At 74.0% G+C, this 54305-nt stretch carries 65 protein-coding genes, 1 pseudogene and 1 riboswitch (2 of these 67 cut by a window edge); of the genes and pseudogenes, 46 read left to right on the top strand and 20 right to left on the bottom strand.

Annotated elements, in window-relative coordinates; translation table 11 throughout:
- The 4 genes in view from ABTX81_RS21510 to ABTX81_RS21495 are tightly spaced (at most 14 nt apart) and all read right to left on the bottom strand, a layout consistent with a single transcriptional unit that may run on beyond the window.
- A protein-coding gene (locus ABTX81_RS21510; RefSeq protein WP_350548067.1) for a terminase crosses the window boundary here: on the bottom strand, positions 1-1111 show its 5' portion. Its footprint begins 551 nt before the window's first position; only the first 1111 of its 1662 coding nucleotides appear in the window; it begins with the start codon at positions 1109-1111; its stop codon lies off the left edge, out of view.
- 3 nt (positions 1112-1114) lie between these two features.
- Positions 1115-1345 (bottom strand): hypothetical protein, encoded by a 231-nt coding sequence (locus ABTX81_RS21505; protein ID WP_350548065.1) that lies wholly within the window; start codon positions 1343-1345, stop codon positions 1115-1117.
- 14 nt (positions 1346-1359) lie between these two features.
- Positions 1360-1710: a hypothetical protein gene (locus tag ABTX81_RS21500; protein WP_350548063.1), complete on the bottom strand. Its 351-nt coding sequence runs from the start codon at positions 1708-1710 to the stop codon at positions 1360-1362.
- The gene (locus ABTX81_RS21495; RefSeq protein WP_350548061.1) at positions 1707-2030 is read right to left on the bottom strand and encodes an HNH endonuclease; all 324 of its coding nucleotides are present in this window, start codon (positions 2028-2030) and stop codon (positions 1707-1709) included. The genes ABTX81_RS21500 and ABTX81_RS21495 overlap by 4 nt, the downstream gene beginning before the upstream one ends.
- A gap of 573 nt (positions 2031-2603) precedes the next feature.
- On the opposite strand from ABTX81_RS21495, the gene ABTX81_RS21490 reads away from it, so the two are divergent.
- The 29 genes and pseudogenes from ABTX81_RS21490 to ABTX81_RS21350 all read left to right on the top strand — a co-directional run bounded on the left by ABTX81_RS21490 (position 2604) and on the right by ABTX81_RS21350 (position 16416).
- Positions 2604-2885 (top strand): hypothetical protein, encoded by a 282-nt coding sequence (locus tag ABTX81_RS21490; protein ID WP_350548059.1) that lies wholly within the window; start codon positions 2604-2606, stop codon positions 2883-2885.
- 32 nt (positions 2886-2917) lie between these two features.
- The gene (locus ABTX81_RS21485) at positions 2918-3124 is read left to right on the top strand and encodes a hypothetical protein (RefSeq protein WP_350548057.1); all 207 of its coding nucleotides are present in this window, start codon (positions 2918-2920) and stop codon (positions 3122-3124) included.
- Positions 3125-3150: 26 nt separating this feature from the next.
- Positions 3151-3990 carry a hypothetical protein gene (locus ABTX81_RS21480; RefSeq protein WP_350548055.1) on the top strand — a complete coding sequence of 280 codons (840 nt, stop codon included), beginning with the start codon at positions 3151-3153 and terminating at the stop codon, positions 3988-3990.
- Between the two features lie 60 nt (positions 3991-4050).
- On the top strand, positions 4051-4227 hold the full coding sequence (locus ABTX81_RS21475; protein ID WP_350548053.1) for a hypothetical protein: 177 nt from the start codon (positions 4051-4053) through the stop codon (positions 4225-4227).
- Between the two features lie 37 nt (positions 4228-4264).
- Positions 4265-4573, top strand: coding sequence for a hypothetical protein (locus tag ABTX81_RS21470; RefSeq protein WP_350548052.1), 309 nt, complete (start codon positions 4265-4267; stop codon positions 4571-4573).
- A gap of 109 nt (positions 4574-4682) precedes the next feature.
- Positions 4683-5015, top strand: a complete 333-nt coding sequence (locus tag ABTX81_RS21465; RefSeq protein WP_350548050.1) for a hypothetical protein — start codon at positions 4683-4685, stop codon at positions 5013-5015.
- Between the two features lie 87 nt (positions 5016-5102).
- Positions 5103-5357 (top strand): hypothetical protein, encoded by a 255-nt coding sequence (locus ABTX81_RS21460; RefSeq protein ID WP_350548048.1) that lies wholly within the window; start codon positions 5103-5105, stop codon positions 5355-5357.
- 63 nt (positions 5358-5420) lie between these two features.
- A complete protein-coding gene (locus tag ABTX81_RS21455) occupies positions 5421-5900 on the top strand; it encodes a hypothetical protein (RefSeq protein ID WP_350548046.1) in 480 nt (159 codons plus the stop codon).
- Positions 5897-6052, top strand: a complete 156-nt coding sequence (locus tag ABTX81_RS21450) for a hypothetical protein (protein WP_350548044.1) — start codon at positions 5897-5899, stop codon at positions 6050-6052. The genes ABTX81_RS21455 and ABTX81_RS21450 overlap by 4 nt, the downstream gene beginning before the upstream one ends.
- Before the next feature lie 110 nt (positions 6053-6162).
- Positions 6163-6351, top strand: a complete 189-nt coding sequence (locus ABTX81_RS21445) for a hypothetical protein (protein ID WP_350548042.1) — start codon at positions 6163-6165, stop codon at positions 6349-6351.
- Positions 6352-6420: 69 nt separating this feature from the next.
- Positions 6421-7098, top strand: a complete 678-nt coding sequence (locus ABTX81_RS21440) for a hypothetical protein (RefSeq protein WP_350548040.1) — start codon at positions 6421-6423, stop codon at positions 7096-7098.
- Positions 7099-7164: 66 nt separating this feature from the next.
- On the top strand, positions 7165-7668 hold the full coding sequence (locus tag ABTX81_RS21435) for a hypothetical protein (protein WP_350548038.1): 504 nt from the start codon (positions 7165-7167) through the stop codon (positions 7666-7668).
- A gap of 96 nt (positions 7669-7764) precedes the next feature.
- A complete protein-coding gene (locus tag ABTX81_RS21430) occupies positions 7765-8637 on the top strand; it encodes a hypothetical protein (RefSeq protein WP_350548036.1) in 873 nt (290 codons plus the stop codon).
- A gap of 47 nt (positions 8638-8684) precedes the next feature.
- Positions 8685-8894, top strand: coding sequence for a hypothetical protein (locus tag ABTX81_RS21425; RefSeq protein WP_350548034.1), 210 nt, complete (start codon positions 8685-8687; stop codon positions 8892-8894).
- A gap of 44 nt (positions 8895-8938) precedes the next feature.
- Complete coding sequence (locus ABTX81_RS21420) at positions 8939-9292, top strand: hypothetical protein (RefSeq protein WP_350548032.1); 354 nt, start codon at positions 8939-8941, stop codon at positions 9290-9292.
- A 226-nt stretch (positions 9293-9518) separates the two neighbouring features.
- Positions 9519-10859 carry a hypothetical protein gene (locus tag ABTX81_RS21415; RefSeq protein ID WP_350548030.1) on the top strand — a complete coding sequence of 447 codons (1341 nt, stop codon included), beginning with the start codon at positions 9519-9521 and terminating at the stop codon, positions 10857-10859.
- Positions 10860-10876: 17 nt separating this feature from the next.
- Positions 10877-11464: a DUF6879 family protein gene (locus ABTX81_RS21410; RefSeq protein WP_350548028.1), complete on the top strand. Its 588-nt coding sequence runs from the start codon at positions 10877-10879 to the stop codon at positions 11462-11464.
- A gap of 20 nt (positions 11465-11484) precedes the next feature.
- A pseudogene (locus ABTX81_RS21405) lies at positions 11485-11688 on the top strand (helix-turn-helix domain-containing protein); the annotation flags it as partial.
- 51 nt (positions 11689-11739) lie between these two features.
- Positions 11740-12333, top strand: coding sequence for a DUF5753 domain-containing protein (locus tag ABTX81_RS21400; RefSeq protein WP_350548178.1), 594 nt, complete (start codon positions 11740-11742; stop codon positions 12331-12333).
- 97 nt (positions 12334-12430) lie between these two features.
- Complete coding sequence (locus ABTX81_RS21395; RefSeq protein ID WP_350548026.1) at positions 12431-12649, top strand: hypothetical protein; 219 nt, start codon at positions 12431-12433, stop codon at positions 12647-12649.
- Positions 12650-12653: 4 nt separating this feature from the next.
- On the top strand, positions 12654-12878 hold the full coding sequence (locus ABTX81_RS21390; RefSeq protein ID WP_350548024.1) for a hypothetical protein: 225 nt from the start codon (positions 12654-12656) through the stop codon (positions 12876-12878).
- A gap of 63 nt (positions 12879-12941) precedes the next feature.
- Positions 12942-13103, top strand: coding sequence for a hypothetical protein (locus tag ABTX81_RS21385; RefSeq protein ID WP_350548022.1), 162 nt, complete (start codon positions 12942-12944; stop codon positions 13101-13103).
- A complete protein-coding gene (locus tag ABTX81_RS21380; RefSeq protein WP_350548020.1) occupies positions 13100-13402 on the top strand; it encodes a hypothetical protein in 303 nt (100 codons plus the stop codon). Before ABTX81_RS21385 ends, ABTX81_RS21380 begins: the two co-directional genes overlap by 4 nt.
- Positions 13403-13435: 33 nt before the next feature.
- On the top strand, positions 13436-13558 hold the full coding sequence (locus tag ABTX81_RS21375) for a hypothetical protein (protein ID WP_350548018.1): 123 nt from the start codon (positions 13436-13438) through the stop codon (positions 13556-13558).
- Between the two features lie 129 nt (positions 13559-13687).
- On the top strand, positions 13688-14110 hold the full coding sequence (locus ABTX81_RS21370) for a hypothetical protein (protein ID WP_350548016.1): 423 nt from the start codon (positions 13688-13690) through the stop codon (positions 14108-14110).
- An 83-nt stretch (positions 14111-14193) separates the two neighbouring features.
- On the top strand, positions 14194-14763 hold the full coding sequence (locus ABTX81_RS21365; protein WP_350548014.1) for a hypothetical protein: 570 nt from the start codon (positions 14194-14196) through the stop codon (positions 14761-14763).
- Positions 14727-15566 carry a protein kinase family protein gene (locus ABTX81_RS21360; protein ID WP_350548012.1) on the top strand — a complete coding sequence of 280 codons (840 nt, stop codon included), beginning with the start codon at positions 14727-14729 and terminating at the stop codon, positions 15564-15566. Before ABTX81_RS21365 ends, ABTX81_RS21360 begins: the two co-directional genes overlap by 37 nt.
- Positions 15563-16054, top strand: a complete 492-nt coding sequence (locus ABTX81_RS21355; RefSeq protein WP_350548010.1) for a GNAT family N-acetyltransferase — start codon at positions 15563-15565, stop codon at positions 16052-16054. Before ABTX81_RS21360 ends, ABTX81_RS21355 begins: the two co-directional genes overlap by 4 nt.
- A gap of 104 nt (positions 16055-16158) precedes the next feature.
- Complete coding sequence (locus ABTX81_RS21350; RefSeq protein ID WP_350548008.1) at positions 16159-16416, top strand: hypothetical protein; 258 nt, start codon at positions 16159-16161, stop codon at positions 16414-16416.
- Between the two features lie 30 nt (positions 16417-16446).
- On the opposite strand, the gene ABTX81_RS21345 is transcribed toward ABTX81_RS21350, so the two are convergent.
- The 7 genes from ABTX81_RS21345 to ABTX81_RS21315 all read right to left on the bottom strand — a co-directional run bounded on the left by ABTX81_RS21345 (position 16447) and on the right by ABTX81_RS21315 (position 22526).
- On the bottom strand, positions 16447-16863 hold the full coding sequence (locus tag ABTX81_RS21345; RefSeq protein ID WP_350548006.1) for an STAS domain-containing protein: 417 nt from the start codon (positions 16861-16863) through the stop codon (positions 16447-16449).
- 185 nt (positions 16864-17048) lie between these two features.
- The gene (locus ABTX81_RS21340) at positions 17049-17336 is read right to left on the bottom strand and encodes an HAD domain-containing protein (RefSeq protein ID WP_350548004.1); all 288 of its coding nucleotides are present in this window, start codon (positions 17334-17336) and stop codon (positions 17049-17051) included.
- Between the two features lie 109 nt (positions 17337-17445).
- The gene (locus ABTX81_RS21335; protein ID WP_350548002.1) at positions 17446-18735 is read right to left on the bottom strand and encodes an MFS transporter; all 1290 of its coding nucleotides are present in this window, start codon (positions 18733-18735) and stop codon (positions 17446-17448) included.
- 116 nt (positions 18736-18851) lie between these two features.
- On the bottom strand, positions 18852-19553 hold the full coding sequence (locus ABTX81_RS21330; protein WP_350548000.1) for a dienelactone hydrolase family protein: 702 nt from the start codon (positions 19551-19553) through the stop codon (positions 18852-18854).
- Positions 19554-19645: 92 nt separating this feature from the next.
- Entirely contained in the window at positions 19646-21058 is a 1413-nt protein-coding gene (locus tag ABTX81_RS21325) for a sugar porter family MFS transporter (RefSeq protein WP_350547998.1), read from the bottom strand.
- Between the two features lie 118 nt (positions 21059-21176).
- Positions 21177-21830, bottom strand: coding sequence for an FMN-binding negative transcriptional regulator (locus ABTX81_RS21320; RefSeq protein ID WP_350547996.1), 654 nt, complete (start codon positions 21828-21830; stop codon positions 21177-21179).
- Positions 21831-21842: 12 nt separating this feature from the next.
- Positions 21843-22526 carry a pyridoxamine 5'-phosphate oxidase family protein gene (locus ABTX81_RS21315; protein WP_350547994.1) on the bottom strand — a complete coding sequence of 228 codons (684 nt, stop codon included), beginning with the start codon at positions 22524-22526 and terminating at the stop codon, positions 21843-21845.
- A gap of 34 nt (positions 22527-22560) precedes the next feature.
- On the opposite strand from ABTX81_RS21315, the gene ABTX81_RS21310 reads away from it, so the two are divergent.
- On the top strand, positions 22561-23931 hold the full coding sequence (locus ABTX81_RS21310; RefSeq protein WP_350547992.1) for an aminotransferase class I/II-fold pyridoxal phosphate-dependent enzyme: 1371 nt from the start codon (positions 22561-22563) through the stop codon (positions 23929-23931).
- A gap of 99 nt (positions 23932-24030) precedes the next feature.
- On the opposite strand, the gene ABTX81_RS21305 is transcribed toward ABTX81_RS21310, so the two are convergent.
- On the bottom strand, positions 24031-25389 hold the full coding sequence (locus ABTX81_RS21305) for an NAD(P)/FAD-dependent oxidoreductase (protein WP_350547990.1): 1359 nt from the start codon (positions 25387-25389) through the stop codon (positions 24031-24033).
- A 210-nt stretch (positions 25390-25599) separates the two neighbouring features.
- Here ABTX81_RS21305 and ABTX81_RS21300 point away from each other — a divergent pair, with 210 nt between their 5' ends.
- The 3 genes from ABTX81_RS21300 (at position 25600) to ABTX81_RS21290 (ending at position 27451) form a co-directional block, all read left to right on the top strand.
- Positions 25600-26355 (top strand): HipA family kinase, encoded by a 756-nt coding sequence (locus ABTX81_RS21300; RefSeq protein WP_350547988.1) that lies wholly within the window; start codon positions 25600-25602, stop codon positions 26353-26355.
- A 125-nt stretch (positions 26356-26480) separates the two neighbouring features.
- Complete coding sequence (locus tag ABTX81_RS21295) at positions 26481-26867, top strand: DUF3037 domain-containing protein (RefSeq protein ID WP_350548176.1); 387 nt, start codon at positions 26481-26483, stop codon at positions 26865-26867.
- Between the two features lie 137 nt (positions 26868-27004).
- Entirely contained in the window at positions 27005-27451 is a 447-nt protein-coding gene (locus ABTX81_RS21290; RefSeq protein ID WP_350547986.1) for a MarR family winged helix-turn-helix transcriptional regulator, read from the top strand.
- Here the strand turns inward: ABTX81_RS21290 and ABTX81_RS21285 are convergent.
- Positions 27448-29649 carry a HelD family protein gene (locus tag ABTX81_RS21285; protein WP_350547984.1) on the bottom strand — a complete coding sequence of 734 codons (2202 nt, stop codon included), beginning with the start codon at positions 29647-29649 and terminating at the stop codon, positions 27448-27450. The two genes, ABTX81_RS21290 and ABTX81_RS21285, sit on opposite strands and share 4 nt — an antisense overlap.
- Positions 29650-29767: 118 nt before the next feature.
- Here ABTX81_RS21285 and purB point away from each other — a divergent pair, with 118 nt between their 5' ends.
- A complete protein-coding gene (purB, locus tag ABTX81_RS21280; protein WP_350547982.1) occupies positions 29768-31198 on the top strand; it encodes an adenylosuccinate lyase in 1431 nt (476 codons plus the stop codon).
- Between the two features lie 53 nt (positions 31199-31251).
- Here the strand turns inward: purB and ABTX81_RS21275 are convergent, their stop codons facing one another.
- Positions 31252-32796, bottom strand: a complete 1545-nt coding sequence (locus ABTX81_RS21275; protein ID WP_350547980.1) for an MFS transporter — start codon at positions 32794-32796, stop codon at positions 31252-31254.
- A 311-nt stretch (positions 32797-33107) separates the two neighbouring features.
- Positions 33108-33270, top strand: a riboswitch (cyclic di-AMP (ydaO/yuaA leader).
- A 3-nt stretch (positions 33271-33273) separates the two neighbouring features.
- On the opposite strand from ABTX81_RS21275, the gene ABTX81_RS21270 reads away from it, so the two are divergent.
- Both ABTX81_RS21270 and ABTX81_RS21265 read left to right on the top strand, forming a co-directional pair.
- Entirely contained in the window at positions 33274-34215 is a 942-nt protein-coding gene (locus tag ABTX81_RS21270) for a M23 family metallopeptidase (protein ID WP_350547978.1), read from the top strand.
- 392 nt (positions 34216-34607) lie between these two features.
- Positions 34608-36173 (top strand): APC family permease, encoded by a 1566-nt coding sequence (locus ABTX81_RS21265; RefSeq protein WP_350547976.1) that lies wholly within the window; start codon positions 34608-34610, stop codon positions 36171-36173.
- Between the two features lie 16 nt (positions 36174-36189).
- On the opposite strand, the gene ABTX81_RS21260 is transcribed toward ABTX81_RS21265, so the two are convergent.
- From ABTX81_RS21260 to ABTX81_RS21245, 4 genes are all read right to left on the bottom strand, one after another.
- A complete protein-coding gene (locus ABTX81_RS21260; protein WP_350547974.1) occupies positions 36190-36936 on the bottom strand; it encodes a DUF2470 domain-containing protein in 747 nt (248 codons plus the stop codon).
- Positions 36937-37077: 141 nt separating this feature from the next.
- Positions 37078-37485, bottom strand: a complete 408-nt coding sequence (locus tag ABTX81_RS21255; protein ID WP_350547972.1) for a RidA family protein — start codon at positions 37483-37485, stop codon at positions 37078-37080.
- A 64-nt stretch (positions 37486-37549) separates the two neighbouring features.
- A complete protein-coding gene (locus ABTX81_RS21250) occupies positions 37550-38302 on the bottom strand; it encodes an IclR family transcriptional regulator (protein WP_350547970.1) in 753 nt (250 codons plus the stop codon).
- Positions 38299-39570, bottom strand: coding sequence for a sugar kinase (locus ABTX81_RS21245; protein WP_350547968.1), 1272 nt, complete (start codon positions 39568-39570; stop codon positions 38299-38301). Before ABTX81_RS21245 ends, ABTX81_RS21250 begins: the two co-directional genes overlap by 4 nt.
- 181 nt (positions 39571-39751) lie before the next feature.
- On the opposite strand from ABTX81_RS21245, the gene ABTX81_RS21240 reads away from it, so the two are divergent.
- The 5 genes from ABTX81_RS21240 (at position 39752) to ABTX81_RS21220 (ending at position 46491) form a co-directional block, all read left to right on the top strand.
- Positions 39752-41059, top strand: a complete 1308-nt coding sequence (locus tag ABTX81_RS21240) for a type III PLP-dependent enzyme domain-containing protein (RefSeq protein WP_350547966.1) — start codon at positions 39752-39754, stop codon at positions 41057-41059.
- Positions 41059-42699, top strand: a complete 1641-nt coding sequence (locus ABTX81_RS21235; protein ID WP_350547964.1) for an N-acyl-D-amino-acid deacylase family protein — start codon at positions 41059-41061, stop codon at positions 42697-42699. Before ABTX81_RS21240 ends, ABTX81_RS21235 begins: the two co-directional genes overlap by 1 nt.
- A gap of 127 nt (positions 42700-42826) precedes the next feature.
- On the top strand, positions 42827-43480 hold the full coding sequence (locus ABTX81_RS21230; RefSeq protein ID WP_350547962.1) for a bifunctional 4-hydroxy-2-oxoglutarate aldolase/2-dehydro-3-deoxy-phosphogluconate aldolase: 654 nt from the start codon (positions 42827-42829) through the stop codon (positions 43478-43480).
- A gap of 213 nt (positions 43481-43693) precedes the next feature.
- On the top strand, positions 43694-45331 hold the full coding sequence (locus tag ABTX81_RS21225; RefSeq protein ID WP_350547960.1) for an alpha-amylase family glycosyl hydrolase: 1638 nt from the start codon (positions 43694-43696) through the stop codon (positions 45329-45331).
- Between the two features lie 179 nt (positions 45332-45510).
- Positions 45511-46491, top strand: a complete 981-nt coding sequence (locus ABTX81_RS21220) for an SMP-30/gluconolactonase/LRE family protein (protein ID WP_350547958.1) — start codon at positions 45511-45513, stop codon at positions 46489-46491.
- 34 nt (positions 46492-46525) lie between these two features.
- Here ABTX81_RS21220 and ABTX81_RS21215 read toward each other — a convergent pair whose 3' ends face one another.
- Complete coding sequence (locus tag ABTX81_RS21215) at positions 46526-47251, bottom strand: (2Fe-2S)-binding protein (RefSeq protein ID WP_350547956.1); 726 nt, start codon at positions 47249-47251, stop codon at positions 46526-46528.
- Positions 47252-47429: 178 nt separating this feature from the next.
- Here ABTX81_RS21215 and ABTX81_RS21210 point away from each other — a divergent pair, with 178 nt between their 5' ends.
- The 3 genes from ABTX81_RS21210 (at position 47430) to ABTX81_RS21200 (ending at position 49974) form a co-directional block, all read left to right on the top strand.
- On the top strand, positions 47430-48695 hold the full coding sequence (locus tag ABTX81_RS21210) for a histidine kinase (RefSeq protein ID WP_350547954.1): 1266 nt from the start codon (positions 47430-47432) through the stop codon (positions 48693-48695).
- A 191-nt stretch (positions 48696-48886) separates the two neighbouring features.
- A complete protein-coding gene (locus ABTX81_RS21205; RefSeq protein WP_350547952.1) occupies positions 48887-49252 on the top strand; it encodes a hypothetical protein in 366 nt (121 codons plus the stop codon).
- A 38-nt stretch (positions 49253-49290) separates the two neighbouring features.
- Positions 49291-49974 carry a response regulator gene (locus tag ABTX81_RS21200; RefSeq protein WP_350547950.1) on the top strand — a complete coding sequence of 228 codons (684 nt, stop codon included), beginning with the start codon at positions 49291-49293 and terminating at the stop codon, positions 49972-49974.
- A 264-nt stretch (positions 49975-50238) separates the two neighbouring features.
- Here the strand turns inward: ABTX81_RS21200 and polX are convergent, their stop codons facing one another.
- Positions 50239-51969, bottom strand: a complete 1731-nt coding sequence (gene polX, locus ABTX81_RS21195; RefSeq protein WP_350547948.1) for a DNA polymerase/3'-5' exonuclease PolX — start codon at positions 51967-51969, stop codon at positions 50239-50241.
- Positions 51970-52762: 793 nt separating this feature from the next.
- Here polX and ABTX81_RS21190 point away from each other — a divergent pair.
- Both ABTX81_RS21190 and ABTX81_RS21185 read left to right on the top strand, forming a co-directional pair.
- The gene (locus ABTX81_RS21190; RefSeq protein WP_350547946.1) at positions 52763-53599 is read left to right on the top strand and encodes a histidine kinase; all 837 of its coding nucleotides are present in this window, start codon (positions 52763-52765) and stop codon (positions 53597-53599) included.
- A gap of 124 nt (positions 53600-53723) precedes the next feature.
- A protein-coding gene (locus ABTX81_RS21185; RefSeq protein WP_350547944.1) for an ArsR/SmtB family transcription factor crosses the window boundary here: on the top strand, positions 53724-54305 show its 5' portion. Its footprint extends 51 nt past the window's final position; 582 of the gene's 633 nt are visible here — the first part of the coding sequence; the start codon lies at positions 53724-53726; the stop codon falls past the right edge of the window.

Below are 54305 nucleotides of genomic sequence, written 5' to 3'. Positions count from 1 at the left end.
GAAGGCCAGTTGAGTCGTCAGTCTTGCCGCCGTCGAAGGCGAGCACGATGCGCTCGCCGGGGCGGATGCCGTCCGCGGCCTCGACCGTGGCCAGGTCCCAGGTGTCGCGGTCGACCAGGGCGTCATCGTGGCTGGAGAGCTGGTTGAGGTACTTGCGGCGGGACTCGTCCTCGGTGGTGGACGCGGACCAGATGTCTTTCATCACCCGGCCGGGGTTGATCCACACCGAGTCGCCCCGGGCGCACAGGATCGCGGCGCGCAGCTGGTCCTCGTCGGCGAGGTCGACCCCGGGAGGGGCTTCCACCGAGTCGTAGTAGATACCCGCGTCCCTATTGATCCCGTCGCGCTGCTTCTGGAAGGCGTACCAGGTGCCTTCGGCCACCGACTCCTCGCCGATGACCGGGGCGTTGGTGATCTCCATCGTCCGGCCGCCAACTTTGGTGCTGTTGGGGCGAATTGTGGCTGCCAGGCGGGGGCCTCCCGTGGCCTGGACCCAGTGCCACGTCTCGTTGAGCAGGGAAAACGATGGGCGCCCGCCCTCCGCAGCGCGGAAGGAACTGGCCTTCGCCTCCAGTCGGCACTGCCGGCCGTCGGTGTCGGCCTGGATCGCGTAGCAGACCTCCTGGCCCAACTTGATCTGGTACCGGTCGATGGCCGCCTGGCTGAAGATGGTGGAGAACGCGGACATGGTGTTGACGTTCTGGCCGGCCGCCGTGGCGAAGATCTGCACCCACGCCTCTTGGGGCGGTCCGCCGATCGGCGAGCCGTCGGCGCGGAAGCCGACCAGGCGGCACGGGCCGACGAACTCCATCGCGCAGACGCTCGCCATCTTCGGGTCCTTGCCCCAGCCCTTGAGGCGGCGCAGGGTGCCGGACTCCCACCTGAAGGCCCTGCCCCAGGTCTCGGGGTCGTTGGGGTCCTCGGGAACGGCGTCGTCGCGCAGCTCGTACCAGCGGGCGAGGATTCTGCACTGCTCGGGGGTGTACTTCCAGTCCGGCCGGAACGCGTAGGCGCTCCAGCGCAGCAGCTCACCCGCGAGGGTGCGGTGCGGGTGCGGGACGGTGTCCGCGATGGTGCGAACCGGCTCGTAGGTGATGGTCAGGACGGCCACCTCCTACGGCTGGGCTGCCTCCTGGCGGGCGCGCAGCTCCAGGGCGCGGGCCATCGCGGTGGAGACGTGCACCCCGGCCTTGAAGGGACGGGTCATGTCGTGGGCCCACAGCTCCCGGGCCGTTTCGTGCGGCACGGCGGCGTCCAGGCACGTCTGGTAGTAGGTGATCGTCCGCGCGATGCGCAGGGACTCGTCCGAGGGGCCTGCGGCCCGTGCTGCCTTGCGGCGTGCCACGGCGGGCTCCTCTCTCAGACGCGGTTTCCCCAGCGGGCGCCCACGGCGTCGCGGGCGTTGTGGCCCCGCTTCGGGCCGTCGCCCTCACCGCGGATTCGGGCGAGGTGGCCGGCGGCCTGCGTGCGGCTGAGCTGGGCCTGCGCGATGCCGGGGTGCAGGACCATCATTCCGGCGCGGTTGCCGCCGGGGATCATCTGGCCTTCACGGCGCACCACGGCGTCGAGCTGGGCCGCGCGGGCGAGCATCGGCGCGGCGACGTCGATCAGCGCGAGGTCGGTCGGCTCAAGGTCGAGTTCGGTCTCGTACAGCTCGACCAGCGCGGTGCGGATCTTCGCCGCGTCCTTCTCGGTCGGGTCGACGTTCAACGGACCTCCCCGGGGTGGCGTCGGCGGTTTCGAGCGGGCTGCCAGCGGTCCGCGGCGGCCCGGCGGCGGGCTCGGCCGGCGTCGGCCGCGTCCTTGCGCAGGACGTGCCAGTCGCACAGCGCGCGCAGGTTGGCCGGCGCGTCGGAGCCGCCTTCGGAGGCGGGGACGATGTGGTCGCAGTGGCGCGCGGGCTCGCCGCACAGCTCGCCCGTGTCGTACCGGACGTGCTGGCAGCGCCACGAGTCGCGGTTCATCACCGCGCGGCGAAGGCGGGCCCAGTGCGGGGGGAGCGGGGTCGTCCGGCGTGAACTCGCGGGCACGGCAACCTCCTTGAGCGCAGGGCCCCGCCAGGTGCTCGACCTCGACCGGGGAGAGAGGGCCGGTCGGGGAGCGTTGCCCTGGCGGGGCTACGGGAGGAGGCAGGCCGGCGTGCCGCAGCATCGGGAGCGCGCACGCGCGCGGTAGCTGCCTCCACCTGTATTAAGGCCGCCCGGTTAACACCGCCGACGCCCGCGGCCTCACTCTCCGCAATCAGTGCGTAGCGCTGAGTTCATCACTGCTGGTCACACTGCGTTAATGATCCGGAAGAAGGGGTCGGCCGGCGTTCGTATCGGATCTCGGCTGCTATGACGCTCCGGGCAGTAAAGGAACGCACGCGGGAGGCACCCCCCGGGTGCCCCGTCACGACCGCCGAACCGCCGCCACGACCACGCCAAATCCCTTGCCTGACAACGGAATTGGCGTCGCTTCGCGTGCGCGCGCGTCTTCCGCCTTGGCGAGAACGAGCATGCTCATCTATGTGATGCAGGTCACGTACTTCTCATTGGACATCCGCTGTGACAGTCGGGCAGTGTTGCCCCCAGAACGAACCGGCCGAGCGAAACGAGATCACGATGCGTAACCACCGAATCCCCGCCGCCCTCGGGCTGGTCATGCTGCTGGCCGGTGCCCCGTGGCAGACCGGCAACTGGGGCGGGGGGCTCGCTGCGGCCCTCCTGGCGGCCCTTGTCGCCCACGGGGTCCGGCAGGTGCCCGGACTGGTCAAGCGGGCCATACAGGGCCCGTCCGAGCCCCCTGCGGCCCCTGTCGCCCCCGCCCCGGTCAACGCCTACGACCGCGACCGCGCCGAGATCCCCACCCGCCGCCGCAACCGCCGCAACCGCGCCGGTCGTTGACCCGCCCGACTCACCCCCGGAGAACCCCCGCGATGAACCGCCGCCGCATCCTCGCTGTGCTCGCCCTGACCGCCGCCGCCCTCGGCGGGTGGGTCACCGGTCACACCTTCAACGAGCCGCCCGCGCCCGACAGCGGCGCGCAGGTGACCGCCTTCAACGACGGGTGGGCGACCGGCATGCAGGACGCCTGCGACCAGGGCAGCGCGTACGCCTGCGACTGGCTCTCCACCACCCGCTGACCACCCGCACCACGCAAGGAACGATCATGAGCGCGACCCTGACTGACGAACTCCTCACCGCCACCGGCCAGCACGTCCACCGGTACGACTTCGTGACCCGCATGGAGTCCGAAGCGGACGCCCACGGATGGGCCCGGGTGGGCATGGTCATGGACGGCACGGGGGCCCTGCTGGAGGACGGGGAGTGCCGCTACCAGCACGAAGCACAAGCCGTCCGCGCACAGTCCAACTGGGCCGCCGCGTGCCGGATCATGGCGGACGCCGCCGGGGAGTGCGGGGGGCTGTGGGACACCCTGGGAGAGGGGATCGCCTACGACGCCGATTCGTTCCTGGCCAGCGACGCCGCCCGCCGGATCGCGGACAGCCTGGCCGGATACCCCCTGCTGGACGAGGACGACCACAGCACGCGGGAACACGCCGCCATGGTCGAAGAGATCGAAGGATCACCCGTCACCCTGCCGGACGGCGTCGACGGTGAGGACATCCTGCGGGAACTCGACTGCCCGACCCCCGGTGACATCACCATGGCCATGATCGAAGACGCCTTGGAAACCCTCGGGTACGTCGCGTGCTCCGACTGTGACAAGTGGCTCACCCCCATGACCACCCGGTGCGGTGAACTCCTCTGCCGTGACTGCGCGTTGGAGGAGTCGCGCCCGGCCACGGCCACCACCGTGCCGATCCCCGGGGCCGACCCGTGGCGGGCCTACACCGTGTACGGCCACGGCGAGCCGCTGACGGCCGTTCTCCAGCCCTACCTGGACGGCTACGCCACCGAGCAGGGGGCCGCGTACCGCGAGGACGTCCGCGCCATCGTGCGGGGCTCCCGCGCCGGGTACCGCGCCGTCTACGGCCGGGCCGCGTAGGCACCAAGCCCCACCCCCTCCACCTTCTCAACTCCCGTACCACAGAACGGACGTACCGCCATGACCCGCACCGACATGATCCGCCTGTCCGGCTACTGGCCCAACCTGGCCAAGCTCGGCATGGACCACCCGGACGACGTGCACGCGATGTTCGACGCGTTCCGCGACATGCGCGAGCAGGGCGAGCCGCTGGACCTCCTGATCAGCGAACTGTTCGACGCGCCCGACAGCGTCTGACCGCCCCCGCCCCGCACCGACCCGAGAGAGAACCACCGTGAGCCGCACCGCCGAGTACCTGACCGAGCTTGCCGAGGACGCCGGACTGTTCGCCGAGCTGGAAGCCCTGACCGCCTACGCCGCGTACGTCGGCAACGCCGAGTACGCCGTCGAGACCTTCGAAGCCGCGTACTGCGGTGAGTGGGTCGACCTGGAGAACTTCGCCCATGACCAGCTCATGGAGACGGACGCCGAGTACCGCGCCGCGCTGGAGAGTTGCCGGGGGTGGCGGCCCGCGCTGGACATGATCGCGTGGGAGTGCGACTACACCCACACAGCGGGCAACTACGTCTTCCGGTCGCTCTGAGCTGTGCCCCCCTGGTGGCGGCCCGGCCCGCCCGTCGGGCCCCCGCCAAGGGTGCACAGACACCAGACCCCACCCCCTCACCCCCCAACCGCCAGCCGGAGGCACAGCCATGCCCGAGAACACCCCGAACCCCACCCCCGCCGAGACCAACGAGCAGTTCGCCGCCCTCGTCGCCGACCTGCCCGACCACGAAGTGACCGCCAGCACCGACGAGTACGGCTGTGAGGACTGCGGCGGGGTGTTGGAGTCCGCAGCTCCCCTGTGGTTCGAGATCTACCGCCGCCCCGACGGCACCCCCGGGGTCTACGTCTACGGGGTCGGCATCGAGTCGGCCACCGTCAGTTGCAAGGAATGCGGGCGGGCGGCCGGGGACCACGTGGACCGGCTGATCACCGCCGCCATGGAGCCGTGGGACGCGGCGCTCAAGGGCCTTGAGGTCTGAGCCGCTTCGGTGGCGGCCGGACGTTCTCCGGCCCCCGCCGTGGCCGCTCTGGCAACAGGCCCCACCCCCTCCCGAAGGAACAGCGCCATGACCACCCCGACCCCCGCCCCGCTCCTGCGCTGCCCGTGCGGCGGAACCCTCGTCGTCACCGTCCCGGTGTTCCTGCGGGTCGTCCACGCCGCCGCCAGCCTGCCCCCGGCGCTCTCCGTCATCGGCCTTGACGTCGAGTACGCCGAGCCGGTGTGCAGCACCTGTGAGCGCCCCGCCCCCGACCAGTTCGGCCAGCAGCTCGAAGAACTGATCTGCGCGGCGGACAACACGCTCACCGCCCACGCCTGCTGACACCAGCCTCCGCCCTGGGCACAGGCCCCACCCCCTCCCGACTCCCGAAGGAACAGCGCCACCGTGAACGCCACCGTTGCCCGTCTCGAAGCCGTCGCCGCCCGCGTCTACCGCCACGAACAGAACTGGGAGGACGCGTTCACCGACATCCCGACGTACGACAACCGCGACTTCCCCGACCAGCCCGCTGACGACAAGTACATGGGCGACGTGGACGAGATGGACAACGAGCGGGCCCACGCCTGCCGGGCACTGCTGCTCACCCTGACCGCCGAGCTGGAAGCGTTCGTCGCCGAGCTGGAGTACACCCCGGGCGAGGTTCCGTTGATCAGCGCCGAGGACTTCGCGCTCCTGTCCCGCTGGTTCGACGGTGACCGGATCATGGCCGACATCGCCGACCCGGACGGCACCGCCAGCGCCCGACTCGCCGAGGCCGGGTACCTCACCCCCGGAACCGTCCCCGGAGCGTGGCGGCTCAGCAAGGCCGGGCACGCCGCCCGCGCCGAGTACACCAGGGCCCACCCCGTCGGCGTCACGGCGTGAGCGACCCGGACGGCTTCGAGCTGGACCCCGCTGAGCTGGACGAGCTGCGCGCCAGCGTCGCGGCCGTCACCGCCAGGAACGCCGCGCTGCGCGAAGAACTCGCGGGCCTGCGGGCCGACCTGGTCAGCCTGCTCGGCCTCCTGAGCCGCTGACACCAGGCCCCGCCCCCGGGCGCCCGCCGGGACGCCCCGCGGCCGGCATCCGGCACGCCCTGACGCCTGCCGGGCCCAGGCCCCACCCCCACCACCCGTAGGAGACCGCTGTGCCCCGCTACACCGTCCGGATCGACTTCACCGAGACCTACGAGTACGAGGTCGAAGCCGACAGCGCGGAGGAGGCCGAGGCCGAGGCGCTGGACATCTTCGAGAGCGACGAGCGCGAAGACGGCTACAGCCACGGCCACGAGCCCGAGGTCCGCGACGCGAAGCCGCTGCACGTGCTGGCCGCGTGACCGCGCGCCGCTGACACCAGGCCCCACCCCCTCCACTCCGAAGGAACAGCGCCACCGTGACCGCCCTCCGTGACAACCTCGCCCCCCCTGCGCGCCGAGCTGCTGGCGCTCGCCGAAGAAACCGTCCAGGCCCTCGGGCCCGACGAGTGGACCGTCGACCCCCGCCGGATACCCGACTGGCACCCCTGCGCCGAACTCGTCCGCGCCGAGGACGGGGCCCGCATCCTGATCCAGCAGGAACGGCTGCGCTCCGGCCGGTGGAACCTGCACGGCGTCCTGCCCGACAGCACCACCTACTACTACCGGCACGACATCGAGACCGGGGACATCACCGTCACCCGCGCCAAGAGCGGGGCCCAGGTCGCCCGCGACGTGCAGCGGCGACTGCTGCCCGTCCTGGACGCGGCAGTCGCCGAGATGAGCGCCCGCCAGCACCGGCACCTGACCGACGTCCACGAGGTCGACACCATCGCCCGCCAGTTGAAGCGCGTGCCCCTGACCACCGGCCGGCCGCCGGGGGAGGCGAACCGGCGCAACGGCGAGGACAACGTCCGCACCCTGCGCTGGAACCAGGGCCCCGGGACGTCCTTCCGGTCACCGCACGCCGAGGTCAAGGTCAGCCGCGCCCGCTTCAGCGGGATCGAGATCACGTGCTCGCACCTCACCGCCGACATGGCAGAGGCCGTGCTGCGCGCCCTCACCGCCTCACTGCCCGCCGCCGTGCCCGCCGCCGAGCTGGCCGCGTAGGCACCAGGCCCCACCCCGGCTGGCACCAGGCCCCACCCCCTCCCGCACCACCGAAGGAACAGCGCCGTGAACAGCACCACCCTGACGACCACGCTCCGCCTGCCCCGCGAGGACGGCCCCGCCGAGACCGTCACCGTCACCACCCCGGCCGGACGCGGCGCACAGGCCAAGCACTCGAAGGCCGTCCAGACCGCGCTGGACCTGCCGACGCTCAGCAGCCCCGGCCGCGCGGTGAAGATCGGCCCCGGGCCCCGCCCCCGGACCAAGCCCAGCCGCACCCGCACCCCCGGCGCGGGCTGGCAGCGCTGGACCGAGCCCGACGGCCGAGTCCGGTACGGCGTCGCCAGCGACACCGACCCCAGCGTGCTCGGCCTGCTCCGCCCGGCCGTCCGCGACGGCGTCCGCGCCCGCTTCCGCGTCGTCGTCCCCGCCGACGGAGGCGAGCCCTTCGCCATCGCCACCGCCCCCGGCCACCCGTGGATGCGCGACAAGGCCACCGAGATGGTTCCCGCGCTGCTCCAAGACTGCCTGCCCGGCCTGCTCGTCAACAGCACCGAACTGGCGGCCTGACCCGCCCCGGTGCGGCCCGGACCCCCCTCCGGACCGTGCCGAGGCCGGTCAGACACCAGGCCCCGCCCCCCGCCCGAGCAGCCGAAGGAACAGCGCATGCCCACCATCACCACCGTCAGCCTCCCCGGTGCCCTCGTCGCCGCACTCGAAGACCGCGACGCCTTCCAGGACGGCCGCCCCGGCAGCGTCGAGCACGACGTCGCCGAAGCCCTGTACACCCGCGCCACCCGCGTCAAGCGGGGCAAGGGGGTGAGCGTCGTCGTCACCCTCACCGCCGAGCTGAGCGGCGTACTCGCGGACTACCTGCACAGCCTGCTCGGCCTGGTCGACGGCGGCCTCGTCCCCGCCGCCGAGTTCGGCGTCACCCGGGCCCGCCTCGCTGCCGTCGTCCGAGAGGTCGGCGACGCGCAGAACGCCGCCGAAGCGGAAGACGTCCGCCAGGCCGCGCAGCCGACGCTGGCACCAGGCCCCACCCCCGTGGCCCCGGCCGGACCGGGCCGGTACGTCGTCCCCGTCGACCTGATCACCGTGCACGTCGTCCCCGTCATCGCCTCCAGCCCCGAAGCCGCCCAGCGCGAAGCCGAGCGCATCGTCACTGCCGACTGGGAGACCTGGTTCGACCACGCCGAACCGGTCTGCGTCGGTGACGCCCTCACCCCCGAGCAGTGGGACGCCGAACAGCGGGAGGCACCCCGGCTCGGCCTCGTCCCGATGGGCAGCCCCGGCCGCCGGCCGAAAGAGGACACCCCCGCGGACAAGCCCCGGGCGCCCCGCACCGACCACCACGCCGACGGCTCCGCGTGCCCGCCCGCCCACAAGCACACCAGCACGGGCAAGCCGCTGACCGAGGGCTGCCCCGGCCGGACGTACTCCACCGCTGAGTGCACCTGCGGGTGGACCACCCGCAGTGCCGTGAAGACGTACGTGGACGAGACCCGCAAGCGGCACCTCGCCACCGAGCACGGCTGACCGCCCGCTGGCACCAGGCCCCACCCGCCCCCTTCGAAGGAACCCCCGTGCACGTCGTCCCCGAGCCGCTGCGGGTCATGGACCTGCCCCGCTCTCACACCTTCGGCTACGCCGCCCCCGGCACCGCCCCGCACGTCGCCCTGGTGGACCACGCCGACCGCCGGGCGCTGTGCGCCCCGGACACCCCGCTCACCTCGGACTGGGCGCTCAACGGTGACCCGCTCTGCCCGGCCTGCGCCGCGCTCGTCCAGCCGTGACACCAGACCCCGCCCCCGCCACCCCGACCACCACGGAGACACCAGTGCCCGCCGCCACCGCCTACACCCTCACCTACCCCCGCACCGCCGACCGGCCGGAGATGAGCGTGCGGTTCACCGCCGCCCCCGACGCGAAGGGCACGTGGACCGTCGAGCGCCAGCCCCTCGGTGCGGCCGGCCGGATGCTCACCGGGGACCAGCCCCGCCGCTACTTCGGGGACGAGGCGCGGGTCCGGGCCGAAGCCACCTTCCGTGGCCTCGTCGTGCGCGAGTGCCTGCACGTCGGCCGGCTGCTCCAGCTCGACCTGGAGGCCCGGGACATCCGTTTCCGCAACGGCCTTCCGACGCTCGACGGTATGGACGCCGGGGAGTGGCTGGACGCCATGGGCACCGACTGACCGGCCGCCGGCACCAGGCCCCACCCCCTCCCCGGGGTGGGGCCCGTGTCGCAATGCCGGGTGTCGGACCCTGTTTTGGTTCGAGCCCCACCCTTAGAGGCTATGTCTATGTTCTTTTTAGAATGTCACTAAAAAAGACATAATGACATAGACCCCTACGCTGTGTAACCCACCTCATCGCCCAGAGTGACCACCTGGGCGCCCCCGCACAACGCAGGAGACACCAGTGACCACCCCCGCCCGAGCCCCCTGGATACCCGGCGGCGGAACCGCCCTGGACTGGGGCCTGCGCAACCCGTGCCCGGTCGGCGTCGGCCCCGGTGGCTACCGGGGCGAAGGCGGGAAGGTGTGGTGCCTGGACTGCGGCGACCGCTACACCGGCTGCCCCGCCCAGGTCGGCGACGAGCACGCCCACCGCGACGACGCCCAGTTCGCCGCCCGCCTCCACGCGGACGAGCACGAAGCCGAGTTCCGCCGGTTCGTCGTGGCCCTGCGCACCGAGGAGGCCCGCGAGAAGTCGGGGTGGACCAGCAGGGTGTACGCCCTCGTCGCGGCGGCCACCAGGGAGGACCCCGACGGCGGGGTCTGGTGGGACGGCTCCGGCTACCGCCTGGTGCCGGCCGGGGGCCGCCTCGGGGCCAAGGGCCGCCGGGTGCGCCGGAAGGTGGTCGAGCTGGTCATCAAGGCCGGGTTCCTCCGCCAGGACGAGCACGGCGAAGTGTGGGCCACCGCCGACGGCCGCGCCATGCTCAAGATCTGGCAGCCCCACCGCGCCGAGCTGGCCGAACCCTGGCCCGCCCGCCACGAACCCCAGGCCCTGCCCCCGCTCCCCGGCGGCCAGGAGGACCGGCGACGCCAGGAAGCCGCCCGCCAGCTCTGGGCCCAGCTCCAGCGCCAGCAGGCCGAGACCCGGGCCGAACTCGTCCGCCTCCGCGAGCAGGCCGAGCAGCGGCACCAGGACGAACTGGCCGCCGAGCGCCAGCGCCGGGCCGACGCGTGGGCCGAGCGCGAGCGCGCCGAGCGGGCCCGCACCGGGGCGGACATCGACGTGTCGTGGTCCGCGGAGGGTGCCGGCCGCTGGACCGTCACCGGCTCCGGCCACGACCGCCGCCTCGTCGTCACCCTCAACACCACCGACTTCGCCCACGACTCGTACGAGATCCGGGAGAACGGCTACTTCATCTCCCGCCACCGCTACCGGCACCACGCCGAGGCCGCCGTGCAGCAGCTCCTAGCCGACGGAGTCGAGATCGGCCCGCCGACACCAGGCCCCACCCCTCCTTGTAGTTGGACGTCCGGCAACGACGTGCCTAACCTAACGATCCGTCAGAAGCGGAAACCCCTGACAAGGCGAGCCATCAGGACGGAGTATGGGGGCCAGCTCAGGTCTGCAACTGAGCGCAACCGGCTCGACACGGGAGGATCAGATGGCACTACGGTTCGTTGCGAAGGACGAAAAGTCGGGGGATCACGGGTCTCCCACCGTATGGGTAGACCCGGACACCAAGGACTTCGTCATCCAAGGCTGGAAGCTGGACGAGGCCACAACGGCGGAGTGCTTGGCTGACGGTCCGATTCCGGATCATGAGACGGTGGTCCGTATCCCCAGCCGCATGGCCAAGGCGCTCAAGGAGGCGTTGGATGTCGCAGAGCTTGAGTAGCTTCGCTGATCTGTTGAGGTCTGCGCGGAAGTCAGCGGTCCACCTGGAACTTCGCGATATCTACGCCGTTGACAACGAGGACAAAGGCTTCCGAGCATGGAAGGCCGGCCACCGGCTCGATCCTGCTGACCGGGCATCGTGGTGGAGGCCCTGGCTTGACCTTGTCCAGGAGGTGACCGCCAGCGGGGTCTCCGTCAGGCGGGCTCGTGTGATCTCGGAGCCCGTCAGTGAGTACATTCGGTACGAGCACTCCTTTACATTCACCAACGTCGCCGGCGGTGAAGAGGTTAGGTGGCTTCCCCGTCGGGCTGCCTCCGACCTTCTTTTGCCTGTAAATGACTTCTGGCTGTTCGATGGCCGCGTCGTTCAATTCAACATTTTCGACGGCGATGGTCGATGGGTCCACACGGATCAAAGTGACGATCCCGCTTTGGCTCGGAGCTGTGTCTCAGCTTTCGATGCGGTGTGGGAGCGTGCCATCCCTCACGAGACTTTCAGTTTCGCCGAGTAATCACCACGGCCGGCCAGTTCATGTCCTCGTCTCCGTTCTCCAGCGCCCAGGCCGCACGGAAGGCGCTCGCCGATCAGCTCGACCAGATCCGGCGTGACGCCGGGCTCACAGGGCTTGAACTGGCCGCACGGTGTGGGTGGCATAAGTCCAAGTCATCCCGTATCGCCCGGGGTCTTACGGTCCCATCGGATAGCGACATCCGGGCTTGGTGCACCGCTTGCGGTGCTGCGGAGAGAGCGGCGGACCTGATCGCAGCGTCCCGTAGCGCCGAGTCGATGTACACGCAGTGGCGGGATCTCCATCGCGACGGCATGAGAAGGGTGCACCAAAAGACGCTGCCGCTTTATCAGCGGACACAGAAATTTAAGGTATACGCCTCTAATGTCATGCCGGGAATGACGCAGACGGCCCCGTATGCCTCGGGACTTCTTCGGTCAATTACGACCTTCCAGGGCACCCCGGACGACGTGGAAGACGCGGTGAAGGCCAGGCTGAAGCGATCCCGCGTCCTCCATGATGCTAGCCATCAGTTTGCGCTAGTCCTGGAGGAGGCCGTTCTCTACTACGGCGTCTGCGACGACGAAGCGCTCGCTGGCCAGCTCGACCACCTACTCACTATCTCCTCATTGCCGAACGTATCCGTCGGAGTTATCCCATTTCATGCCCGCCGGACCGTCTGGCCCCTTGAAGCGTTTTACGCCTTTGACGAGAGCCTCGTAGCGGTCGAGACGCTGACAGCGGAGATCAACGTCACTGCTCCTGGTGAGATCCGCACCTACCTTCGTGCCTTCGCCGAGCTGGCCAAGCTCGCAGTTCACGGACCCGAAGCGCGGAGCCGGATCGTTAAGGCTCGCAGCACTCTCGGGTGAACCTGTGCAACCACGTGCAACTTCGTGGCACCGTCTGTAGCCAACTCCCTACGGTCTATCACGCACCCCCACCGCCACGGCGAAGGAGGAGAGACCGATGGCGAGACGTACCCCGAAGCGTGAGTACCGCGAGGTCGTGACCGGCCCGAGCAAATCCGAGTTGAGCCTGCCTCCGGCCGGTTGGAGCCCGCTGGACGACTACAGGGCGGCCAACCCCGCCGGCCGCGCCCCCTCGGTGGGCTCCCTGCTCCAGCGGGACGCCGTGCTCTCCACCTGCCCCTGCCGGGACTGTTCGGCCCGCAGATCGGCCGCGTGAGCGCGTGCAGGAGATCACCCGCCAGCGGATGGAACCGCCTCCGCTCTGCCCGGCCTGCTTCCTCCAGACGACGTACAACTCCCCGTCGCCCACCGACGACACCTGGGCCTGCCACATCTGCGGGCGCTTCGGCTTCCTGCTCCCGGCCGAGTACGTCAGGGCCCACCCGGGCGAGGACGCGGTGGTCGTGGCAGGAACCGGCCGCCACCGTCCCGGCCGCTCGACCTGATCAACAACCAGCACCACCACATCGCACGCCCCGACCAGATGGAGAGGCGCAACTGTGCACAGTGTGATTGAGGGAGACCCTGTCCGGCACCGCACGGACGGCTGGACGGGCATCGTCGCCGAGACCCCGAGCAAGCTCGCCAGCCACGCCTGGGTCAACCCGGACGGCTCCAGCGACCCCTACCCGCAGATGGTCCCCCTGGCCGACTTGGAGTCCGCGGAGTGAACGCCTCGTCGCTGCCCGTCCGCGTGACCGCGCCACTGCCCGCCCGAGGGAGCACCCCGCCGCCGACGCCCGTCCGGATCACGGGCGACGGGATGGTGGTGGACCGTCCCGACGGCTACCGGCAGGGCACCTGCTGGGTCTGCCACCGCGAGACGCTGGTGTGCGCCGGAACCATGCTCCAGGCTCCCGGCGACACCGAGGCGAGCTGCCACGCGATCTGCGACGACTGCATCGCCCTCGCCCGCAGGCCCCTGCGCCGTGCCGCGATGCGGGCCGCGCTCGACAAGCGCCCGGCGTAGGCCGCTGTGGACGACGGGCAGGAGGAGTACCGCGTGGCTGCCGACCGAGCCGCTCGCGGACTTCCGACGCCGCTGCCGGTGGCCATCGCTCAGACGGTCGCGCTGGTCCTGCTCGCGGTCGTGGCAACCGCGCTCATCGCGTCCGGCCGCTTCTGACCGTCACGCCGCGCCCATGGGCGCCCCATGAACTCCCGGCTCGTCGGAACGTTGACGACGGGCCGGGGCACCACGCACGACTGCCCGGCCAGTGCCGGCCGGGCAGAGCCAACCCGATGGGAGATGCACGTGAGCACCGCCACCACCCCCAGCTCCACCGTGGAGCTGGACGAGCTGGGCAAGTTCTTCAGCATCACCGCGCGGCGGATCGACGCGGGCGACACCGCCCCGCAGATGTTCTCCGGCGCGATCGACGCGGCGTGGCACACCCTCGTCGCGGACCCGGCCGCGCACGACGCGTTCGCGCTCCAGCACGCCGGCCGCAAGCTGGCCCACGTCGAGAACACGGGCAACGGCTACATCTCGTGGGTGGCCGCGTACGAGGAGGCGTACGGCCCCTTGCCCGAGGTCTGGTTCACCAGCGCCGACGGCACGCTCGACACCGCCGCCCTGGCCCGCTACCGCGACACCGGCGAGGTCTGGGCGGAGTGGGACTGCTCGCCCACCGGCGGCGACAGCGACGACGTGGCCCCGGCGGCGTCCCACCTGTGATCACCGCACCATTCGACGGAGCGTCCCGGCCCACCGCCGGGGCGCTCCGCCTCATCGAGCCCCGCACCGAGGACCCCGTCAGCGTGGACGTGAACGGCTACCTCGCCGGACTCCACGAGCACTGCCCCTTCCTGAAGCCGTCCACCCGCCGGGGCATGACCGGGTGGACGGTCTACGAGATCACCCCCGGCAGCCACCGGTACGCCGTAGAGGCGGAGTTGTTCTACGCCGGCGTGCAAGCCGCGGAATGGGTGCGCCCACTGATGGGCCGCGCTTTCGGGGTCCTCGCGTGCGAGAACATCGTGCTGCTCGGGCAGTGCGAAGGCGCGGACCACCGAGAGCTGATGACCTGGCCACACTGGGCGCTGAAGAACCTGTATGCCCCGGTCGGGGTCATGTTCGGCAAGTTCGCTCAAGGCGCGGTCGAGACCGGCCGGCGCGGACAGAGCATCCCGCCACCACCGTTCTCGTTCCTCCCGGTGCGGGCGGGTGTCCGGCCGCTGGACCCGGCGTTCCTGGAGCGCACGCCCAGCCTGGCCATGGCGCTGTCCGTGGCGGTGGACGACGGCCGGAACGTCTTCGAGAAGATCCCTTGCGAGTGGAAGGCAGTACGAGAATGGGCGAGTTCCCTCCCGAGGCCAGAGTCGCGCTGAAGGTGGCCGAGGCCGTCTGTGGGCCGGTGGAGCTGGAGGAGATCAGCAACCGGCGGAGTTCGGCGGTGTGGAAGGCCAGCGGCCAGGACGGCGTCATGAGCATCAAGCTCGGCACCGGCGAAGCCACCGAGGTCACCACGCACGAAGCGTCCGTGCTGGACCAGCTCCCCGGGTACACCGTGACCGCTGGCCGCTTTGACGGCGGCGCGTGGCTCGTGACCCCATGGCTGGCCGGGCCCTCCACCTGGGACCTCTTCCGGCCGGTACGCAAGGACGACGGCGGACGCGACGAAGCCCTGGCCGGGACCGTCGCCCTGTGCCGTGCGGTGGCCGACCTCCACGAGGCCGGATGGGTGCACGGGGACCTCCAGCCGCAGCACGGCATCCACAACGATGGAGTCCGGCTGCTGGACTTCGCCTGGTCCCACCAGACGGGCACCACGCCGTGGCAGCGGTTCGACGGCACGATGATCCACCTCACCGCCCCCGAGTTGGCCGCCCGGATCATGAACGGCCCCCAACCCGTCTTCCCCACACTCCCCGCCGACGTCTACGCCCTCGCCGCAACCCTGTGGACCTGCGTCACCGGAGCCTGGCCCCTGGACTACGAGACCGCCGGCCTCGGCAAGGACACGCCCCTGTCGGAGCTGCGCAAGGCCATCGCCCACCGCGCCGTGCCGATCTCCACCACGATGCCCTGGCCCTCCCTCCAGGCCCGACTGCGCTACGTCCTGTTGTGTGCCGCCGAAGACCGGCCGACCGCCGCGGAGTTGGCCGGTCTCGTCGCCAAGGCCGACGAGTGATCGAACTTCGGGAACTGGTGCTCGGCGACGCCAGCGCGGTGCAACGCATCTACAGCGCCGAGTCGGTCAGATACCTGGGCCGGGCAGCGATGGACTCCCGCGAAGCCGCGGAGTTCGTAACCGCTGCCGTGGCGTCGGCGAAGCGAGACCCGCGCACGCTCTACACCCTCGGCCTCACCGTGGACGGTGACCTCCTCGGGGTCGTCAAGCTCCACCTGGTCCGCCCCGTTGCCGCCGTGAGCTACATCCTGCGCAGCGACGCCTGGGGGCAGGGCTACGCCACGGAGGGGGTGCGCAAGGCGCTCGCCCTCGGGCTGGGCCATCTGCGGCTGCCTGAGATCCACGCCCGGCACCACCCCGACAACCGGGCCTCCGGCCGCGTCCTGCTCAAGGCCGGGTTCAACTTCACCGGCGTTCGCGCCAACTTCCTCACCTACGCGATCCGACCGCCCCAGGCGACCGCCGACACCACCCCGCCCCGCCTCTGACCATCTCGCACCCCCGCCGCTCACCCCCTCGCGGCGGGACGCCCCCGCCCTGTGACTTCCCCCGAAGCCATAGGGCGGGGGCCCTTCCATACAGGGAGCAACCTATGTGGGCGGCCACCGAGCCCGAGCGCGAAGCCATGATCAAGAAGCTGGTCATGGCGGTGATGCCGGCCGTTGCCCTGCGGTACAGCGCCGGGGCGAGCCTGACCGTTCTCGGCGCGATGTACGGATGCGACCCGGTCTGGTTGCACGACCAGCTCCTCAAGTCGTGGAAGCTCACCCACCCCGAGACGGTGAACCCCGCAGGCCCCCGGATGCCGTGGTCCCCGATCCGCCTGCCCAACCGCACCACGATGCCCTGACCCGCTCCGGGATTGGGGTCGAAGGGGCTACTAGGCATCGTCGTGGCGATCACCAGCGGGCCAGTTTGGGTCCCTGGAGGCCAGCGCGTGCTGAACGGTCGGGTAGAGGCGGAAGACCCGGTCGGCCTCGGTGATCCGCAGGACCTGGCGCACCGGCTTGGCGGGGGCGGCCAGCACGAGCGGCACCCCGTGCCGGTCGGCGTCCCGGCGGGCGCGGAGAAGGGCGTTGAGGGCGCTGGAGGTGAACATGGTGGTCTTCGACAGGTCGACCACCAGCACGGCGGGGTCATGGGCGAGCGCCCGGTTCAGCGCGGCGTGGAGCTGGGGTTCGTTGTCCATGTGCAGGTCGCCGGCGGGCGTGCACACCACCGCGTCGTCCACGGTGGCGATCCCGGCCAGGAAGTCCGTCTCGGGGCCCGGCCGTGCGGGATGAGGGGTGGTCGTCATGGGACGCCTCCTGGCCCACCGAAGGCTCCACCACCGAAGGGGGCGGCGGGCCGGGGCTAAGAACCCACGCGGGGTGCGCGGAGACATCGCGGCGACAGCCGACGGGCATCCGGCCCGCCACCGTGACGGAAACCGGTATGTCTAAGAAATACCCCCCTCACCGCCGCCGACACAACCGGGCCGAGTCAAGCTTCATCCAACCCCCACAGCAGGTTGCTGTAGTGGGTGATCGCCCCTTCGACCTTAGCCCGTTTACGCAGGTCGGGAACAAGGTGCAAGGACGGTGCGTTCCCCCAGGTGGTCGCCCAGACCAGTTCGTAGCTGTCGGCCAGCTCGCGCAGCCATGTGCCGTGCCGGGCGGAGAGCAGCACGGTGTAGCCGAACAGGGTGTGGGAGTCGAAGTCGGCCTCGGGTCCGGGACAGACCGGGTTGAGCACGCCGTCGACGTCCAGGAACAGCAGTGGCTTGGGCATCGGGTGTCCCCCTGGTCTCATCCGTCGTCACCTGGACGGACGTGCCGCGCCCTCCGGCGGTTTCCCGCCGGAGGGCGCATCCGGGGGCGCACGGGGTGCGCCGGGCGGTTCAGCCGGTGGCGGCGGGCGCCGGGAGCGCGTCGGCGGTCGGTACGGCGGCGGGGGCGGCCGGGCGCCGGGAGAGCCGGCGGACCTCCGGTTCCAGCAGCACCGCGGCGCTGAGCACCAGGGAGATCACCGCGCAGGCCCCGAGCGCGCCGGACAGGCCGAGCCGGTCGGCGACCGGGCCGGCGAGCGCGGTGCCGAGCGGCGCCAGCGAGAGCGAGCCGAGCTCGTCGTAGGCGGTGACCCGGGAGAACGCCTCCGGGGGGATCTCCTGCTGCAGCGCGATCATCCAGTTGACGCCGAAGACGGTGACGCCGACGCCGGACAGGAACATCGCCAGGAAGAGCACCGGCAGCGGGGCGGACACCGCCAGGGCGAGCGCGGGCAGGCCGAACAGGAAGACGCCCCAGTTGCCGGCCAGCAGGATCCGGCGCGGCTGCCAGCGGGCCATCAGGAGGCCGGTGGCGACCAGTCCGACGCCGTAGGCCGCCATCGCCAGGCCCCAGTCGCGGGCGCCGCCGAGCTCCTCCTTCGCGTAGGCCGGCCCGTACACCGCCTCGACCGCGCCGACGCAGGTGACCAGCATCGAGAACTGGAGGACGATCACCCAGAGCCAGCGGCGCGAGGAGAACTCCTGCCAGCCCTCGCGCAGGTCGCGGAGCATCCCGCCGCCCTCGGCCGGGGCGGCCGGGGCCTGCGGCTCCAGCAGGAAGCGCAGCGCGGCGGCGGCCAGGAAGCAGACCGCGTCCAGGGCGAGCACCCAGCCGGCGCCGACCGCGGCGGTCAGCGCGCCGCCGAGCGCGGCGCCGCCGATCTGGGAGCCGTTGAAGCCCATCCGGTACACCGAGAAGGCCCGGGCGGCGTGCTCGGGGGCGACGCTCTCCATGATCATTCCGCCGGCGGCGGGGGAGTAGAAGGCGTAGCCCGCGCCGGCGCCGGCCGAGAGCAGCATCAGCTGCCACAGGGCCGGGTCGCCGGCCAGCACCAGCGCGGCGAGGGCGCCCTGGAAGACGGCGCTGAACACATTGGCCGCGACCATGACGTGATGGCGCGGCAGCCGGTCGGCGAGGGCGCCGCCGACCACCAGCAGCAGGACGGTGGGCAGCAGCCGGGCGGCGGTGACGTAGCCGACGTCGGCGGTGGAGCCGCCGCCGTCCAGGATGGCGAAGGCGATGGCGATGGGGGCGCCGGCGTTGCCGAGACCGCTGACCACGGTGGCGGAGGTCTGGATCCGGAAGTTGCGGCTCGCCCAGGCGAGGCGGCCGGTGGGGGAGGGGGGCGGTGGGCTCTGCACCCCGTGACTATGCCGGGGCGGATGGTCCGTGTCCATCCGATAATCGGGGCGCCGGGAGGGCCGTGCTCGGGGCGCCGGGCGGACGTCGGCCGGCCGCTCGCGGGGGGCCTCGGGGGTCAGCCGAGGTGCCCCCAGAGGAAGGTCAGGGTGCGCCGCCAGGCGATCTCCGCCTGCAGCGGGTCGTAGGTGCCGAGTAGGTTCTCCTCGTTCATGAAGGCGTGTCCGGCCGGATAGAAGTGGATCTCCGGGCGGACGTCGGTGGCCTCGCCGATCCGGATCGCGGCCTCGTCCACGGCGGCCATCGGGATCGCCCGGTCGTGCTCGCCGTAGTGGCCGAGCACATGGGCGGTCAGGCCCCGGTACTCGAAGTCCGGGTCGGGCGGCAGGCCGTAGAACGGCACCACCGCGGCCACCCGGTCGCCCTCGGCGGCGGCCAGCAGCAGGGCGAAGCCGCCGCCCATGCAGAAGCCGACCACCCCGACCGCGTCGCCGACCACGCCGTCCAGGCCGAGCAGCAGGCCGACCGCGCCGCGCAGGTCCCGCACCGCCTGCTCGACCGGCAGCTCGCGCTTGAGCCGGGCGGCCTCGGCGCTGTCGTGGGTGGTCGTGCCGCCGAAGAGGTCCGGTGCGAGGACGGTGAAGCCCTCGGCGGCGAACCGGTCGGCCACGCCGGCCAGGTACGGGGTCAGGCCCCACCACTCCTGGACCACCACCAGGCCGGGGCCGACGCCCTGCGGCGGGCGGGCCAGGTAGCCGTGGGCCTCGCGGCCGTTGCTCGGGAAGGTGACGTTCTGCCGGGAGCCGCCCTGGTCAGGCATGGCTTCCTCTCGGGGGACGGGCCGCCGGGCGCGGCGGCGGGTCGGTGGCCGGGGGCGTGCGTGCGGTGGCGGGGCCCGGGGGCCGCGCGGGGTCAGCCCATCTCCTCCAGGGCGCGGCCCTTGGTCTCCTTGATGCAGAAGGCCACGAAGGGGATGGAGAGCAGCGCGAAGGCCGCGTAGATGACGTAGGTCGCCGACAGGTTCCAGTCGGCGAGGTCGGGGAAGCTGACGGTGATCGCCCAGTTGGCGATCCACTGGGCGGAGGCGGCGACGGACAGCGCCAGCGCGCGGATCCGGTTGGGGAACATCTCGCCGAGCAGGACCCAGACCACCACGCCCCAGGAGAAGGCGAAGCAGAGCACGAAGACGTGCGCGGCGATCAGGGCGACCGTCGCGTGGGTGTTGTCCAGGGTGGCGGCGTCGCCGGTGCCCTCCCGGTAGGAGAAGGCCCAGGCGGCGGTGCCGAGCGCGACGGCCATGCCGGCCGAGCCGGCCAGCGCGAGCGGCTTGCGGCCGATCCGGTCGACCAGGGCCATCGCGATCACCGTGCCGATCACATTGATGATCGAGGTGGAGAGGCTGATCAGCAGCGAGTTGGACTCGTTGATGCCGACCGACTGCCACAGGAAGGAGGAGTAGTAGAAGATCACGTTGATGCCGACGAACTGCTGGAACACCGAGGCGCCGATGCCGACCCAGACGATCGGCAGCAGGCCGAACCGGCCGCCCAGCAGGTCCTTGAGCCGCGGTTTGCGGGCCGACTCCAGCACCGAGCGGATCTCGGCCACCCGGGCGTCGAGGTCGACGTCCGGGCCCTCGACCTCCACCAGCACCCGGCGGGCCTGGGCCTCCCGGCGGTCGGCGATCAGGTAGCGCGGGGACTCCGGGATGGCGAGCGCCATCAGCCCGTAGACCAGGGCCGGGATCGCCTCCACGCCGAGCATCCACTGCCAGGCCTGGATGCCGCCGAGGTGGCCGGTGGACTCGCCGCCGGCGGCCTGGTTGAGCGCCCAGTTGGCGAGCTGGGAGACGGTGATGCCGAGCACGATCGCCATCTGCTGGAAGGAGGCCAGCCGGCCCCGGTAGGCGGTCGGGGCGACCTCGGCGATGTAGGTCGGGGCGATCACCGAGGCGATGCCGATCGCCACGCCGCCGACCACCCGCCAGACGGCCAGCATCTCGATGTTCGGCGGGAACATCGAGCCGACGCCGCTGACCGCGAAGAGGAACGCGGCCAGCAGCATGGTGCGGACCCGGCCCAGGTGGTCGGCCAGCCGCCCGGCCACGACCGCGCCGGCGGCCGAGCCGAGCAGGGCGATGGCCACCACGAACGCGGTCGTGCCGTTGCCCACCCCGAAGTGCTTCTGGATGCCCGTGACGGCGCCGTTGATCACGGCGCTGTCGTAGCCGAACAGGAAGCCGCCCATCGCGGCGGCGGCCGAGATGAACACCACGTGCCCGAGGTGCGCCTCGCCGGACGCCGGATGGGTGTGGGTACTGGACACGCGCGCTCCCCGGGTCGACGGTCCCGCCCGTACGGCCGGGTGGGCAGGGTTCGTCTCACATTCGATCAGCGCCGGGGGGCGCGCGTCGCGGCGGTTGGGCCGAACGGGTGACGGAGCGTCAGCTTCGGGGCCGCCGGGCGGGGGCGGTTCGTTCCGTCCTCCGGGTGTGGCGACGGAGGAGCTGGGTGCGGGCTCCGGCGTCGAGCGGGCGGGCGCGCTCGGCGAGGCGGTCGGCCAGCGCGTACTGCTCGGCGGCGGGCTTCTTGTCGTCGTACTTGAACTTGGCGCGCACCTCGCGGACCGTCAGCCGCAGCCCGGTCAGGCCGGGGAGCAGCCGGCCGAGCTGCCCCTCCCCGGGGGCCACCCGGACCTGCGGGGTCTCCGGCTGGAAGTGACCCAGTTGGCGGTTGAGGATCTCGGCCTTGCCGGCCGGGTCCTCCACCAGCGCGGCGGTGGCGTGGAAGTGCACGGAGGCGTAGTAGCTGGTCGGGGTGCCCGGCTCGCCGCGCCAGTGGCCCGGGGCGAAGGCGTAGTCGTCGGTGACCGCGAGGGTGACCTCCGGGTCCGCCCGGACGGCGGCGAGCAGCGGGTTGGGCGCGGCCAGGTGGAGCAGGATCTCGCCGCGGTCGGCGTCCAGCAGGAAGTGGGTGGGGACGAGCACCGGGCCGTGGCCCGGCCCGCCGTTGGCGGCGAGCAGGCCGAAGTCGCGGCCCTCGGCGAGCCAGGCGCGCCACTCGTCCTCGTCGCCCCGGTCCCAGGATCGGATCAGCATCGGGGCCTCCGGTCAGGCGTCGCGCGGGGCGGTCAGGGCGGCGAGGTTCGCGGGCAGCGGCACCGCAGTGGAGGCGTCCGGTAGGGGCGTGCCGTAGCCGCTGGTGACCGGGACGACGCCGGCCCAGTAGGGCAGGGCGAGGTCCTCGGGGTCGTCGTCGGCGAGGTCGGCCCGGGTCTTGGCGGAGACCTCGTCGAGGTCGAGGCGGATCACCGCGGTGGCGGCGAGTTCCTTGGCGCTGGCCGGGCGCACCTCGGCGGAGCGGCCCGGGACGACCTGGTCGACCAGCGCGTCCAGCGCGACCGTCAGCTCCTCGGGGTCGGTGACCTGGTGGGCGGTGCCGTGGGCGACCACCGAGCGGAAGTTGACCGAGTGGTTGAACGCGGACTTGGTCAGCACCAGGGCGTCGACCAGGGTGACGGTGACGCAGACCGGCAGGCCTTCCCCGCCCCTGGCCCCGCGCAGCGGCCGGCTGCCGGTGGAGCCGTGCACATAGAGGCGGTCGCCGACCCGGGCGTGGATGGTGGGCAGGACGACCGGCGCCCCGTCGGCGACGAAGCCGAGGTGGCAGAGGTAGGTGGCGTCCAGGATCGCGTGGATCGCCTCGCGCTCCCAGGTGGCACGGTCCTTGTAGCGGGTGGGGGTGGTGCGCAGGGTGCGGGGATAGGACGTGTCACTGTCCGGCGTGATCGACATGACAACCTCTATGTACTAGTGCATAATCTCTTTTGTGCTAGGAGACTATCGGATCACCGGTCGGCGTGCCAGCGAGATCGCGGCCGAGGTCGAGCGGGGTGTCAGCGACGGCCGGCTCGCCCCCGGGACGTCGCTGCCGGCGCTGCGCGACCTCGCCGCCGAACTCGGCGTCAACCCCAACACGGTGGCCGCCGCCTACCGGCTGCTCCGCGACCGCGGCGTGATCGAGACCGCCGGGCGCAAGGGCAGCCGGATCCGCCCGCGCCCCGCCCACACCCCGCGCGACCAGATCCGCCTGCCGGTCCCGCCGCACGCCCGCGACCTCTCCGACGGCAACCCCGACCCGGCGCTGCTGCCCGACCTCACCGCCGCCCTCGCCGCCGCCGCCGAGGCCGCCCGCCGCTCCCCGGTCCGCTACGGCGACCCGGCCGCCGACCCCGGGCTGCTCGCCCTGGCCGGCGCGGACTTCGCCGCCGACGGCCTGCCGTCCGGGCCGATCGCCGTCGCGTCCGGCTCGCTGGACACCATCGAGCGGATCCTGGTCACCCGGCTGCGCCCCGGCGACGCCGTCGCGGTCGAGGACCCGGGCTGGGGCAGCCTGCTCGACCTGCTGCCGGCGCTCGGCCTGCGCACCGTGCCGGTCCGGCTGGACGACGCGGGCCCGGTGCCGGGGTCGCTGGCCGAGGCGCTGGCCGGCGGAGTGCGGGCGGTGGTCGTCACCAGCCGGGCGCAGAACCCGACCGGGGCCGCGCTCACCGCCGAGCGGGCCGCGGAACTGCGCGCGGTGCTGGCGGGTCACCCGGAGGTGCTGCTGATCGAGGACGACCACGGCCACGGCATCGTCGACCTGCCCTACCACCCGCTGGCCGGGGCGGGCTCGACGCACTGGGCGGTGGTGCGCTCGGCGGCCAAGGCGTACGGGCCGGACCTGCGGCTGTCGGTCGCGGTCGGGGACGCGGACACCGTCGGCCGGGTGCTCGGGCGCCAGCGGCTGGGGACCGGCTGGGTCAGCCACCTGCTCCAGCACACGGTGGCCGAGCTGTGGCGCGCGGACGCGGCGCCGGCCGGCCGGGTGGCCGCCGCCTACCGGGCGCGCCGGGAGGCGTTGATCGGCGCGCTGGCCGAGCGGGGGATCGCGGCGCACGGGGCGAGCGGGCTGAACGTCTGGGTGCCGGTGCCGGTGCCGGACGAGGCCGTGGCGCTCGCGGCGCTGGTGCAGCGCGGCTGGGTCGCGGCGCCCGGCGCGCGGTACCGGCTGCAGTCGCCGCCCGGACTGCGGATCACCGTGGCGCGGCTCGACCCGGCGGACGCCCGGCGGCTGGCCGCGGACCTGGCGGCGGTGCTGGGCGGGGTGGACGGGATCGCCGGGCCGGGCGCGGAGGCCGCGGTGTCGCGGCTGATCTGACATCGGCCTCAAGCGATCACCGCCGATCTGAACCCGATCGGCGGTCGCCCGTCCTCCGTCGTCCGGGGACTGTCCGGGAAGGAGGGGCGCCCGGGGCGGTCAGCCCTTGGCGAGCAGCGCCTGGGCGTGCTCCCGGACCTGATCCTTCGTCAGATAGGCGTCGGTGTACTCGAAGTCGCGCAGCCGGGCGGGCTGGCGGGCGAGGAAGCCGGTCCGCACGAAGTCGTCGCCGGCGGCCGCGTTGAGCACCCAGTTGGCGCCGACCCGGAACTTCGCGACATTGGTGCGCATCGCCATCAGGTGGTAGCCGCGCGCCACCAACTGGGCGGGAACGCCGCGCAGTTCCACCCCGACCGGCTTGGAGACGGCGTCCTTGCCGCCGAGGTCCACGACCAGGCCCAGATCCTTGTGGTAGTACGGCTCCAGCGGCTGGTTGCGCAGCGCCGCGATCACGTTGTTGGCCACCGCCCGGCCCTGGCGGGCCGAGTGCTGGGCGGTCGGCGGACAGACCGCGCCGTCGCCCTTGGCGAGGTCCGGCACGGCGGCGGCGTCGCCGAGCGCGAAGACGCCCTCGAACTGCGGCACCCGCATCTCCGCCGTCACCGCGATCCGCCCGCGCACCGTCTCGGCGTCCAGGGTGGCGATCAGCGGGCTCGCCGCGACGCCGGCCGTCCAGATCAGCGTCCGGCAGGGCAGCACCCGCCCGTCGGTGAACTTGACCGACTCGGCGCCCACCTCGGCCACCGAGACGCCCAGCGACACCTCGATGCCGCGCTCGCGCAGCACCTCCAGGGCGGCGGTGCCGAGGGCGTCGCCCAGTTCGGGCATCAGCTTCGGCGCGATGTCGATGAGGTGCCACTTGATCTGCCGGGCGTCCAGCCGCGGGTAGCGGAGGGCGGCGGCGGTGGTGAGCCGCTGCAGGCAGGCGGCGGTCTCGGTGCCCGCGTAGCCGCCGCCGACCACCACGAACTGCAGCCGGGACTCGCGCTCCTTCGGGTCCGGGCTGGCCGAGGCGAGGTCGAGCTGGGCGATCACGTGGTCGCGGACGTAGGCCGCCTCGGCGAGGGTCTTCATACCGCGCGCGTAGTCGGTCAGCCCTGGGATGTCGAAGGTGCGGGTGACGCTGCCCGGGGCCAGCACCAGGTAGTCGTACTTCTGCGCCACCACCTCGTCGGTGATCTTGCGGACCACGCAGACCTTGGAGGCCGGGTCCACGCCGATCGCGCCGCCGGGCACGATGTGGGTGCGCCGCAGCGAGCGGCGCAGCGAGACGGCCACCGACTGCGGCGTGAGCACGCCGGCCGCGACGTGCGGCAGCAGCGGCAGGTAGAGCTGGTAGCTGAACGGCGTGACCAGGGAGATCTCCGCCTCCGCGGGGGAGAGCTTGCGCTCCAGCCGGCGCGCGCACTCCAGTCCGGCGAAGCCGCCGCCCACGACCAGGATCCGGGCTCGTTCCATCGTGCGTCCCTCACAGTGCAGGTTGTGACCGGTGCGGGTGGTGACCGGCGCGGGTGGTGACCGGTGACTCCACGGCGCGACCTTCGGGTGCTCCGATTACTGTCCGCCACACTCGCACGGAGCAGCCGGGGCTGCCACCCGGGGCGACCCGGGCGGGCGAGCGTGCCGAGCGACACCCGCCCCGTGCATATGCCCGATAGGCTGTCCGGCGTGCTCCCCGAGGTGACGGCGGTCCGTTATGTGACGCCACTGCGAGAAGGCGGCTCGATGCCGGGCCTGGTCGAGGCCGACGATCGGCGGCTGTACGCGCTGAAGTGGGTCGGCGCGGCCCAGGGCCGCAAGGCGCTGGTCGCGGAGGTGCTGGCCGGTGAACTCGGCCGGCGGCTCGGCCTGCCGGTGCCCGAGCTGGTGACGGTCGACCTGGATCCGGTGCTGGCCCGCAGCGAGCCGGATCCGCAGATCCAGGACCAGATGCGGGCCAGCGGCGGCCTCAACCTGGGCATGGCCTTCGTCAGCGGCGCGCTCAACTTCGACCCGCTCTGCTTCGAGGTGGACGCCGGGCTGGCCGGGCAGGTGCTCTGGTTCGACGCGCTGATCGGCAATGTCGACCGCTCCTGGCGCAACCCCAACCTGCTGGTCGCCACGGGCGGCCTGCGGCTGATCGACCACGGCGCGAGCCTGATCTTCCACCACCACTGGGCGGGCGCCGCCGGCTGGACCCGCCGTCCGTACGACGCCTCCGACCACGCGCTGCTGGGCGCCGAGCCGGACCTGCTCGCGGCCGACAAGGCGCTCGCCCCGCTGGCCGAGGCGGCGATCGAGGAGGCGGTGGCGCGGATCCCGGACGTCTGGCTGACGGACGAGCCCGGGTTCGACTCGCCCGGGGCGGTGCGCGAGGCGTACCGCGCCCAGTTGACCGCACGACTGGCCGGTCCCCGCGACTGGCTGCCGGAGGTGTCCGCATGACCGAGTCCGGCTTCGAGGAGTTCGGGCTGTCCGAGTCCCGGCTGTCCGGTTCCCGGCTGTCCTGGTCGGCGGACTCCGGCCCGGCCGAGCTCCGGGCGGGCGAGTCGGCGCGCTCGGCGGTGCCGCTGCGGGCCGAGCTGAACGAGTACGAGTACGCGGTGATCCGGGCGGTGCCCCGGGTGGAGCGCGGCGAGTGCGTCAACGTGGGCGTGCTGCTGTACTGCCGCAACGGCTCCCACCTGGCCGCGCGGACCCACCTGGACCAGGCCCGGCTGCTGGCGCTGGACCCGGTCGCCGACGTGTCCTCGGTGCGGCGGGCGCTGCACGGGATCGAGGTGGCCTGCGCGGGCGGGCCGCAGGCCGGTCCGGCCGCGGCGGACAGCCCGGGGCAGCGGTTCCGCTGGCTCACGGCCCCGCGCAGCGCGGTGGTGCAGCCGGGCCCGGTGCACACCGGCCTGACCGCCGATCCTGAGGCGGAGCTGCGCCGGCTGTTCGACCAGCTGGTGCTGTGAGCGCGCTTCGGGCGTGCTCCGGGCGGGCATGGACCGTGCTGTGAGCCGGAGGGTTTCGGGGTCAGGCGCTTTGGCCGCCGGACCTTTGCCGTGCTCAAATCTTGAGTTGCTGAAGCAGTCGGTCGTAGGCTGACCCCATGGGTTCGACGACGACCACGACCGTACCGACCAACGCCGAGCTGATGGAGGCGCTGGCCGCCGTCGGCGGTGCGTACTTCCAGGACTTCGCGGCGGCCGCCGCCCGGCACGGTCTCTCCTCCTCGCAGGCCAAGGCGCTCGGCGCCGTCCAGGAACCGGTGCCGATGCGCGCGCTGGCGGGGCGGCTGGGCTGTGACGCCTCCAACGTGACCGGGATCGTCGACCGGCTGGAGGCGCTGGGCCTGGCCCGCCGGGAGGCCTCGGCGGGCGACCGGCGGGTCAAGATCGTGGTCATCAGCGAGCAGGGCCGGGAGATCCTGGCGCTGATCCGCGGCGAGATGGGCCGCACCCACCAGGCCTTCGAGAGCCTCGACGGCGAGCAGCGCGCGGCGCTGCACTCGATCTGCGTCCAGGTCCTCCCGGTGCTCAGCGGCCGCACCGCCTAGTCACCACCGGCCAGGACCGTCGCGAGGGCGGGCGGCAGCGGGGTGTGGTGGAGCAGGGTGAGGCGCCGGGTCGCGCGGGTGAGGGCGACGTAGAGGTCCGGCGCGCCCTGGGCGAGGAGGGCGGCCGGGTCGAGCACGACGACCGCGTCGAACTCCAGGCCCTTGGCCTCGCGGACGGTCAGCGCCCCCAGCGCGGCGGCGCCGGCGTCCGGGGCGATCACCCCGAGGGTGCCGGGGCCGGCGGGCAGCGCGGCCAGCGCGGCGGCGTAGTCGCCGCCCGGGACGGGGACCGCGCGCGGGCGCTCGGGGGTCTCCCGGACGGCCTCGGGCGGTTGCCGGCCGGGCGCGTGGGCGCGCAGCACCGCCGCCGCCGGGGCCATGATCGCCGCCGGGGTGCGGTAGTTGACGGTGAGCCGCTCCTCGCGCCAGCGGCCCGGCAGTTCGCGGTCCAGCAGCTCGGCCCAGGACGACCGGGCGCCGGCCGGCGAGGCGGTCTGGGCGAGGTCGCCGACGATGGTCAGCGAGCGGGTCGGCACCCGGCGCAGCACGGCGCGCCAGGCCATCGCGGACAGCTCCTGGGCCTCGTCGACCACCACGTGCCCGTACGCCCAGGTGCGGTCCTCGGCGGCGCGCTCGGCGGTGGTGCGGTCCGGGCCGGTGTCGCGGAACCGCTCGGCGAGCAGCCCGGCGTCCAGGGTGGCGTCGTCCCGCTGGCCGGTGACGGTGAGCACGCCCTCGGCGTAGGCCAACTCCTCCGCCAGGTCCCGTTCGGCGGCGCGGGAGCGGGCCCGGGCGGTGGCGCCGTCCTCGCCGAGGAGCTCCGCCGCCTCGTCGAGCAGCGGGACGTCCCCGGTGGTCCACGGCGCGCCGGGCGGGCGCAGCACGGCGGCGCGTTCGGCGGGGGAGAGGCCGGGGGCGGCGGCGGCCAGCAGGGCGGGGTCGGAGAGCAGCCGGTCGACCACGTGATGTGGCGTCAGGACCGGCCACAGGGCGTCGAGTTCGGCGCGGACCTCGGGCTGCTCCCAGAGCTCGCGCGGGGCGTAGCGGGCCTCCTCCTCGTCGTATGGGCGGCCGAGCGAGAGCGCCTGGGCCACCGCGAGGGCGTCCAGCAGGGTGCGCAGGAAGAACGCGCGGGCCCGGTTGTGCGCCAGCCGCAGGCCGCGCGCCGCCTCCCTGGCCTCGGCGCAGACCCGGCGGGGCAGTCGCAGGTGCTCGCCGAGCCGCAGGCCGTCGGCGGGCAGCGGTTGGTGGGCCTCGACGGCGCGCCGGAGCACGTCGGCCATCCACGGCCCGCCCTTGACCACGGCGGCGGCCGGGGTGTCCTCGGCGGTGGCCCGGACGCCGGGGAACAGCTCGCCGACGGTGCGCAGCACCACCTCGGTCTCGCCGAGGGCCGGCAGCACCTGGTCGATGTAGCGCAGGAAGGCCGGGTTGGGGCCGATCAGCAGGACGCCGCGCCGCTCCAGCACCGCGCGGTGGGTGTACAGCAGATAGGCGGCGCGGTGCAGGGCGGTGACCGTCTTCCCGGTGCCGGGGCCGCCCTGGACGACCAGGGCGCCGGGCAGCGGTGCGCGGATCACCCGGTCCTGCTCGGCCTGGATGGTGGCGACCACGCCGGCCATCCGGCCGGTGCGCTCGCGCTCCAGGGCGGCCAGCAGCGCCGCCTCGCCGACCAGGCCGCGCCGGCCGGGCTCGTCCAGGGCGCCCAGGTCGAGCGCCTCGTCGTCCAGCCCGGTGAGGGTGCGGCCGCGGGTGTGCAGGTGGCGGCGGCGGACCAGCTCGCCGGGGTCGGCCGGGGTGGCGGTGTAGAACGGGCGGGCGGCGGGGGCGCGCCAGTCGACCAGCACCGGCTCGTAGGTGTCGGTGAGCTCGTCGGTGAGGCCGATCCGGCCGAGGTAGCGGACGGTGCCGTCGCGGTGGTCCAGGCGGCCGAAGCAGAGGCCGCGCTCGACGGCGTCCAGCCGGGCGGCGCGGCGGGCGGCCTCGGCGGCACGCAGTTCGCGCTCCAACCGGGCCTGGTGGGTGCCGCCCGGGCCGGCCTCGCGGCCGGCCGCCGTTAGAGCGCGGCGGGCGCGGTCGCGGGCGGCGTCCAGATGGGCGTAGAGGCCGGTCAGCCGGGCCTGTTCGGCGTGCAGGGCCTCGGCGAGGCGGTCGTCCGTCGGGGTCGGGCGGGTGGGAACCGCTGGAGATCCGTTCATGGGTGTGGTATCCTTGCGGTGAGGAGTTTGTCGGGTGCTTGGTGACGGTTGCTCAAGTACCCCAGCCTACCCGAGCCCGTGCCGTTCCGGCTGACCTCGGCTGTTAGGCTTGCGAAGCGTGAGCGCGAAGCCCCAGATCCCCAATGTCCTGGCCTCCCGGTACGCCTCGGCGACCCTGGCCCAGCTCTGGTCCCCCGAGCACAAGGTGGTCCTCGAGCGCCACCTCTGGCTCGCCGTCCTGAAGGCCCAGCAGGACCTCGGTGTCGAGGTGCCCGCCACCGCCGTCGCCGACTACGAGCGGGTGATCGACCAGGTCGACCTCGCCTCCATCGCCGCCCGCGAGCGGATCACCCGGCACGACGTCAAGGCCCGCATCGAGGAGTTCAGCGAGCTCGCCGGCCACGAGCAGATCCACAAGGGCATGACGTCCCGGGACCTGACCGAGAACGTCGAGCAGCTGCAGATCCGCCAGTCACTGGAGCACGTGCGCGACCGCACCGTCGCCGTGCTGGTCCGCCTGGGCCGGCTCTCCGCCGAGCACGCCGAGCTGGTCATGGCCGGCCGCTCGCACAACGTGGCGGCGCAGGCCACCACCCTGGGCAAGCGCTTCGCGTCGATCACCGACGAGCTGCTGGTCGCCTTCCGCCGTCTGGAGGAGCTGATCGCCCGCTACCCGCTGCGCGGGATCAAGGGCCCGGTCGGCACCGCGCAGGACATGCTGGACCTGCTCGGCGGCGACACCGAGAAGCTCGCCGAGCTGGAGCGCCGGGTCGCCGGGCACCTCGGCTTCGAGAACGTGCTCACCAGCGTCGGCCAGGTCTACCCGCGCTCGCTGGACTTCGAGGTGCTGACCGCCCTCGTCCAGCTGGCCGCCGCGCCGTCCAGCCTGGCCAAGACCATCCGCCTGATGGCCGGCCACGAGCTGGTGACCGAGGGCTTCAAGGAGGGCCAGGTCGGCTCCTCGGCGATGCCGCACAAGATGAACACCCGCTCCTGCGAGCGCGTCAACGGCCTGGCCGTCATCCTGCGCGGCTACGCGTCGATGACCGGCGAGCTGGCCGGCGACCAGTGGAACGAGGGCGACGTCTCCTGCTCCGTGGTCCGCCGGGTCGCGCTGCCGGACGCCTTCTTCGCCTTCGACGGCCTGCTGGAGACCTTCCTGACCGTCCTCGACGAGTTCGGCGCCTTCCCGGCCGTGATCGAGGCCGAGCTGGACCGCTACCTGCCGTTCCTGGCCACCACCAAGGTGCTGATGGGCGCGGTGCGCGCGGGCGTCGGCCGGGAGACCGGGCACGAGGTCATCAAGGAGCACGCCGTCGCCTCGGCGCTCGCGATGCGGGCCGGCGCGCGGGAGAACGAGCTGCTGGACCGGCTGGCGAACGACGAGCGGATCCCGCTGGACCGGGCCGCGCTGGACGCGCTGCTGGCCGACAAGCTGTCCTTCACCGGTGCGGCCGGGGCGCAGGTCGCCGAGGTCGTCCGCCAGGTCGAGGCCGTCGCGGCCGCGTACCCGGAGGCGGCCAAGTACGCTCCGGGCGACATTCTCTGACGGTTCGCCGGCCGGAAGTGCCCGCCCCTTCGGCTCGGGGGCGAGCGGGCGAGTCACAGCCCCGTCGCCGATGAGGCGGCGGGGCCTTCGCCGTGTTCGGTGGGGACCGGGGCGGGGTGGCCGGGGTCGAGGGGCGGGGCGTTGGTGGCGCAGGCGTAGCGGCAGTCCGGCTCGGCCACCGGGTGGTCGTCCTCCGGGGCCAGCACATTGCCGTGGACGGCGGCCAGCGCCGTCAGCCCGCCGGCCACCAGCAGCCCGGCGCAGATCAGCATCGCGGTGTGGAAGGCGGAGTCGACCGCGTCCGGCACCCGGTAGGCGTCACCGCTCAGGCCGGCCAGCGCGGGCAGCGCGGCGACCGCCAGCAGGCCGGCCGCCCGGGCCGCGGCGTTGTTGACGCCGCTGGCGATGCCGGCGTGCCGCACCTCCACCGCGGCCAGCACGGTGGCGGTCAGCGGTGCGACCAGCAGCACCATGCCGCTGCCCATCACCGTGACGGCGGGCAGCACGTCCGTCCAGTACGAGGCGTCCGGGCCGATCCGCAGCATCAGCAGGACACCCGCCGCGCAGAGCAGCGGGCCGACGGTGAGCGGCAGCCGGGGGCCGATCCGCTTGCCCAGCCGGCCGGCCCGGGCGGACAGCGCCAGCATGATCACGGTGATCGGCACCAGGGCCAGCCCGGAGACCAGGGGTGAGAAGCCGGAGACGATCTGCAGCTGGACGACCAGCAGGAAGAAGACACCGCTGAACGCCGCGTAGACGGCGAGGGTGACCAGGTTCACGGCGGTGAACAGCCGTGAGGAGAACAGGCCGAGCGGCAGCATCGGCTCCGGGGTGCGGCGCTCGACCGCGACGAAGGCGGCGCCGAGCAGCACGCCCGCCGCGCCGGTGACCCAGACCGCGGGGGACAGGCCCTTCCCGGCGGCGGTCAGCGCGTAGGTGACGGCGCCCAGCGCCAGGGCGGCCAGCACCGCGCCGAGCACGTCGAAGCGGCCGGTCGCCGACTCGTCCCGGCTCTCCGGCACGTGCCGGGCGGAGACCGCCACCACCAGCGCGGCCAGCGGCAGGTTCAGCAGGAAGATCCAGCGCCAGCCCGGCCCGTCGACCAGCCAGCCGCCGAGGAACGGTCCGACCGCCGCCGACACCCCGCCGAGTCCGGACCAGAGGCCGACCGCCGCCGAGCGGTCCTCCGGGTGGAAGACGGCCTGGAGCATCGCCAGGGAGCCGGGGGTGAGCAGTGCCCCGCCGACGCCCTGCACGGCGCGCGCGAGGATCAGCACCTCGATGTTCGGGGCGGCGGCGCAGGCCGCGGAGGCGGCGGCGAACCAGACCACGCCGAGCAGGAAGACCCGGCGCCGGCCGTACCGGTCGCCGAGCGCGCCGCCGAGCAGGATCAGGCCCGCCAGGGTGAGCAGATAGGCGTTGAGCGTCCATTGCAGGGCGTCGAGTTGGGCGCCGAGGTCGGCGCCGATCCGGGGCAGCGCGACGTTCACGACGGTCCCGTCCAGCATCGCCATGCTGGAGCCGAGCACCGTCGCCAGAAGTACCCAGCGACCCTGCGCGGTGCCCAACCGCAGGGTGCCGGCCTCGGAGGTGGCCACGGCCCATGATCCGCCGGGCGGGGCCGACGTGACAAGGGTCACCGGGGGGTGTGTCGGGGAATGTCCGCTGCGTGAGTGATCGTGTGCGTACCGGTTCCGATATCGGCGCAGGGTCGCGGATCACGTGCGCGGCGTAAATGGATTGTGTGCGTACTGTGTATCGGTTTCATGCGGAGCGTCACGGTGATGCGGACTTTGGTCCCGGGGCCTGGAGATCGACATTGCTTCACCCGAACGGATGAGTTTTAGTTCAGCGACCGCCCGGCGTCAGCCCGGGTGGCCACCGGGTGGAACGCCTAGTCCTGCCGCTGCCCGGTGGTACGCAACGAACTCTGTACGGCAGGAGCGGGGGACCCACAGGTAAGTCGCCGGACCCGAATTCGCGGTCCGGCTCGGGGTGAAGCCGCCTTTTGCGGCCGGGCAACTCCAGCCCGAACCCGACAGCTCACCTCGCAGGCGTCGGAGAGGACATTTCGCATGCCCGCACACGCTCGTCGTACCGCCCTGCCCCGCGCCGCCCGCATCGGCATCGCCACCGCCGTCACCGGCGCCGCGTTCGCCCTCCCGCTGGTGACCGCGGTCAGCGCCCAGGCCCACGAGGTCCCGGCCGCCAAGCCCGCCGCTCCGGCCGCGCAGCAGGCGGCCCCGGCCGCTCCGGCCGCCGCCCCGGTCGAGGAGAGCTACAAGGTCGTCGGCGGGGACACCCTGTCGAAGATCGCCGCCGCGAAGAACGTCAACGGTGGCTGGCAGGCGCTGTACGAGCACAACCGCTCGGTCATCGGCGCCAACCCGAACCTGATCTTCCCGGGCCAGAAGCTCGCGCTCGGCACCAAGGCCGCTCCGGCCGTTAAGCCGGCCGCCAAGCCGGCCGCCCCGGCCGCTCCGGCCACCAAGCCGGCCGCGCCCGCCGCCAAGCCGGCCGCGCCCGCCGCGAAGCCCGCCGCCCCGGCCGCGAAGCCGGCGGTCCAGACCACCGCCGCCCCGGTCGCGACCCCGGTCGTCGCCGCCACCTCCGGCTACGTCGCCCCGCTGGCCAACCCGAAGCTCGGCACCGCCTACGGCGTGGCCGGCTCGATGTGGGCCTCCGGCCACCACACCGGCGCCGACTTCGTCGCCTCCACCGGCACCCCGCTGCGCGCCATCGCCAACGGCACCGTGGTGAAGGCCGGCAACGGCGGCGCCTACGGCAACGAGGTCGAGATCAAGCTCGCCGACGGCAAGTACGCCCAGTACGCGCACCTCTCCTCGATCGGCGTGAAGGTCGGCCAGACCGTCACCGCCGGCCAGCAGATCGGCCTCTCCGGTGCCACCGGCAACGTGACCGGCCCGCACCTGCACTTCGAGGTCCGCACCGGCTCGGAGTACGGCTCGGACATCGACCCGATCGCCTACCTGCGGGCGCACGGCGTCGCGATCTGACCCTCCGGTCGGATCACCTCCACCACCGCTGGGTGCGGGGCGAAGACGACTCTCCCGGGATGGTCATGTCGGGTGACCGCTCGACCGGGTGATCGCCGCACCTCCAGTGGATCGACGGGCGCGGGACACGCCCGTCCGGCCGGCCCGGTTCGCGAGACCTCCCTCGCGAGCCGGGCCGGCCGCCGTCGTTCGCAGGCCGTTCGCCGGCCGTTCGCCACCGGCGTTTCCGGTCGAACGGGCCGGGCCGACGGTCGAACAGGGCGTCAACCGCGTGCTGGTGACGCCGGGTCGGCCCGCTTTGCGGGTTCGCGCGCCGGGCCCCGATGCTGTCGGGTTGGCATCGCCCGACCGGTCCGGCGGGCGGCACGGGCACAGCGGGTGAAGGGGGCCGGATGGCCGTCCAGCGCGGGGAAGCGGTCGAGGACGCGGGACAGCGGCCGGGGGCGGGGGTGGACCGGCTGAAGGCGGACTCGGTCGGCCTGGCGGGCGTGGTCTTCATGGCGGTCGCCGCGGCGGCGCCGATCACCGCGATGACCGGCAACCTCCCGATCGTCGTCGGCCAGGGCAACGGCGCCGGCGCGCCCGCCGCGTACGTCTTCGTGACCGTGGTGCTCACCGTCTTCTCGGTCGGCTACGTGGCGATGGCCCGCCACCTCACCGCGGCAGGGGCGTTCTACGGCTACATCTCGCACGGGCTGGGCCGGGTGGTCGGGATGGCCTCGGGGCTGCTGGCGGTGCTCGCGTACATCGTCTTCGAGGCGGCGGTCGTCGGCTTCTTCGCGTACGCGCTGCGCGGGCTGGTGGCGGCGCAGCTGGGGGTGGAGCTGCCCTGGGGCTGGTACGCGGCGCTCGGGCTGCTGGTGATCGGGATTCTGGCCTGGTTCGACGTGCATCTGACCGCGCGGGTGCTCGGGGTGGCGCTGGTGCTGGAGGTCACCGTGCTGGGCGCGGTCTCGCTGGCCGTGCTGTTCACCGGCGGCGGGCCGGACGGGCTGGTGGCCGGGGAGGCGCTCGATCCGCTGAACGCCTTCCGCGGCGTGGGCGGAGGCGCCGGGGCCGGGCTGGGGCTGTTCTTCGCGTTCTGCTCCTGGGTCGGCTTCGAGTCCACCGCGATGTACGGCGAGGAGTCCCGCGACCCGAAGCGGGTGGTGCCGAGGGCGACGCTGATCTCGGTGATCGGGGTCGGGCTGTTCTACGTCTTCGTCTCCTGGATGATCGTCTCCGGCAACGGGACGCGGCGCGCGGTGGACGTCGCCAACGGCCTGGTCCCCGGCAAGAACGGCAACAGCCTGTTCTTCGATCCGCTCGGCGCGCACTTCGGCGGCTGGGCGGTGACGGTGTTCCAGTGGCTGGTGGTGAGCGGGTCCTTCGCCTGCGCGATGGCCTTCCACCAGTGCGCGGCCCGGTACCTGTACGCGATCGGGCGCGAGGGGTTCCTCCACCCGGCGCTCGGGCGCACCCATCCGCGGCACGGCTCGCCGCACGTCGCCTCGGTGGTCCAGTCGGTGATCGGAGCGGCGCTGGTGGGCGGGTTCCTGGTGGCCGGGATGGACCCGTACGCGCACCTGTACACGCTGCTGGCGCTGCTCGGGACGATGGCGATCCTGATCGTGCAGACGCTCTGCTCGTTCGCGGTGGTCGGCTACTTCCACGTGCAGGGCCGGCATCCGGGGACCCGGCACTGGTTCCGGACGCTGCTCGCGCCGCTGCTGGGCGGGGTGGCGATGGCCGGGGTGGTGGCCCTGCTGGTGGTCCACCGGGACGCCGCCGCCGGGGCGGCCGCCGGCACGCTGCTCTTCCGGCTGATCCCGTACCTGGTGATCGGCACCTTCCTGGGCGGGATCGGGCTGGCGCTGTGGCTGCGCGCCCGGCGGCCGGAGCGGTACGCCCGGATCGGGCGGATCATCCTGGAGGACGCGGCGGAGCGTGCCGACGACGCCGCGCCGGTGGGTGCCTGACGGATCGTCGGTCCGATCAGTGCCGGCGGGCGGGCAGCACCTGCTCGGCGGCGGCCACCAGTTGGTGCACCCGGTGGCCGAACTCGTCGGCGTCGCGGGCCGGTTCGGGGAAGACCAGGCGGACGTCGCGGTGGCCGCCCGGGTGGTCCAGGCGGAGCACCAGGCCGTACCGGTCGAGGGCGAGCGGGCGGACGGCGGGGAGCCCGGCGAGCAGTTCCGGGTCGATCAGCCGGGTGAGCACGGCGAGCGCGTCGGGGTGGCCGTCGGCCAGGTGGGTGAGCAGGCCGGCCTCGTAGCGGGCCAGCGGGTCGGGGGCGGCGGCCGCGAGGTCGGCGCCGGTGATCGCGGTGGTGCCGTAGGGGGTGGAGAGCACGGCGTGGGCGACGTCCAGGCGGAGGTGGACGCCGAGGCCGTCGTCGGCGAGGTGGGCGAGCTGGAGCCGGCCGGCCAGGGTGAGGCGGCCGCGGACCCGGTCGCGGACGGCCACCGGGGCGATGTCGGTGACGTCGAGCACGACGGCGAGGCCGTCCTGCTCGCGGGCCACGGCGGCGGTCAGCGGGGCGTCGAGCGGGGCGCGCAGCCGCAGCCGGGAGCCGTGCACCGAGACGGGGGTGGCGAGTTCGTGCTGCTCGCCGCAGGCGCGGACGACCACCGAGGAGGTGGCGGTGAGCAGGCCGGCGATCCGCTCGGCGGCGCTCGGCTCGGGGATCCCGGCGCTCTCGGCGGCCGTGTCGATCGCGGCGTCGTGGGGGTGCGGGCTCATGGGTGGGGACCTCCGGCGGGCTGCCTGCCTGTTGGTTAGGTGAGCCTAACCTAATGAGTTCGGGGCCGGGAGGGCAAGGCACCGCCGGGATGCGGAAGGGCCCGGACCGCGAGGTCCGGGCCCGGGGTTCCGCCGGAGGGGTCAGCCGATGACGGCCTGGGCGTCGATCTCCACCAGCATCGGCTCCTGCGGCAGCTCGACGAAGATCGTGGTGCGGCACGGCTTCACGCCGCCCGGCTTGATGTTCTCCTCGATGAACGCGGCGTAGACCTCGTTCATCAGCGGGAAGTCGGCGCGCTTGGTGAGGTACACCCGGAACATCACCACGTCCTCGATGGTGGCGCCGCCCGCCTCGACGATCGCCTTGACGTTCTCCAGGGTGCGGCGGGTCTGCGCCTTCACGTCGCCGTGGTGCAGGTACTCGCCGGTGGCCGGGTCCTGCGGGCCCTGGCCGGAGACCTGCAGGATCGGGCCCTTGCGGACGCCCTGGGAGAACATCCAGGCCGGGGCGGGGGCGCCGTCGGTGCGGATCTCGGTCTTGTCGCTCATGCGTGTTCGCTTCCTCGGTGGGGTGCGGTCGGGGACCGGGGGCTCGGGGTGGTTCAGGGGTGGTTCAGGGGTGGTTCGGGGTCTGCCCGCAGTCGGCGGAGACCGCCCGGGTGGTGCTGAGGAGCGCGGGCAGCAGCTCCAGCACCTGCTCGTAGGGCAGGACGACGTCCGGCACGGAGATCGAGGCGGCCGCGACCACCCGGCCGCTGGCGTCCCGGATCGGCGCGGCCACGCAGTTGATGAACGCCTCGTGCTCGGCGTGGTCCTGCGCCCAGCCCTGGACGGCGACCTTCTCCAGCTCCGCGAGCAGCGCCTCGGGCGTGGCCAGGGTGCGCGGGGTGTGCGGGACGAAGTCGATCCCGGCCACCACCCGGCGCCGCTCCGGCGCCGGCAGGTCGGCGAGCAGCACCTTGGAGACGGCGGCGCTGTGCAGGGCGGCGCGCAGCCCGATCCGCGAGTACATCCGCACCGGGTGGCGGGAGTCGTACTTGTCGATGTAGACCACCTCGCCGCCCTCGTACGCGGCCAGGTGCACGGTCTGGCCGGTGGCGGCGTTCAGCTCGGCGAGGTGCGGGGCGGCGATCCGGCGCACCCCGCGCTGTTCCAGGGCCAGCCCGGAGAGGGCGAACAGGCCGGCGCCCAGGTGGTAGCGGTAGCCGGCGTCCCGGTAGACGAATCGTTCCTCTTCGAGGGACTGGAGCAGTCGCAGCACGGTCGTCTTGTGCACGCCGAGCACCTCGGCCAGCTGGTCCAGGGAGCGCTCGCCCTCGCCGAGTTCGGCGAGGATGCGCAGGGCGCGGGTGACGGTCTGGCTCATGGCGCTCCAAGGGCCGGGGCGGCGGCCGGTCGAGGGTCGGCGGCACCGCCCCCGGGGGCGGCGGTCGCCGTGGTGTGCACGCGGACGGTCGGTGCGGACAGGACAGGAGACACGATGCCATCCGCCGAGACCCGGGTGGCCGCCCAGTCCTCGGGTGCGGCGTCGAGCAGCGCCGCGACCACTCCGGCCGGCGGCAGGTCGGCCTGGTCGCCGTGGGCGGTCAGCGCGCAGGCCGCGCTCAGGTGGCCGAGCCGCAGGCGGCGCCGCTGGTCGAGGCCGCGGACGGTGCCGGCCAGGTAGCCGGCCGCGAAGGCGTCCCCCGCGCCGGTCGCCTCGACCACCTCGACGGCCAGCGCCGGTTCGGTGACCGCGGCGCCGTCGCGCTCGATGGCCGTGACCAGCCGGGCGGCGTCCTTGACCACCAGGGTGGCGGGGGAGGGGAAGCGGCGGCGCAGCGCCCGCGGGTCGCCGGTGCCGAAGGCGGTCTCGGCCTCGTCGGCGCCGAGCAGCAGCAGGTCGGCGGCGTCCAGCAGCGGCGGCAGCACCGAGGGGTCGCGCTCGCGCCAGAGCGCGGGGCGCCAGTTGAGGTCGAAGCTGACCAGCCGGCCGGGGCGGCGCTCGGCGAGCAGGGCGCGGAGCAGGGCGAGGCAGTCGTCGGAGAGGGCGGCGGTGATGCCGGACAGGTGCAGCAGCCGGGCGCCGGCCAGCAGCCGGGCGGCGGCCGGGTCGGCCAGCAGGGCCGGGGAGAGGGCGGCGGCGGCCGAGCCGCGACGGTGGTAGTGCAGCCGGCTGCGGCCCGGGCCGAGGTCGTGGCGGTCGCCGGTGGTGCCGCCGACCTCCTTGAGGTAGAGCCCGGTCGGGCGGTGCGGGTCGACGGCGACCGCGGAGACGTCCACCCCGCGGGCGGTCAGTTCGCCGAGCAGGCGGCGGCCGAATCCGTCGTCGCCGACCCGGCTGATCCAGGCGCTCGGCACGCCCAGGGCGGTCAGGGCGCCGGCCACGTTGGACTCGGCGCCGCCGACCGAGAGGCGGAAGCTGTCCACGGACTCCAGCGGACCGGGCCGGTCCGGGAGGAGGACGGCCATCGACTCGCCCACGCAGACGGCCAGCGGGGGGCCCTGCGGTTCGGGGGCGGGTCCGGAGGGGTCGACGGCGGACGCCGGGGCGGGGACCTCGACGGCGGATGCCGGGCCGGGGGCGGACGGGGCGGCGGCCGGACGGCCGGGCGGCGGGGTGCCCGGGCTCGCGGCGGCGTCCTGGCGTGGCATCTGCTGGGCTCCTCGGAGTGCTGCGGCCCGGCCGGGTGGGGGGTGCTGTGGCGAGCCTGCCTGACCCGCCGTGCGGCGGGCGGCTGTCGTTGACCTTCGTCCGGCGCCGATGCTAGAACCGTGTTGCCAGCATGTGCAACCCTCATTGCGCATGTTGCAACATGGCAGATGGAGGAAGACGGTGGACCAGACCTTCGCAAGCAGCGGCACCGGCCCCGGCCTCGACACCGGCAAGGTGGCGGCCCTGGCCGAGGAGGTGCTCGACTGGCGGTTCAAAGCGCTGCCACCGGCCGCCGCGGGCCTGACCGTCCGCCAGTACCTGGCCACCGGTCCCACCCTCGCCGACCTCGGCACCCCGCTGCTCACCCTCGACGCGGGCGCGCTCGACCACAACCTGCGCACCATGGCCCGCTGGTGCGCCGACGCCGGCGTGGCGCTCGCCCCGCACGGCAAGACCACCATGGCGCCCGCGCTCTGGCAGGCGCAGCTGGCCGCCGGCAGCCACGGCATCACCCTCGCCAACCTGCCGCAGTTGCGGGTCGCCCGCGCCTTCGGCGTGCGGCGGCTGCTGCTCGCGAACTCCCTGCTCGACCCGGCGGGCCTGCGCTGGCTGGCGGGCGAGCTGTCCGCCGACCCGGACTTCGCCTTCGCCTCCTGGGTGGACTCCGTCGAGAGCGTCCGGCTGATGGACGGGGCGCTGCGCGCGGCCGGCGCCGAGCGCCCGGTCGAGGTGCTGGTCGAACTCGGCGGCCCGGGCGGGCGCACCGGCGCGCGCACCGTCGACACGGCGGTGGAGATCGCCGACGCGGTCCGGAGCGCGCCGGCCCTGCGGCTGGCCGGCATCGGCGGCTACGAGGGCGCGCTGGCGCACGACGCCAGCGAGGGCGGCCTCGCCGCCGTGCGCGGCTACCTGCGGTCGCTGGCCGAGCTGCACGGGCGGCTCGCCGGCCGGTACCCGGACGGGTCCGCGCCGCTGGTGACGGCCGGCGGCAGCGCCTACTTCGACCTGGTGGCCGAGGAGCTGGGCGCGCTGCCGGAGGCGTTCGTGGTGCTGCGCTCGGGCGCGTACCTCGCGCACGACGACGGCTTCTACCGGGGGATCTCGCCGCTCGCCCGCGGGGCCGGGCGGGGCGGCGGCGCCCTGCGCTCCGCGCTGCACGGCTGGGCCCGGGTGGTGTCCCGGCCGGAGCCGCAGCTGGCCCTGCTGGACGCCGGCAAGCGCGACCTGCCGTTCGACGAGGGCCTGCCGGAGCCGCAGTCCGTGCGGGGCGGGGCGGAGCTGGCCGGCACGGCGGCACGGATCACCGCGCTCAACGACCAGCACGCCTTCCTGCGCGACGCGGGCGACCTCGCCCCGGTCGGCGCCGTGCTGCGGCTCGGGGTCTCGCACCCGTGCACCGCCTTCGACAAGTGGGCCCTGATCCCCGTGCTGGACGACGCCTCGGCGGCCGAGCCGAAGGTCACCGGGCTGGTCAGGACGTTCTTCTGATGAGCGGCGCGAGAAGCGGCGTCCGGGGCACGGTGTTCCGGGGCGCGACGGTCGTGGACGGGACCGGCGCCGGGCGGTACCGGGCCGACGTCCGGATCGCCGACGGGGTGATCGTCGAGGTCGCCGCCGCGGGGCGCGCGTCCGGCGGCGGCGCGGCCCGGACGGTGGACGCCGACGGGCTGGTGCTCACGCCCGGCTTCATCGACATGCACGCCCACTCCGACCTCGCCCTGCTGCGCGAACCCGAGCACCCGGCCAAGGTCACCCAGGGGGTGACCTGCGAGGTCCTCGGCCAGGACGGCCTGTCCTACGCGCCGGTCGACGACACCACGCTGCCCGCGCTGCGCCGCCAGATCGCCGGCTGGAACGGCGACCCGGACGGCTTCGACTGGGACTGGCGGACCGTCGGCGGCTACCTGGACCGGCTGGACCGCACCGGCCCCGCCGTCAACGCCTGCTACCTGGTGCCGCACGGCTCCCTGCGGATGCTCGTCATGGGCTGGGCGAACCGGGCCCCGAGCGAGGCCGAACTCGACCGGATGCGCGAGCTGTTGGCACAGGGCCTGGCCGAGGGCGCGGTCGGCATGTCCAGCGGCCTCACGTACACCCCGGGGATGTACGCCGGCACCGGGGAACTGGTCGAGCTCTGCCGGGTCGTCGCCGGGTACGGCGGCTTCCACGCACCGCACCAGCGCTCCTACGGCGCGGGCGCGCTGGAGGGGTACGCGGAGATGGTCGAGATCGCCCGGCGCTCCGGCTGCCCGCTCCACCTCACCCACGCCACCATGAACTTCGGCGTCAACCAGGGCCGGGCCGGCGAGCTGCTGGAGCTGGTCGACCGGGCGCTCGACGACGGCGTGGACCTCACCCTGGACAGCTACCCCTATCTGCCCGGATCCACCACCCTGGCGGCGCTGCTGCCGAGTTGGGCCACCGAGGGCGGTCCGCAGGCCACCCTGACCCGGCTCGGCGATCCGGCGGCGCGCGAGCGGATCCGGTACGAGGTGGAGGAGAAGGGCAGCGACGGCTGCCACGGCGTGGTCACCGACTGGGCCACCATCCAGCTCTCCGGCGCCGGCGCCCCCGAACTCGCCGGAGCGGTCGGCCGGACCGTCGCCGAACTCGCCGCCGAGCAGGGCCGCACCGGCACCGAGGTCTTCCTCGACCTGCTGCTCCGGGACGAGCTGGCCACCACCATCCTCCAGCACGTCGGCCACGAGGAGAACGTCCGGGCGATCATGCGCCACCGCGCGCACACCGTCGGCAGCGACGGGCTGCTCGTCGGCGCCCGGCCGCACCCGCGCGCCTGGGGCACCTTCCCGCGCTACCTGGCCCGCTACGTCCGGGAGTTGGGCGTGCTCACGCTGGAGGAGGCGGTCGCCCGGATGACCGGCCGGCCGGCCGCCCGGCTGCGGCTGCACCGGCGCGGGCGGATCGCCGCCGGGTACCACGCCGACCTGGTCCTGTTCGACCCCGAACGCGTCCAGGACACCGCCACCTTCGATCGGCCCAGGCGGCCCGCGGCCGGTATCGAGCACGTCTATGTGAACGGCACCGCCGTCGTGGAGCGGGGTCGTACCACCGGGGCCCGCCCCGGTCGGGCGCTGCGCCGCACCGAACGGGGAGCGGAGGCCGGATGAGGCCCGGGCTCCAGGACGTCGAGTGTTCCGTGAATCCGAGTGAATGGATGGAAGCCCTGTGAATCCGAACCCTGAGATCGCCGTGAATCCGAGCGCTGCGTCGGTGAGTTCCGGGACGGCGAGTTCCGTGGACCGGAAGGCGTCGGCCGAGGCCATGGTGGCGGCGGCGCGGGCCGCGCTCGCCGCCGAGCCGGTGATCGCGGTCGTCCGCGCCCCGCGGATACCGGACGCCGCCGCGCTCTGCGCCGCACTGGCGGAGGGCGGCATCACCTGGACCGAATTCACCTTCACCACGCCCGATGTGACGACCCATCTGCGCAAGGCCGCGCAGGCCGGCTACCGCGTCGGGGTCGGCACCGTGCTCACCGCCGAGCAGGCCGAGCGCGGGCTCGCCGTCGGCGCGTCCTTCCTGGTCACCCCCGGCCTGCGGCCCGAGGTGGCGGACGCCGCGCACGCGGCCCGGGTCCCGGTGGTGCTCGGCGCGCTCACCGCGACCGAGGTGGCCCAGGCCGTGGACCTCGGCGCCGCCGCCGTGAAGATCTTCCCGGCCCGGGCCTTCGGACCCGGCTACTTCAAGGACCTGCGCGGACCGTACCCGGACGTCCCGCTGGTCGCCTCCGGCGGCGTCAACGCCGGCAACGCCGCGGAGTTCCTGGCACACGGCGCGCTCGCCGTCTGCGCCGGGACGGACGTGGTGGCGCCGGAGGTGGTCGCGGCCGGTGACTGGGCGGAGATCACCCGGCGGGCGCGGGCGTTCACGGAGGCCTGCGCGGCCCGGTAGCGGGTGCGCCGGCGGGCTCGGCCGCCGGGTGGGAGACGGCGGCCGGCAGGGGGCGCGGGGGAGCGGAAGGGGCTCGGAAGGGCGCGCGGCGCGGGCCGGGGCTGCTTCCGGGAACCGCGCGGAGGTCCAGGAGTGGCCGGGCCGGGCTGTTGGGGCGGCCGGGATTCGACGAGAATCGGTAGCCCCCCGGCACCCGGCAGGAGGACCCCACCCATGACCTCGACCCGCCCCGGCCCCTCGTGGCTGACCGACGCCGTGCTCTACCAGATCTACCCCCAGTCCTTCGCCGACTCCGACGGCGACGGCATCGGCGACTTCGCGGGCATCACCGAGCACCTCGACCACCTCGCCTGGCTGGGCGTGGACACGGTCTGGCTGAACCCGTGCTTCGCCTCGCCGTTCCGCGACGCGGGGTACGACGTCGCCGACTACTTCACCCCCGCCCCGCGCTACGGCACCGCCGGGGACCTCGCGGCCCTCGTCGAGGCGGGGCGGCGGCGGGGCATCCGGATCCTGCTGGACCTGGTCGCCGGCCACACCTCCGACCAGCACCCCTGGTTCCGGACCTCGGCGCAGGACCCGTCCGACCACCGCTACATCTGGTCCGAGCGACCGGTGGAGGGCTTCGTCGCCTCCCCGGGAAGCCGGCCCGGCTGGTACCGGCCGAACTTCTTCGACTGCCAGCCGGCGCTCAACTTCGGCTACGCCCGCGAGAACCCGGACCAGCCCTGGCGCCAGCCGGTGGACGCCGAGGGCCCGCGGGCCAACCGCGCCGCGCTGCGCTCGATCATGGAGCACTGGCTCGGCCTCGGCGTGGCGGGCTTCCGGGTCGACATGGCCTCCTCGCTGGTCAAGGACGACCCCGGCTACGTCGAGACCGGCAAGCTCTGGACCGAACTGCGCGACTGGCTCGACCGCGACCACCCGCAGGCCGCCCTGTTCGCCGAATGGGGCGACCCGGCCGCCGCCGTCGCCGCCGGCTTCCACGCCGACTTCTTCCTCCAGTTCGGCGGCCCCGACGACGGCCTGCCGCTGCGCTCGCTCTGGAACAACAACGCCGGGACGGTGAAGGAGTACTGGAAGCAGGGCCCGTGCTACTTCGAGGCCGAGGGGCGCGGCACGCCGCAGCCGTTCCTGGACGCCTGGCGCGCGGCGGCCGAACTGACCGAGGGCGCCGGCCACATCGCCCTGCCCACCGCCAACCACGACTTCTCCCGGCTGGCCACCGGCCCGCGCACCGCCGACCAGCTCGCCCCCGCCTTCGCCCTGCTGCTCACCTGGCCGACCCTCCCGGCGGTCTACTACGGCGACGAGATCGGCATGCGCTTCGTGCCGGACCTGCCGGACACCGAGGGCAGCGAGCTCGGCGCGACGTACAACCGGGCCGGCTCGCGCACCCCCATGCAGTGGACCCCCGGCGCGAACGCCGGCTTCTCCACGGCCCCCGCCGAGCGGCTCTACCTGCCGGTCGACCCGGACCCGCACCGGCCGGACGTCGCCACCCAGCGGGCCGACCCGACCTCGCTGCTGCACACCGTGCGGCGGCTGATCGCGCTGCGCCGGGCGCACCCGGGGCTGGGCGCGCACGGCTCGGTGGAGGTGCGGCACGACGGGTACCCGCTGGTGTACACCCGGGCCGGGCGCTACCTGGTGGCGGTCAACCCGCGGCGGGAGCCGGCGGTCGTCCCGGCGGAGGTGGCGTTCGGCGCGGCGTTCGGCGGGGCGGGCGGGGCGGCGGGAGCCGGCGGGGCCGGCCGGGCGCGGCCGCTGGACGTCCAGGGCGTGCGAATCGGCGCGGGGGGCGAGTTGCGGGCGGACGGGTTCTCGTACGGCGTGTTCGAGCTGGGGTAGCGCCGTAGGGGGCGCGCGACGGGTGCCCCCGGGCGGCGGAGCGGCCGACCGGGGGATCCTCGCGGCGGCACGGCCCGACGCCGCCGGGGCGGCCGTGCGCGGCGTGCTCTGCTGACGGGGGCCGTCGTCCGGCCCCGTCCGCCGTCCGGCCCCGTCCGCCGCCCCCGAGGAGTACCGCCGTGCCCCGACTCTTCCGCCGCCCCGCCCGGCCGGCCCGCGCCGCCCTGCAGTCCGCGGCGCCGGCCGCCGCCCTCGCGCTGGCGCTGCTCGCCGCCACGCCCGCCGTGGCGGTGGCCCCGCCGCTCTCCGACCCCCGGATCGTCGCCCACTTCGACATCGCCCAGGGCCTCCAGCCCGAGAACATCGCGGTGGAACCCGGCGGCGCGGTGGACCTCACCTTCTCCAACGCCCGCCAGGTCGGCCGGGTCGCCCCGGACGGCCGGCTCACCGTGCTGGCCACCATGCCCGCGCCCGAGCACCCGGCGACCCCCGTGATCGGCCGGGCCGTCGTCTCCGGCCTGGCCCGGGCCCACGACGGCACGCTGTACTTCGCCTACGCCACCGGCACCGCGGACCTCACCGGCCTCTGGCGGCTCTGCCCCGGCGGCGAGCCCGAGCGGATCGCCGCGTTCCCCCCGGAGAGCCTGCCCAACGGCCTCGCGCTGGACGAGCACGCGGGCGTGCTGTACTCCGCCGACTCGGTGCTCGGCCTGGTCCGGGCCGTCCCGCTGGACGGCGGCGCCCCGGTCGTCTGGTCGGACGACGCGGCGCTCAAGCCCGTCAGTGCCTTCGGCGCCAACGGACTCAAGGTGCACCGGGGCGCCGTGTGGGTGGGCAACACCGAGACCGGATCCGTGCTGCGCATCCCGATCGGCCCGGACGGCGCCGCCGGCCCCCTGGAGGTCCGCGCCGAGGGCCTCCCCGGGCTGGACGACTTCGCCTTCGTCGGCGCCGGCGACGACCTGCTCGCGGCGCTCAACCCCTCCAGCGAGGTCGTGTACCTGACTCCGGACGGCGCCCGCCACACCGTCCTCGACGCGGCCGACGGCCTCTCCAACCCCACGACGGTCGGGGTCCGCGGCGACACCGTGTACGTGCCGAGTGCCGCCTTCTTCACCCTGACCGACCCGAACCTGCTGGCGGCGACGCTGGAGCGGTGACGCGGTCCGTCCGGCGGTGCCCGGTGGGGCCGGCTCAGCGGCTTTGCGGTGGGCGGGTGAAGCAGCAGTCGCCGCAGACACCCGCCCGCGGGCCGACCCGGTAGTAGAGGCAGCAACTGGTGCGCCGGAACGCGGTCCCGGCCGGCGTCCCGGTGAGCGTGCCGGTCCCGGCGAGCGGCGGGCGGCCGAGCACCTCGGCGACGAGCGTGCGGGCCGCGCCCGCTGCGGGGTGGGCCTCCAGCACGCGAAGCGCGCCCGCCAGGGCGGAGGCGGCGTTGCCCCGCAGCAGCCCGTCGGCGAGCGGGACCACGGACCGGACCGCCGCCGCCAGGTCCGCCAACCACCCCTCGACGACGGCCCGTCGGAAGCGCTCGGCGAGCGGGGCCCGGTCGGCCGGCGCGGGCCGGTACGGCAGCCAGAGGTCGATCGGCCCCTGCCCGGGGACCCGGACCCACGCCCGGTCGGGGCCCAGGTCGGGCACCTCGCCGAGCAGGGCGGCCGCGCCGAGGCCGACCGAACAGAACCGGGCGGCCAGGCCGAGGTGCAGGACGGACGCCGCGACCCGGGGCTCGGCGGCGCCCAGCCGCCGGCCCACCTCGCGCACCCGGTGCGCCAACGGCCCGTCCGGGCCCGGGGCGTAGAGCTCGCGCAGCGGCCGGAAGTCCGGCGGCGGATCCTGTCCGGGCGCGGCGGCGTCCAGGGCGAAGTACGGGCCGACGGCGGCGAGCCGGCCGTAGTCGGGCGGCGGCGCGTCGCTCATCGGGGGTCCTCCGGTTCCGTCTCCGTGCTGTGCGGTGCGGTGCGGTGCCGTGCCGGGGCGGCGGGCTCGCCGGTGCCGGTCCGGAGGAACGGTACCGTGCGGGCGTTCCCGGCGGCGGGGCGTCGTCGCGAGGCAGGGGCCGGGAGGGCGGTGGCCGCCCGGACCTTAGGCTCGGGGCATGCCTGTCGAGTCCGGGGCCGGCCCCGTGTCCTCTGCCGCGCCCGGCGGCTCCTCCGCCGCCGGCGCGCGGCTCCGTCGGCCGGTGGGGGCGGTGGCGGCGCTGGTCGTCCTGCTGCCCGTCGTGCTGGCGCACCCGGGGCAGCACGCGGCCGCGCTGCTCCTGGCGTCCCTGGCCGCCCTGGCGATCCTGCTGGCCGCGGTGCCCTGGCCGTGGCGGCGGCTGACGCTCGAAGGGGCGGCCGCCGGCGTGGCCGCGCTCTCGCTGCTGCTCGACGCCGTCTACTCGGGCCCCTACCGGCTGCCCGCGTTCTGGCTGCCGTTCGAGTGGGCGGCGCTGCTGGTGCTGGCGGGGCGGGTGACCAGGCGCTCCCGGGGCCGCTGGGCCGGTCCGGCCGGCGCGCTGACCGCGGTGGCGGCGCTGGCCGTGCCGCTGCGCTTCACCCTCCGGACCCCGGACGGGGGTGGGGCCGGTTCGGTGGTCGCCGTGCTGGCGTCGCTGCTGCCGCTGGCGGTGGTGCTCGGCGCGAGCCTCTACCTGTGGGTGCTGGACACGCGGCGCGAGCGGGCGATCGCCCGGGCCCGGCGCGAGCAGCGGCTGGAGGTGGCACGCGGGCTGCACGACTTCGTGGCGCACGAGATCACCGGCATCGTGCTGGAGGCGCAGGCCGGGCAACTGCCGGGCCGGGAACCGGAGGAGACGGCCGCGCTGCTGCGCCGGCTGGAGGAGGCCGGGTTGCGCGCGCTGGACTCGATGGACGCGATGGTCGGCGCCCTGCGGGAGCCGCGTGAGGACGGGGACGGTGCGCCCCCTCCGGCGGGTGCGACCGGTGCCACCCGGGTGTACGGGCTGGCGGATCTGCCGGAGCTGGTGGGCCGGTTCGGCCGGACCGGGCCGACCCGGGCCCGGTTGGAGGCGGCGCCGGAGGCCGTCGGCCTGCTCTCCGGGGAGGCCGAGGCCGCCGCCTACGCGGCGGTGCTGGAGGCGCTCACCAATGTGCGGCGGCACGCGCCCGGTGCGGGCGAGGCGGTGGTGCGGGTGGAGGTCCGGTCGGGTGGCGCAGGGGCGGCCGCGGTGATCGTGTCGGTCAGCGACGACGGAGGCGGCGGATCCGGCGTCCGCGGCCTGCTGCGGCGCCGTCCGGGCAGCGGCGGCACCGGGCTGGTCGCGCTCGCCGAACGGCTCGCCGCGTACGGCGGAACGCTGGAGTCGGGGCCGCTGCGCCCGGCGGGGTGGCGGACGGGGTTCGAGCTGCCCGTCCGGTAGGGGGCGGCATCGCCCGCCGAAGATCTGCCGATCGGCAGATGGCGGCGGGGCGGCCGGCGGCGATGCTCGTGGCTGTGACCGACACGCCCGTCGAAGGGGGAGCCGCCATGGCCGCCGTACCTGCCGTATCCGCCGTATCCGCTGTACCCGGCCGTCTGCGGGGGCGGGGGCGGGGGCGGTCCGCCGCGGGCGTGGCCGTCGCGGTGGCCGTCCTGCTGGCCGCCCTCGCCGGCTGCGCCAAGGCCGAGGACGCCACGCCCGAGTCGACGGTCTTCGACTACAGCGGCAGCACCTTGAACGTCGTGTCGCGGTACCACGTCCCGACCGACCTGGTCGCGGCGGACCGTCAGGACGTCAAGGTGACCCGCTGGTTCAAGGCGGACGGGATCGCCGAGGAACGGACGAGCTGGGTCCTGGAGGGGGACACCCTCGCCCTGGAGGCGAGTTGCTCCGGCCTGGCCAACTGCGACGCCCGGTTCCGCGTCGAAGTCCCCCCGCACGTCGCCGTGTTGCGCGACGGCCGGACGACCGACCTCAAGGGCGCCGGAGCCGGCTGAGTCCGGCCCGCCCGGGGGGTCGTGCGACACTGCCGTGCGTGACGAGTCCGAACCCGGAGCCCATCCGCACGCTGATCGCCGACGACCAGGAGGCCGTGCGCCGGAGCGTGCGGCGGATCCTGGACGCCCAGCCCGACATCACCGTGGTCGGCGAGGCGGCCGACGGCCTCGCCGCGCTCGAACTCGCGGCGGAGCTGCGCCCCGACGTCGCGCTGGTGGACATCCGGATGCCCCGGATGGACGGTCTGGAGCTGACCAGGCGGCTGGCCGCTCCGGGGGCGGTGACGCCGGTGCGGGTGGTCGTGCTGACCACCTTCGACCTCGACGAGTACGTCTACCCCGCGCTGCGGCACGGGGCCTCCGGGTTCCTGCTGAAGCGGTCCGGTCCGGCGCTGCTGGCCGAGGCGGTCCGGGCGGCGGCGGGCGGGGAGAGCCTGATCAGCCCGTCGGTCACGGTGCGGCTGCTGCAGCACGTGACCGCACCCCGGCGGGTGGACCGCCGGTCGGCCCCGGCGGCGCCGTTGACCGAGCGCGAGGTGGAGATCGCCGGTCAGGTCGCGGCCGGGCGGACCAACGCGGACATCGCCGCCGAACTGTTCATCTCCCCGGGCACGGTGAAGACCCATGTGGCGAGCATCCAGCGCAAGCTCGGGGTGCAGAACCGGGTCGGGATCGCCGTGCACGCCTGGGAGATGGGGTACGCGGTGCCGTCCGCGCGGTGACGGTGGGTGTTCGGAACGTGCGGAACCTGCGAGGTGGAGGTGGCCTCCGGACGTGACGTCCTCCGGCCTATGGTTCGATCGTCGACCGAGGTACCAGCGGCAGACCCTGATCCGTCTCGATCTGTCGCCACTGCCTCCTGCGGTCGAACTTCCTCTGACCCCGCAGGTCCACCACCATGATGCGCCCGGGACGGCGGATGCACCAGGGGTTTCAGGGAAAAATCACCCTGAATTTCCCCTGTCGGACACCGATGCGGCGGCGGCTCAGCCGCGCAGCGCGTCCTTGCGCAGGAAGTGCTTCAGGCGTTGCCACGTCCAGGTGTTGATCACGTCCTCGGTGGTCAGCCAGGCGCGCTGTGCGGTGCCGATCCCGTAGCGGGGGTAGGCCAGGTGCGGGGTGGCGTGCGCGTCGCTGTCGACCGAGAACTTCACGCCGTGGCGCTTGGCCCGGAGCACGTCCTCGTCCCGCAGGTCGAGGCGCTGCGGCGAGCTGTTGATCTCGATGGCGGTGCCGGTCCGGGCGGCGGCCGCGAAGACGGCGTCCAGGTCGACGTCGATCGGCCCGCGCCGGCCGATCCGCCGGGTGGTGAGGTGCCCGATGATGTGGACGTGCGGGTTCTCGCAGGCCCGGACCAGCCGGCGGGTCTGGGTGTCCCGGTCCGCCCCGAAGTGCGAGTGGACGGACGCCACGCAGACGTCGAACCCGGCCAGGAACTCGGCCGGCCAGTCCACGGAGCCGTCCGGTCCGATGTTCAGCTCGGTGCCGTGCAGCAGCCGCATCCGCCGGTGGCGTCCGGCCAGTTCGCCGAGGCGCTCCCGCTGGGCGAGCATCTTCTCGTCGGTCATCCGCTGCATCACCAGGTCGGGGGCGTGGTCGGTGACCGCGAAGTAGGAGTAGCCGCGGGCGGCCGCGGTGTCGATCATCTCCTCCAGGGTGGCCAGCCCGTCGGTGAGATCGGTGTGGGTGTGCAGGTCGCCGCGGAGGTCGTCCTCGGTCACCAGCTCCGGCAGCTCTCCGTCCAGCGCGGCCTCGATCTCGCCGCGGTCCTCGCGCAGCGGCGGGGCGATCCACGGCAGGCCCAGCGCCGCGTACACCTCGTCCTCGCCGGCCGAGACGATCTTCGCGCCGCTCTCGGCCTCGAACAGCCCGTACTCGGAGAGCTTCAGTCCGGCCCGGACTGCCCTCGTGCGGAGCTTGATGTTGTGCGCCTTCGAGCCGGTGAAGTACACCAGCGCCGCGCCCCAGTCCTCCTCGGGGACCACCCGCAGGTCCACCTGGACGCCGTCCGTGGTGCGCACCGAGGTCTTGGTCGGCCCGGTGCCGATCACCTCGGCCACGTAGGGCAGTTCGGTGAGCGCGGTCATCAGCGGCGCGGAGTCCTCGGCGGTGGCCAGCACGTCGATGTCGCCGACCGTCTCGCGCATCCGGCGCAGCGACCCCGCGTACGCGCAGCGGGTGCAGCCCGGCACCTCCCGCAGCGCCGCGACCAGCTGGTCGGCCAGCGCGGTGGCGGCGTCCAGCAGGGTCCGGCCGCCGGACTGCCGCATCAGCTCGATGCCGTGCAGGATCTTCTCGCCGCTGCGCTCGCCGAGTCCGGGCACCTCGCTCAGCCGGTCGGCCCGGATCGCCTCGGCGAGCTCGTCGACGGAGGAGATGCCGAGGTCGCGGTAGAGGGCGAGGGCGCGTTTCGGGCCGACGCCGGGGATGGACATCATCGCGCGGACCCCGGCCGGGATCTTGGCGCGGAGGGCCTCCAATGCCTCGATCCGCCCGTCGGCGAGGTACTCGGCGATCTTCTCGGCGGTGGACTTGCCGACGCCCGGGATCTGCTGGAGTCCTTTGACGTCCATGCCGTCGATGTCGTCGGGATGACCGCCGACCGCCCGCGCGGCCTTCTCGTAGGCGCGGGCGCGGAAGGCATCGCCACCGGTGATCGAGATCAGGTCGGCGTACTCCTGGAGCAGCTCCCTGACCTTGTCGTTGAGCCGGGCCATGGGGTCAGTCTAGGTACGGCGCCCGGACCGGCGCCGCTCGTGCGGGGGCCGCGTGGCGGCATCGGGGCGGTCCGCCGGCGCGGCGCCTGCCGGTGCGATGCCCGTCGGTACGGCGGCAGCTGAGCGTGCGGCCGGCGGAAGGCGGGGGAACCGGCGGTGCCTCGGGTGGCGCGTCGGCCGGGGCGGTCCGCCGGCCCCGAGGTGCTGGTGGGGGTGCGGCTGTCGGGCTGGACCGCCGCCCGCCGCGGGCCACCGGTCGGCGTTTCCTCGGTCTGCGGGAGCGCCTGTTGCCGTGGTGGGAAGCGTGCCGATGGGGCTGGGCCGTCGGCTTCGCGGTCGCTGGAGGAGCGCCGGGCCCGGGTGCCCGTCGTAGGCCCCCTGGTGTTGTGGGGGTTGTGGTGGTGGTCCCGGCCGGGGCCGTGAGTGCGGCGGGCCGTCCGCTGGACGCGTGGTGGGCCTGCGCCGGCCAGGCCGGGCCTCCGGCCGTGGTGCGGTGGCGGCGTCCACTGAGCCGCGAGTGTCGCGCTGCGGTGCCGCGGTCGCCGGGGGCTTGCGGGGCGGGCGGTGGGGGGTGGGGGCGCACGGTGGAGGGTGCGCGCCGGTGTGGTGCTCCCGCCGGTCGGCGGGTGGCGGCCCCGCTGGTCGGAGGGGTGGCAGTGCCTTCCGGGGCCCGAGGGCCGGATTGTCACCCGAGCGGCGGGGGCGCAGGCTTGGCGCAGGGCCGGGGTAGCGGCCCGCACCGGGCCGTCGTGGAGGCGGCGGGTCCGGTCCGCGCGGGACGAGGGGCGAGGCGATGGCAGGCGGGAAGCTCTGGGGCTACGTCGCGTCGGGTGCCCGGGCGCTGGGTGGGCTCGGCCCGCTCGGGCGGTCCGGGGCGCTGGCGGGCGCGCGGCTGCTCAAGGGCGTCGGCGGGGGCGGGCGGCCGGAAGCGCGCGGGCGCGCGGTGGTGCTCGGCGGCGTGGTCGGGACGGCGGGCGCCGGTGGCCCGGGGCGCCCCGGGCCCGGCGGCATGGCGGGGCCGCAGCTGTTGTCACGGCCTGAGCTGGAGCGGTTGCGCTGGACGGACCGGGCCGGCGGCTGTGTGCCGGACGCGCGGCACGTGCAGCCGGCCGAGCTGGTGGGACGGGTGCTGCGGGGCGGTGGCCGGGCCTCGGAGGTGACCGTGCGGGTGCCGCCGGGGCTGCCGGTGGTGGTCGCGGACTCGGTGCGGCTGGAGGCGGCGCTGGCGGGGCTGGTGGACCATGCGATCCGCCGCAATCCGCCGGGCACCCGGGTGCTGGTCCGGGCCGACCCGCTGCCGGGGCCGGTCGGCCGGCCCGGTGGCGGGGGCGGCTCGGGCGATCGGGGCGACGCGGGGTTCGCGAACGTCTTCGGCGGGCCGGATCCCTGGGCGGAGGAGCCGGCCCGGGTGGAGCTGCGGGTGGTCGACCGGGGCGCCTCGGAACCGCCGGACGCCCGGCGGTGGCTGTTCGGCGGGGCCTACGGCGCGGGGCCCGATGCCGCCGGGCCGGACGGGGCCGGGCCGTCGTTGTCGGGTCTGGTCAGGGCGGCCGGGGGCCGGCTGGAGGTGGAGCAGACGCCCGGCGGCGGGCTCACGGTGGTCGTGGTGCTGACCGTCGCGCGGGTCTGAGGACGGCCGGCGCGGGCCTCTCCGGCCCGCCGCCGCGGCGCGGTCCACCACCCCGTTCGAATCCGCAAAGATCTCTTCGCAAAAAACCTTTGCGAAGGCTCCTTTGCGGTTCTATGGTGCTGCCATGACCGATGACCGCCGCTGGCCGCACAGTCCGGACCCGCAGACCGATGTCGTGATCGATGCCAAGGGCCTGCGGGCCCTGGCCCACCCCGTGCGGGTGCAGCTGGTCGGGCTGCTCCGCAAGAACGGCCCGTCCACCGCCACCAGGCTGGCCGAGCAGCTGGGGCTGAACTCCGGCGCGACCAGCTACCACCTCCGCCAGCTGGCGGCCGCGGGATTCGTCGCCGAGGACACCGAGCGGGGCAATGCCCGGGATCGCTGGTGGAAGGCGGTCCACCAGGTGACGGTGTGGACGGACACCGACCTCGCGGAGCAGGAGCCGGAGGCGGCGATGGGCTATCTGCGCTCGATCCTGGCGTCGCACGCCCTGATCGCGCAGACGGCGCTCAACTCGCTCGAGACCATGCCGGTCGAGTGGCGGCACTCGATGGACCTCAGCGACATGGTGCTCCAGCTCACCCCGGAGGAGGCCCGGTCCCTGGCCGCGGAGCTGGCGGCAGTGATCGCCCGCTACCGCCGGATCGAGCCGGGAGCGCCGGTGCCGGAGGGCACGGACCGGGTGGCCGTGGTCGTCCATGTGCTG

It is taken from the genome of Kitasatospora sp. NPDC097605, assembly GCF_040302725.1.
Taxonomy (GTDB): Bacteria; Actinomycetota; Actinomycetes; order Streptomycetales; family Streptomycetaceae; genus Kitasatospora.
The sequence above is the reverse complement of the archived record's forward strand: the minus strand, read 5'-3'. Positions and strand labels throughout refer to the sequence as shown.

Bases quoted from the DNA above. Each gene is read 5' to 3' on its own strand.
- ABTX81_RS21215 (WP_350547956.1), bottom strand. From the start codon at position 47,251: ATGAGCGACGCGCCGCCGCCCGACTACGGCCGGCTCGCCGCCGTCGGC.
- ABTX81_RS21485 (WP_350548057.1), top strand. From the start codon at position 2,918: ATGAACCGCCGCCGCATCCTCGCTGTGCTCGCCCTGACCGCCGCCGCC.
- ABTX81_RS21245 (WP_350547968.1), bottom strand. From the start codon at position 39,570: ATGCCACGCCAGGACGCCGCCGCGAGCCCGGGCACCCCGCCGCCCGGC.
- ABTX81_RS21265 (WP_350547976.1), top strand. From the start codon at position 34,608: ATGGCCGTCCAGCGCGGGGAAGCGGTCGAGGACGCGGGACAGCGGCCG.
- ABTX81_RS21315 (WP_350547994.1), bottom strand. From the start codon at position 22,526: ATGTCGATCACGCCGGACAGTGACACGTCCTATCCCCGCACCCTGCGC.
- ABTX81_RS21290 (WP_350547986.1), top strand. From the start codon at position 27,005: ATGGGTTCGACGACGACCACGACCGTACCGACCAACGCCGAGCTGATG.
- ABTX81_RS21480 (WP_350548055.1), top strand. From the start codon at position 3,151: ATGAGCGCGACCCTGACTGACGAACTCCTCACCGCCACCGGCCAGCAC.
- ABTX81_RS21465 (WP_350548050.1), top strand. From the start codon at position 4,683: ATGCCCGAGAACACCCCGAACCCCACCCCCGCCGAGACCAACGAGCAG.
- ABTX81_RS21190 (WP_350547946.1), top strand. From the start codon at position 52,763: ATGGCAGGCGGGAAGCTCTGGGGCTACGTCGCGTCGGGTGCCCGGGCG.
- ABTX81_RS21490 (WP_350548059.1), top strand. From the start codon at position 2,604: ATGCGTAACCACCGAATCCCCGCCGCCCTCGGGCTGGTCATGCTGCTG.
- ABTX81_RS21430 (WP_350548036.1), top strand. From the start codon at position 7,765: ATGCCCACCATCACCACCGTCAGCCTCCCCGGTGCCCTCGTCGCCGCA.
- ABTX81_RS21330 (WP_350548000.1), bottom strand. From the start codon at position 19,553: ATGCCTGACCAGGGCGGCTCCCGGCAGAACGTCACCTTCCCGAGCAAC.
- ABTX81_RS21360 (WP_350548012.1), top strand. From the start codon at position 14,727: ATGGGCGAGTTCCCTCCCGAGGCCAGAGTCGCGCTGAAGGTGGCCGAG.
- ABTX81_RS21270 (WP_350547978.1), top strand. From the start codon at position 33,274: ATGCCCGCACACGCTCGTCGTACCGCCCTGCCCCGCGCCGCCCGCATC.
- ABTX81_RS21410 (WP_350548028.1), top strand. From the start codon at position 10,877: ATGAGACGGTGGTCCGTATCCCCAGCCGCATGGCCAAGGCGCTCAAGG.
- ABTX81_RS21210 (WP_350547954.1), top strand. From the start codon at position 47,430: ATGCCTGTCGAGTCCGGGGCCGGCCCCGTGTCCTCTGCCGCGCCCGGC.
- ABTX81_RS21305 (WP_350547990.1), bottom strand. From the start codon at position 25,389: ATGGAACGAGCCCGGATCCTGGTCGTGGGCGGCGGCTTCGCCGGACTG.
- ABTX81_RS21475 (WP_350548053.1), top strand. From the start codon at position 4,051: ATGACCCGCACCGACATGATCCGCCTGTCCGGCTACTGGCCCAACCTG.
- ABTX81_RS21340 (WP_350548004.1), bottom strand. From the start codon at position 17,336: ATGCCCAAGCCACTGCTGTTCCTGGACGTCGACGGCGTGCTCAACCCG.
- ABTX81_RS21350 (WP_350548008.1), top strand. From the start codon at position 16,159: ATGTGGGCGGCCACCGAGCCCGAGCGCGAAGCCATGATCAAGAAGCTG.
- ABTX81_RS21255 (WP_350547972.1), bottom strand. From the start codon at position 37,485: ATGAGCGACAAGACCGAGATCCGCACCGACGGCGCCCCCGCCCCGGCC.
- ABTX81_RS21320 (WP_350547996.1), bottom strand. From the start codon at position 21,830: ATGCTGATCCGATCCTGGGACCGGGGCGACGAGGACGAGTGGCGCGCC.
- ABTX81_RS21460 (WP_350548048.1), top strand. From the start codon at position 5,103: ATGACCACCCCGACCCCCGCCCCGCTCCTGCGCTGCCCGTGCGGCGGA.
- ABTX81_RS21400 (WP_350548178.1), top strand. From the start codon at position 11,740: ATGTACACGCAGTGGCGGGATCTCCATCGCGACGGCATGAGAAGGGTG.
- ABTX81_RS21285 (WP_350547984.1), bottom strand. From the start codon at position 29,649: ATGAACGGATCTCCAGCGGTTCCCACCCGCCCGACCCCGACGGACGAC.
- ABTX81_RS21345 (WP_350548006.1), bottom strand. From the start codon at position 16,863: ATGACGACCACCCCTCATCCCGCACGGCCGGGCCCCGAGACGGACTTC.
- ABTX81_RS21225 (WP_350547960.1), top strand. From the start codon at position 43,694: ATGACCTCGACCCGCCCCGGCCCCTCGTGGCTGACCGACGCCGTGCTC.
- ABTX81_RS21395 (WP_350548026.1), top strand. From the start codon at position 12,431: ATGGCGAGACGTACCCCGAAGCGTGAGTACCGCGAGGTCGTGACCGGC.
- ABTX81_RS21260 (WP_350547974.1), bottom strand. From the start codon at position 36,936: ATGAGCCCGCACCCCCACGACGCCGCGATCGACACGGCCGCCGAGAGC.
- polX (WP_350547948.1), bottom strand. From the start codon at position 51,969: ATGGCCCGGCTCAACGACAAGGTCAGGGAGCTGCTCCAGGAGTACGCC.
- ABTX81_RS21235 (WP_350547964.1), top strand. From the start codon at position 41,059: ATGAGCGGCGCGAGAAGCGGCGTCCGGGGCACGGTGTTCCGGGGCGCG.
- ABTX81_RS21250 (WP_350547970.1), bottom strand. From the start codon at position 38,302: ATGAGCCAGACCGTCACCCGCGCCCTGCGCATCCTCGCCGAACTCGGC.